The organism is Paludibacterium yongneupense DSM 18731 (assembly GCF_000422925.1).
GTDB classification, from domain to species: domain Bacteria; phylum Pseudomonadota; class Gammaproteobacteria; order Burkholderiales; family Chromobacteriaceae; genus Paludibacterium; species Paludibacterium yongneupense.
Map to the genome: position 1 here is coordinate 1 of NZ_AUGZ01000013.1, position 57,671 is coordinate 57,671.

The following is a 57,671-nucleotide window of genomic DNA, read 5'->3' on the forward strand; positions in this document are numbered from 1 at the left end:
TGTTCGGCAGCCGCGGTCGCGGCGGTGCGGCCTTTATCGCGTCTAGCCTGACGCAGGCCGGGGTGATCGGCACGGCCGGGGCCAGCATGTTCCCCTTCCTCATGCCATCCAGTCTGAACCCCAATGCCAGCCTGACGGCCTGGGATGCCACCTCCAGCCCGCTGACGCTGACCATCATGTTCTGGGTCGCCATCGTGTTCACGCCACTGATACTGCTGTATACCACCTGGTGCTATCGCGTGATGCGCGGCCCGGTTACCGAAGAACAGATCCGCGCCAATTCCAAGAGCGCCTACTGAGGAGAATGATCGATGTGGTATTTTGCCTGGATTCTCGGTTTGCCCCTGGCGGTTTCGCTCGCGGTGATCAATGTCGTGATCGAAGAAAACCTGCACCATGACGACTAGCATGAAGTGATTCGTCAGCAATAATGCACAACGCCGGCCCTTGGGTCGGCGTTGTGCATTATTAGCCGGACCTAGAGGCTGGAAAACAGGCTGGAAAGGCGCGACCTGGCCTCGGCCAGCGCCTGAGCGGCGTCGAAGCGGAACCTGTCGACTTTAAGCCGATAGGCCTCAAGCGTCATTGGCGGCGAGGCGATCATGGCCGCCAGGCTGGCATCGATCTGGGCAATATCCTCCGGCAAGCGCTCGACCAGATCGAGCAGGCTGAGCTGGAAACCGTTGAGCGGCGCCCGGCGCGAGAGAATCGCATCCGAAGGCACATACGGATTTGCCTCGACATGCTCCGGCCCCTGATTGTCAGGGCCGTCCAGCGTCAACACGCATTCGAGGTCGGGGGCGACCGCATCCCGCCGGCTCAAGGGTTGCCCCAGGCCGAAGCGTTTACGCAAGGTGGCCAGAATGGAGGTGTGATCGAACGGGACATCGCCGGGCGGGCGCAGGATGGTGCCCGGCGCGATGCGCGGCGACACGAGTACCGCCGGCACCCGTACGCCGTAGCGATCGAAATTGAATGGCGACGTCGGAGCCCCTGGCGGTGTCGCCTGCGGCGGCGGCACATGGTCGTAACAACCGCCATGCTCGTCGTAACAGATGACTAGCAGCGTATCATCCCAGCCGGGGCCGCTGCGCAGCGTGTTGTAGACATCCGCGATCAGCTGTTCGCCCAAGGTGACGGCGTGCGGCGGATGCTGGTCGTTGGGCAGGTCGGCATCCTGGAAATAGCGGGGTTCGATAAAGCTGTACGCCGGCAATGTTCCGTTGGCAACATCGTCGCCGAACGTCGCATAGGGCCGGAAACGATCCACGTGGGGCAACAGCCGCGCGAGCGTCAACGCTTGCGGCAGATCGTGAAAGTAGATCTTCCAGCCGTTATCGACTTCCAGGTCCTCGAAGCGATCGAAGATCGTCGGCATCAGATAGGGAAAATGCGGCGGGCCGTTGTTCTCGTAGCCGTTGGCGGTCCCGGTATGGACAAAAAACCGGTTGGGCCAGGTCTGGCACGGCGCCGAGGCGAACCAGCGGTCGCAGACGGCGAATTGCTTTGCCAGCCGACTCATGACCGGCACCTGTTGCTCGCTATACGCATGCATGACCCCGCGTGCGACGTCAGTTGCGAGCGCCGGCGCGGCCTGCTCCTGGTAATTGCGGACAAAGCCGTTCATGGCCGGTTTTTCGCCGGCGGCCGGCGCCTCGGCATGACCGTAGAGCTGGGTATTGATATCGGTCCACAGTTCGCCGGGATCGGGTGCGGGGAACCTCACCGCAGCCTCGTCAATGCCATCGCCCGACCATATCTGGACCGGAGTGCCGGCAAGGTCGGGATTGCTCTCCGCTCCGCTCAGCCCATCGAACGCGGGCGAAGCCGGGTACAGCCGGCCAAGCATGCTGTCGAAAGAACGGTTTTCCAGCATAAGCACTACGATGTGCTGAATCGAGTCCAGTTTGCCCATGTGTATCCCTCCCATTCTCGGCTCACTCGGCACTGTTCGTGCCTTTGGCATAGAATACGATTAATAACATGACATTACTGCTATTGAAAGCGCTTCAGCATGAAGCTGGCCGAACGCCGAACGTGCTCTGCATTTCAGCATGGTTGTAACGGGCGAAGGCTGCGCATCATCACCCCCGACGCCCTCGTACAAGGAGCCATGGCATGGGCTTAGACCGAGGCCGCATCAGCTCGGCGATGCAGTCGCGACGTTTGATTGGACGGCGACCGCTGGCGAAGCGCCTTGTCGCCTCGCCCGGCACGCGCAATTTCTGCTCCGCTTCGGCGCCATGCGGCGAGCCCGGCGACACGAGCCGGCTTCGAGGGCATCCTTGCGTTGCGGATGATGCACAGTGAATCCGGGTAACGTCTTTGCGCAGAAAACGGTAGCAAATATGACAGTAAACGACCCACCAGCGGTTGTTCTTGCTATAGTCAGTCAATAAGGATAGTCACTGCACGGCAACCGATAACTGCGGACAGCTCATGAGCATGGATTTTTCAACGCTTCGCATACTGATCGTTGATGACCAATTGTTGGTCAGAACTCTATTGGGGCAGGTTTTGCGAAACATCGGGTTCAAACCGGATTCGATACATCAGGGCACGGACGGCAATAATGCCCTGCGCATCCTCGCCTTGCGGCCGGTCGATATTATTCTGTGCGATGTGCAGATGGAACCGATCAATGGGGTCGATCTGCTGAAAGAGGTCCGCTGCGGGCGCACGAGCACGCCGTCCAATGTGCCTTTCGTCTTTCTATCCGGCCATCCCGAACGCGCGACCATCCTGCAGGCGACCAAGTTTCATGCTGACGGGTTTATCATAAAACCCCCCAAGCCCAGCGATATCGAAAAAAACATCGAGACGGCGCTCAAGCGCACGCGCCCGGATATCGACCCCTTCTCCTATTTCGACATTCCCACCGGCAGCGATTACGATCTGCGCAATTTTACCCGCCTGCCGACGCCGCCACAAAACCACGACCTCGACGTCTTGCTCGGACGCTTCGAAGCGGCGCTGCCGCTGTCCGATGTGCCGGTCGGCGCCATCCTGGCGCGCGATGTCTGTGCAAGCGACGGCCATACGCTGCTGGTGCGCGGCATCAAGCTATCGGCGCTGGAATTGAAGACCCTGCACAATTTTGCATCGGTTTACGGCATTGACACTGTATATGTCGCCCACCTACCCCAGGATCAGCTAATCGCCTATCACGAGGAATACGGGCTGTAAGCGCCAGCCAGCGGCAGACCTCTGCCGTGCGAACCGTCCAGGTGGCATCCCAGCATCCATATTCCGCCCATGCTCAGGCCTGGGCCTGGGCCAGCAAGCGGCCCAGGGTGCGCGCCGTGTGCAGCGACGACTCTATACTGATGTGCGGCCTACCCCCTTCGAGGATGGCCGCCGAGAAATCTTCGATTTCGGCCCGGTAGCAATCCGATGCCGCAACGTCGACCCGCTCCCGCCCGGAGCGGGTATGCAGGACCAGTTCCCCGGCTGTGTCGAGATAGGTATCCACCACTTCCAGCCGCCCCTCCATTCCGATAATGTCGGCCTGCATATGGGGAAAGGCATCGAAACCGCAATGCAAGGACGCGATCAAGCCCCCTTCATAGCGCAATAGCGCCGACAAATTGACGTCTACGCTATTGCGGACCACGCTCTCGACCGCGCAGGAGAGGGGTTCGCTTCCGGTCAACAAGCCGATGAGATCCAGCGGATAGCAGCCGATATCGTAAAGTGCGCCGCCCCCCAGTTCTGCCTGCTCCTTGATGCTGCCCTTGCGGTCAAGCAGAAAGCGATAGGTGGCATTGATACTGCGCAGCTCGCCGAGGACACCGCTATCGATGATGCGAAACAGCTGCCGCATACGGTCGGAATAGCGGTACATGAGACCTTCCATCAATAGCCTATCATTCGCGGCGGCGGCCGCCGCCATCTGCCTGGCCTGCTCGCTGTTCAAGGCCAGCGGTTTCTCGCACAGCACATGCTTGCCCGCATCCAGCGCGCGCACCACCCATTCGCAGTGCAGGGCATTGGGCAACGGAATATAGACGGCATCGACATTGGGGTCCTCGAGCAAGGCGGCGTAGCTGGCGTGAGCACGGAAACGGCCGAACAGGCCGCCGAATGCATCGAGTCGGCTCGCGTCGCGCGAGGCGACCGCGACCAGGGTCGCGTTGGACGCGCGCAGGATGGCAGGGGCAAGCTGCAGGCGGGCAATACGGGCGCAGCCCAGCACGCCCCAGCGGATCAATGGATTCATACGTTGCGGTCACCGAAAAGGGAACTCAATCCTGCCATTAGGCCTGATGGCCTGACCAAAAACAATACCTCCCCGCGACTTCAAAGTGACGCTGGCCTGGCCTCGGCGGGCTCTCCCCAGCCCAGCACCTGATTGAAAAATGCGACCGCATCGGCATCGATACGGACATGCCATGCAACGCGGTCGACCCCGGGAGGGTCGGTGCAGATTTCGCGGGCAGTCGCGAGCAAGGCTGGCGAACAGGGCGCCATGAACAAGTAGTGATCCGCACGCGGGATCGTCTTGAGTGCGACCAGATGGCTCAAATAGGGACGGATATGAAACCCATTCTCGGAAGGGAACAGGATGTGGTCCGACGATGCCAGATAGATCAAGACAGGCAGCGTGACCGGCGCCAAACCGTGCGCGTCAAATATCATCGATAACGGCGCCATGATGAAGATCGCCTTGACTCGCGCGTCGGCGGTCGCGCCCCAGCGGTCGAGCGAAGAAATCATCGGTGCCGCATGGTGACAGAACATCGCGTCCGAGGGGTGGCGGTGGCAGTAAGACGCAAGCAGCGCGAAATTCGGACGCCCGCCCGCGAGCAGCAGCGCGCTATACCCGCCTGCCGAAAAGCCGGCGACGCCAATCTTGCGCGGGTCGATCAAAGCCGACCATTGCCTGTCCCGCAGCAGAGCGTCAATCAACGCCGACAGCTGCGGGGCCCGGCCGAGCAAGACACGGTCGGTACCGACGCCGCTCTGGTCGTGGTAGTTGTCTCCAGGATGCTCGATGGCCGCCACGATATAACCGTTGCGCGCGAGTTGTTCGGCCAGGTCGTGATGCCCCCAGCGGTTGCCGCCGCTGCCATGCGATATCAGGACCAGCGGGTGTCTTCCGGGCATGGGCACGGCGCCGGCCCCGGCATCGATCTCGAAGGGGCCGATCGGGGTGGGACTGGTCGTCGCCTGCACGGAGGGATAAAACACGACAGCGTCCATCGCCCCCTTGCTGACCGGATCGACCAGGGTGATGACACGAAAGCCGACACCGGGTGCCTGCTGCGCCATCGCCTCGCCCAGCGGCAGATACAGAAGCAAAAGCAGAACGCATGAGCGAAGGACGTTCATACCGGTTCCCGTCATGACGGATGAGATGGAAAATCATAGCGCCGCCGCCGGGTTTACGCCATATCCACCCTGCGCATCATCCAGCGCGGTGGTAGATCCTCTCGGGTCGGCCTACCCGCCCTTGCACGCACTCCATACGCAAAAACCGCAACTCGACGCAATGTTCAAGATAGCGGCGTGCCGTCGTCTTGCAGATGCCTATCGTCCGGGCCACGCTCTCGGTCGTCTGCTCGCCGGACGCGGAGAGAAATACATCCTTGACCCTCTGCAAGGTCATATCGGAGAAACCGCGGACGGACTCGCCGCTTTGGAAGTCCTTGGCCTGAAAACGGTACAGCGCATCGATATGAGATTGCGTCGCCAGCGACCGCGCACCCAGCGCATCATGAAACCGGACGAAACGCTCGAGGGTCAGGGCCAGGCGGTCGATGGCCGCCGGCTTGATGATGTAGTCGAAGACGCCGCAAGCGAGAGCCTTGGAGCAAAGCTGCATATCGCTGGAAGACGTCAGGACGATCACGCTGGTGGGGGCTCCACTGGAGACGACGGAGGCTAGCAGCTCGAGGCCATCCACGGCCGGACGGCTGACATCGACCAGCAGCAGCGACGGCCGTATCTCGGGGATCAGGGCATGCACTTCGGCCGGGTCGGAGGCGACATCGATCAGCCGCAGCCGGCTGTTCGCGCGCACGCTTTCCACATAGGACTCGCAGCCCCCGCTTTCTTTCACAATCATCACATCGACATCGCGCATCAATCAACAGCCTTAATTCGTTACCATCCGACCGGGCGGCTCGCCGCCATGCCCGGTCCCTGCCTGTCACGACATGCCAATTGGGTTGGCTATAATTTAAAACGCTGGACGGCGCCATGCAACTCGGCCGCCGTACTGTCGATCCCGCGCGCGATTTCTTCAGCCATCACGACCGAATGCTGCGTCTCTTCGACCACATTGGCGACATGTTCCACACTCTTGGCAATAATCAACCCGGCCTGACTCTGTTCTTCCATGGTGTGGGCGACTTCGACGCTGCGTTCCATATTGCCGCGGATGGTCGCGTTGATCGCACCCAGCACCGTGGCCGCCTGCCGCGCCTGATTCACCCCGATTTCGACGCTGGGCGCGATGGCCTCCATCTTGCCGGAAGTGTTTTCCGTTTCCGTCACCACCGCCGAGATAATGGCGGTGATCTCTCCCGTCGCGCTGGCCGTGCGTTCGGCAAGTTTGCGCACTTCATCCGCCACGACGGCAAATCCCCGCCCCATCTCCCCTGCGCGGGCGGCCTCGATCGCTGCATTGAGCGCAAGCAGATTGGTCTGGTCCGCGATATCGCGAATGGTGCCGGCGATGCCGCTGATATTGCGCGTGCTTTCGGCCAGCGACTCGACCAGGGCACTCGCCTCGCGCACCTGCCCCGAAATGGACTGAATGCCTTGTGCCGCCATCGAGGCATCCTTCTCGCCCGATTCCGCCTCCTGCGCCATGGCGCTGGAGGATTGTTCGTTCTGTTTCGCGGTATCGCGCACCTGATCGATGCTGACCGACAATTCTTCGATGGAGGCGGCGGCGGCGGCCGTCGACTCGCTGGCGCTGGACGAGACCTGGCCTAGTTGCTCCATCTGGTGCGCGAGCGTCTGGGCCGATTGCTTGAGGCCCGTCGATGACTGATTGATCTTGTCTATCAAGCCGCGCAAACCCTGTTGCATATGGCTCATCGCACCCAACAGGCTCCTGTCGGAACCCGATACCTCGATGCGTAGCGACAGATCGCCGCTCGCGATTTTTTCCATCATCGAGGCCGCATAACCGGGCTCGCCGCCGAGCGCGGCGATGATCTGCCGCCCCATGACGCCGGACAGGATAAATACCGTGCACAGCACGATCAGGCCGATAGCGAGCAACAGAGCAGCGTCTTGCCAGAACGTCGTGGAGATGTCGTCGACATAGACACCGGTCCCCACCACCCAGCCCCAGGGCTGAAAGCGGTAAACGCCATTGAGCTTGGGATACTTGCCCTCGCTGCCGGCCCGTGCCGTCATCGCATCGGCAAACGCATAATGGTGAGTCTGCAAGGCATTGTCGTAGGCCTGTACCACCGTGGTGCGGCCGTCGGGCGACATGCCGCCATCGTCCATCTTGCCCAGGCGCTTGCTATCGCGATGCACGAGAAAAACATGGTTGGCATCGCGCACGAAATAATAGACGTCCCCATGCGTCAATCGCGTCAGGGAACGGATCGCCTGTTGCTGGGCATCGGCCCGCGACAGGGTGCCGGCTTGCTCCTGCTTGTGGAAAGAATCGAGCAGGGACTCCGACTGTGCGAGCATATCGACGATCTGTTTGTTCTTTTCCTGATGCAAGGCGGAGTTCAGGGAGTACAGCGCGACCGCGGCGAGCAATGCCGCACCGAGAAAGCTGACGAGAGTAATAATGAGCAACCGGGTTTTGACGCGCATATATTTCGCCTATGTCTTAGCAACTAACACGCATTATGAAATAGTACGACCCCTTTCACAACACTGCTGCCACATTCGAAAACCGGCCGGGAATCGCGTGCATCCGCACGCGAAAAAATAGACACGAATGCCGGATATAAACCTTTTAAATCAACAAGAAGCACCTTTGCCCCGACTGCAATGCCCGCCGTTTCAGCCTTGTCCATCACACTAAAACATACGGTGGTATCGATAATAAAAATCATATACCCATGCAATTCGACGACAAATCCGGACAAGCGACACTCATTGCGCCGTCCATACGAAAAACCGACAGCGCCCAGCCGTTCATACACTTTTTTTTTATCAATTTAATTACAGCGATCAAACTATAGAATAGCAAAAAAGAGACAAACAAAAAGAAGAGGGATGCAGCAGAAAGGAGGCATTGCAATGGGCTCGCACAAGGCGAGCCCACATAGACGACCGGGGCTCAGGCTGCCCGGCGCAGAATCTCCAGGTAGGAACGGATGGTCTGGGCAAAACCCGATTCCAGAGCCTCCACCGTCAGCGCATGACCGATGGAGACTTCGAGGATGCCGGGAATGGACAGAAAACCGGCCAGATTGTTCAGGTTCAGGTCGTGGCCCGCGTTCAGCTCAAGCCCCAGCCCGGAAGCGACCCGGGCGGCTTCGCGATAGACCGCGAGCGCTTCGGGGGAAGGGTCGGCCGCGTAGGCCTCGGTATACAGCTCGATACGATCGACACCGATGGGCGGAACGGCTTCGATTTGCGAAGGATCGGGGTCCATGAACAGGCTGACACGGATGCCGGCATCGCGCAGGCGCGCGCAGACCTCGCGCAGAAAACCGGCATGCCTGCGTGCATCCCAGCCGTGGTCGGATGTCAGCTGACCGGGCTCGTCCGGAACGAGCGTGCACTGCGCTGGCCGCGCGGCGATGACGGCCGCGATAAACTCCGGAGTCGGATAGCCTTCTATATTGAGTTCGCTGCCGGGAAACTCGGCAACGACGGCGGACAGCGGGGCGATATCGTCAAACCGCGCATGACGCTGATCCGGCCGCGGATGAATCGTCACCCCATGAGCGCCGCTGGCGAGAGCCAGCCGCGCAAAAGCCGTGACAGAAGGATAGTCGTGGCCGCGCGCATTGCGTATCAGGGCGATTTTATTGAGATTGACGCTTAATTGGGTTGGCATGATGGTTTCCGTATGATGGCACCGCGCGTCTAGTCGGCTGAGGTGCGTTGCGTTGACCCGCCGTCCGTGCGCGGCAACGGGTGCTGCATGATGCGCCACGGGCGCTCGCTCCAGCCGTTATGCTGCCAGAAGGCCTGTCCGGCGACATTGTCGGCAAGAATGAAAATATTGCAGCGCATGACCCCGTTCCCGGCCAGGCGCTCGAGACTGAATTCGATGAGTGAGCGCGCGACGCCTTCCCCGCGCAGGGCGGGGGTCACCGCAAGATGATGAAGATAGCCGCTGCGCCCGTCGAAAGTGCATAGCACGCTGCCCAGCACTTCCCCGCCCGCGCCGACCGCGACCGCGCTGAGACCGTCATTGCGCTCCAGACAACGCACGAACGGTTCCTCCTCGTCCGATTCGTTGAGATGCATCCCTTCGGTGGCCAACCACAATCGCAGCAAAGCCGGATAATCGTCGGGATGCATTGTCCTCACTGTGATCTGCTGCATGGTCGTTCCGTATCGTGGTTATCGGACATCAATCGCCGGTGTCGTCGGCCGACCCGGCCTCGCCCAGCAGGTGGCCGGGCAGGCGCTTGGCCGATTTGATTCCGAGCAGCCGCAGTTTTTCGGCGCTGGACGCGAGATTGCCGCGGCCGCTGGACAATCGCCGCATGTTTTCCTGCCACGCGTCGCGTGCGAGTTCGAGCTGCTTGCCCAGCTTCTCCATGCCTTCGACGAAGCCGACGAATTTATCGTACATCGCCCCGCTCTGCCGGGCGATTTCCTGCGCGTTCGCGTTCTGATACTCGTAGCGCCAGATGCTGGCAACGGTGCGCAGAGTCGCCAGCAGGGTGCCGGGGCCGACCACCATGATACGCCGTGAAAACGCCTCCTCAAACAAGGTCGCGTCATACTGTACCGCCAGCAGATAGGCCGGTTCGACCGGAACGAACATGAATACGAAATCGAGGGTGTTGAGCTTGTACAAGTCCTGATAGCGCTTCTCGGACAAGGACCGGATATGCGTCCGGATCGCCAGTACGTGCTGTTTGAGCGCCTCGTCGCGCTGAACCGGATCGGTCGCCGCGGTGTAACGCACATAGGCATTCAGCGACACTTTCGAGTCGATGACCAATTGCTTGTTCTCGGGCAGGTCGACCACAACATCGGGCTGATAGCGGTGTGTGACATCGCCGTCGTCGACTCTGTCCGACACTTGTATCCGATATTCGCGGTCACGCTGCAAGCCCGACGTTTCCAGCACTTTTTCCAGCACCATTTCGCCCCAGGTGCCCTGCGCCTTATTGCTGGCCCCCGTCAGGGCATTGGTCAAGGCGACCGCATCCTGATTGAGCCGGCTATTGAGGTCCTGCAGCCGTCGCAGTTCCTGCTCCAGAGTCAGTCTTTCCTTGGAGTCCTTGTCGTAGGTGTCCTGCACCAGCTTGCCGAAGCCGACGATGCGTTCGGACAGGGGCTTGAGCAAGGCGTCGAGATTGGTCTGGTTCTGCTCGGTAAACCGGCGCGATTTTTCTTCCAGGATATCGCCGGCCAATGCTTTGAACTGATTGCCCAGCGTCTCGCGCGCCTCGTTGAGCAAGGCCAGCTTTTCAACATGCTGCTGCCTCTCCTGGGCGAGCAGGGTCGACAACTCCTGCTCGCGGACCTGCTGCCGGGTCAAGGCCTGGTTGAGCTGTCCCAGCTCCTGTTGCAAGGCACGATGTTCGTCGCGCAGCGACGCCATCTGGCGTGCCTGCTCGTCCCGCGCAGCGAGTTGTGCCCCCAGGGTGCGCAACTCGCGCGCGCAGGCGGCAAGGCGGGTGTCGGCCTCGTCCAGCCGCGAGCCGAGAGCCCGCTCGTTCTGTCGGGCGGCATCCAGGCTCGCGCCCAGCGCCGCGCGCTCGCTATCGGCTTCGCCCCGACCGCGCTGGTAGGCCGTGGCCGCGCGCTCGCGCATGATCAGCCCAAGGGCGGTGGCGCCGGTGGCCAGGCCGGCCAGCAAACCGAAGAGAAGATCCATGCTTACGCCGGCTCCCGCGCCTCGGCCGATTGCCAGTGTTCGATATAAAGCTGCATTTCCTTCCGCCCCTGCCATTCATTGGCAATGACCTGGTACACGGCGACGATGCGCTCGGGCAGCCAGTCGACATGATTGAACAACATCGCATCCAGCTCGTGGCCATCGCGTGCGAGCCGCAGCTTGAGATGCTTGTCGCCGACGATGCGTTGCGACAGCACGGCGAACGGATCGTTGAACGTCGGTACCGGGAAACCCTGCCCCCACACCTGCGAGGCCAGCGTCTCCGCAAACTCGAGTTGCAGCGCCGCCGCCGGCAGCGCGCCGTCGGTTTCTATGGTCCGCGTCAACTGCGACTTGCTCAGCAGAGTGTGCGCAACCTCCTCGAATACCGACTGGAAGGCATCCAGCCCGCCCGCACGCAAGGTCAGGCCCGCCGCCATCGCATGCCCGCCAAACTTGAGCACCAGCCCCGGTTCGCGCTTGCTGACCAGATCAAGAGCATCGCGCAGATGGAAGCCGGGAATCGAACGCCCCGACCCCTTGATCTCGCCATTGTCGCCAGGGGCAAACACAATGGCTGGGCGATGGTAGCGGTCCTTCAGACGGGAGGCGACAATGCCGACGACCCCCTGGTGCCAGTCCGCGCGAAACAGACTCAAGGTATAACGTTCGGCCGGGTCGACCGCGGACAGCGCCGACAAGGCCTCTTCCTGCATCCCTGACTCGATGCTGCGCCGCTCGCGATTAAGCTGATCGAGCTCCTGGGCGAGCCGCAAGGCGCCGTCCATCGTGGGTGCCAGCAGACACGCGATGCCGAGGCTCATGTCATCCAACCGTCCGGCGGCATTCAGACGCGGCCCGAGGGTGAAGCCCAGGTCGAAGGTGTTCGCTTTGCGTGCCATCCGGCCGGCGACTTGAAACAGGGCGGCGACGCCCGGGGACATGCGTCCGGCACGCATGCGGCGCAAGCCGTTCTCGACCAGAATGCGGTTATTCTGGTCGAGACGAACCACGTCGGCGACCGTCCCCAGTGCGACATAATCGAGCAGTTCGCCGAGATTGGGTTCTGTCGCGTGCGCGAATGCGCCGCGCCGGCGCATCTCCGCGCGCAGGGCGAGCAGGACGTAGAACATGACGCCGACGCCGGCCAGGTTCTTGGAAGGAAACTCGCATCCGTCCTGATTGGGGTTCACGATCAAGGCGGCGGGCAATTGATCGCCGGGCAGGTGGTGATCCGTGATCAGGACTTCGATATCCAGTGCGCGTGCCGCTTCTACGCCGGCAACGCTCGCGATGCCGTTGTCCACCGTCAGAAGGATGTCGGGGCGACGCGCGGCCGCCATCGCGACGATCTCGGGCGTCAGGCCGTAACCGTATTCGAAACGGTTGGGCACGATGAATTCGACGCGGGCTCCGAGCGCCCCCAGGCCGCGCACTGCGGTGGCACAGGCGGTGGCGCCATCGGCGTCGTAATCGGCCACGACCAGGATTTTGCTCCTGGCAGCGATGGCATCGGCCAGGCGCCGCGCCATCGCATCGATGTTCTTCATCCTGTCGAACGGCAACAGGGCCGCGAGCCCGTAATCGAGCTCGGCGGACTCCCGTATGCCGCGCGCGGCATACAGTTTCGCCAGCAAGGGATTGAGTCCTTGAGCGGTCAATTGGTCGAGGCAGTCGGCAGGAACCGGTCGGGCAATGATTTTAGGCATGGCTATATAAAGCAGGCAGCGCCAATGGGCGTCGCCAGAATTTCCATAAATCGCGCCGTGTCACACGGGCGTCGAAACCCGCGCGGCCATAGCTGCACAGATCCAGTTGTTCTATCCGTCCACTCGATATCGCATCCAGCAAGGGACGGAACCAGTCCTCCTCGAGCGCCTGCAAGGCTTCGCGCCACCCCCAGGCATCCCGGTAGTGCGCGGCCGCCCGCAGGCGATCGAGTTCGACCCAGAGCGAGTCCGGGCCGGCAGGCAAGCCTTGCAGGGTATACGGTACCGTATCGGTCTGGCAACCTCCGCGCCGCGCCAGATCGAGCGTCGAGGCTTGATCGCTGAGTACGCGCGCGGCGGGCGCGCGCGGTGTCGGCGCGGCCTGATCGCCCCACAGCCACAGACTGTTGACCGGCAACTGGCCGCGGGCCTCGCGTGCATCGTTGATAGGGTGCGTATATAACAGCATCTGGATCTCGTTGAGCACGGCACTCCACTGCAGCGCGCCGCCCCCGCGCGGCAGATGCTCCTGCATCGAGTCGCCGACCGTATCCATCAGCGGACTGAAAGTCGCATCCGGCGGCGCATCCAGCGCCAGCAGCCAACGGCCGGGCTGTGGCACGAAGAAGCGCAAGCCGTCAGCCGCGAAGTGCCGGTCGAGCGCTTCGGCCAGGCCGCGCGCATCGTCGAGATCCAGCGCCATCACGCCGACATCGGCCAACAGGGCACGATCGCGTTCGATGCGGACATGAACCGGGTCGGCGAACAGCCAGGCGGCCGCGGCAGGCAAGGCCGCCTGCGCCGCCGCTTCGCCGGCACAGGCGAGCGAGTCGGTCGCAAACTGGCGGGCCAGTGCACGCGAAGGCCATTCCGGAGCCGCATCGCGCCGGGCGGCGCCGAGAAGGCGGGACAAGGCAGGCAGGGCCAGGCCCTGGCATACCTCGGCGCCGTCGTACTCGTCGAGCCAGGCCAGGCCGGGAACATATAAGGTCAGCTTCATGAAAAATCCGCAGCAAAGGATGGACGCCCGGCCGGGCAGGCGCCCGGGCTTTCTGGTAACATCATCGGTTGATTCTTATGGACAACATTCGGGCAGGCCCGGCATGGCGCCATTTTCGCCATCAGCGACCGTTTTCTTTGCCCTTCCCGACAATGAATTATCGCAAACTGCTGAAAATACCGCAAAACCTGATCCGGCGCCTGTCCAGCCGCACCCTGAACTGGCTTGCGCTGGGTGCCGCCCTGCCCTGCATGGGCATGGTCGCCGCCTTCGCTCTGGTGCCCGGAACCGGCGAGCAGCAAGCCGAACCGCGCATTGAAGTCGTGACGCGCAGCCTCGCGCTGCCCGAGTTGCACCTCGATGACGATAGTACGCGTTATTGGCGCAACGAAGAGGTTCGCAACGGCGAGACCGTGTCGCGACTCCTCAACCGGCTGGGCGTGCGCGACAGTGAAACCCGGGCGCTGATCCACGACAGGACACTGGCGCATCCGCTGCTGCGACTGAAGCCCGGCGCCACCCTGTCGGTACAAACGAACGACAACGGCGATTTGTACGGCCTGCGCTTCCTGGACGATGAAGACACCGGAGAAAAGACGCTGATCATGCTCAACCGTCAGCACGACGGCCGCTGGCAGGTCAGTGCCGACCCGGCGCAGGCACAGACCGTCGAGACCTTGCGTACCATCGCGATCGGCGCCGATCCGGCGCATGCCCTGTCCCGTGCGCGGATTCCGGCCGAGATCGGCACGCAGTTGTCGGACATGTTCAGCGACGCCGCCGGCTTGTCGCGCTTGCGTCCCGGCGATCGCGTCGAACTCATCTACCGCAGCGAGCTGTACCAGGGCAGTCCGATCGCGACCGGCCCCCTTCTCGCTGCGCGCGTGACGCGCAAGGGCAAGACCTGGCAAGGGTATTATTTCGCTCACGACAGCGAGTCGGGCGCCTTCTACGATGCAGCCGGGCATGCATTGAAACAGGGGTTCAGCCATGCTCCGGTCACAGGGGCGCGCATCAGTTCCGGCTTCGGCCTGCGCGTCCACCCGTTGCTGCACAGCCTGCGCATGCATGAGGGCGTCGATTATGCCGCGCCGACCGGCACCCCGGTGGTCGCACCGGCCGATGGCGTCGTCGCTCAGGCCGGTGAAGAAAACGGTTATGGCAACAGACTGCTCATCCGCCATTCAGCCAGACTGACGACCCTGTACGGCCATCTGAACGACTTCGCCCCCGGCATCCGTCCCGGCGTCGCGGTTCGCGCGGGCCAGCTGATCGGCCATGTCGGCGCCAGCGGGCGCGTTACCGGCGCACACCTGCACTTCGAGGTCAGCCTGAACGGCGAACGCGTCGACCCAACGACAGGCGGACTGCAGGCGCCGCGACTGGATGCCGCGCAGCGCGTCGCCTTTGCCCGCGACAGCGCCCGGCTTGGCCGGCAACTTGCGCTGTTGAACAACATTCCGGGCCATATCGCCCAGGTGGATTGATGACTGACTTTTATATCGGCCTCATGTCCGGCACCAGCCTCGACGGTGTCGACGCTGTCATGCTGTCCTTCGACGACAGCGGACTCATGACTATCGTCGCGGATTACAGCGTTCCCTACCCCGACGATATCCGGCATCGCATTCTCGCACTGCAGCCTCAGGGACAGGACGAACTGGCGCGCGCCGCGCGCCTCGCCAACCGCCTTGCCGCCCTCTACGCCGAGGCGGTCGGCGGCGTCGTCCATGCGGCCGGCATCAGTGCGGCGCACGTCAGCGCGATCGGCTGCCATGGCCAGACCATACGCCACGCGCCGCAGCTCGGTTACACCCTGCAGATAGGCAACCTCGCGCTGCTGGCCGAACTGACGGATATCGACGTCGTCGGAGACTTCCGCAACCGCGACGTCGCCGCCGGCGGACAGGGCGCACCGCTGGTTCCGGCCTTCCACCATGCCCTGTTCAGCCACCCCGATCATTGCCGCGTCATCCTCAATGTGGGCGGCATCAGCAATCTGACCATACTCGCCCCCGACGGCGAGGTCCTCGGTTTCGACAGCGGCCCGGGCAACATGCTGATGGATGCCTGGTGCCAGCGCCATCTCGGCGCGCGCTTCGATCGCGATGGCGCCTGGGCGGCCGGAGGCAATATCGTGCGCCCGCTGCTCGACGCGTTGCTGGCAGACCCCTTCTTCGCTGCCCCGCCACCGAAAAGCACCGGCCGCGACCTGTTCGACCTGGACTGGCTGGACCGCAAGCTGGCGGCGCAACCTTCGGCCACCAGCGCCGATGTGCAGGCCACCCTGCTCGCGCTGAGCGTCCAGAGTGTGGCCGCTGCCGTCAACGCTCACGCGCCCGACTGCCGCGAGGTCTTCGTCTGCGGCGGCGGCGCGCGCAACGGCCGCTTCATGCGTGAACTCGCGGTGGCGCTGCCCGAACAGCGCATAGCGACCACGGATGCGCTGGGTCTGCCGCCGCAGCAGGTCGAGGCCGCCGCCTTCGGCTGGCTCGCGCGCCGTTTGCTGCGCCGCGAAGCGGGCAACCTGCCGTCGGCCACCGGTGCTCGCGGTTTGCGCATTCTGGGCGCACTCTATCCCCGGTAACACCGCAAGCAGCCAGGTTCACGCTATAATCCTCCGCTGTCATAGGTCACTTAGTAATATATGCGACTGTTCAAACGCAAGGCGGTGGTACGCAATCATCAGACGACCCTGCCGCCAAGGCTGGCCGGACTGCTGCGCGAGGCGTGGTGGTTGCTGATGGCGGTTGTGGCTGTCTATCTGGTGCTGATTCTGGCCAGCTATTCCACACAGGACCCATCCTGGTCGCACAGCTCGCCCGATCCGACGATACGCAACTATGGCGGCGCGTTCGGCGCCTGGCTGTCCGATCTTCTGCTTTATGCCTTCGGCCTGTCCGCGTGGTGGTTGGTCGTGTTCTGCCTGGTCGCCATCGTATGGGGCTATCGCCGGCTCGAGACACAGGGCTTCCGCTTCAATCCGATGACGGTCGCCGCATTGTGGGGCTTCATACTGCTCCTGTTCGCCAGCACCGCCCTGGAGGACATCTATCTCGGCGCCCGGCTCTCTAATTTGCCGCTGTCGGGCGGTGGCATGCTCGGCCATTTTCTCGGCGCCTCGGCGGCTCGCGTACTGGGTCTGGGCGGCGCCACCATGCTGCTCGTGGTGCTGGCCGCCATCGGGTTTTCGCTGTTCAGCGGGCTATCATGGCTGGACATCATGGAATGGATAGGCCGCATGCTGGAGGAAGGCGCCCTCGCCTGCTGGCGCGGTGTCCAGGCGCGCCGCGACCGCGAGATCGGACGCGAACATGCGCAGCGGCGCGAGGAAAAAGTCAGCACGGAGAAGAAAAAGAGCGAGGAAAAACCGCCGGTCCGCATCGAAGCCCAATCGATGGACGTCCCGGTCGCGCCCAAATTGCAAAAACCGGTGCAGCAATCGTTGTTTGCCGATCCGGCCGATGCCTCCCTGCCCGGACTGGCGCTGCTCGAGCCCGCGCGCGAGCAGCAGGAGCCGGTATCGGCCGAGACGGTGGAGTACACTTCGCGCCTGATCGAGCGCAAGCTGGCCGATTTCGGCGTCGAGGTCAAAGTCATTGCCGCCTACCCTGGGCCCGTCATCACCCGCTACGAAATCGAACCGGCGGTGGGGGTCAAAGGATCGCAAGTCGTCAATTTGATGAAAGATCTGGCGCGGGCGCTGTCCCTGGTCTCGATCCGGGTGGTGGAGACCATTCCCGGCAAAACCTATATGGGCCTGGAGCTGCCCAATCCCAAGCGCCAGATTGTCCGCTTGTCCGAGATCATCGGTTCGGAAGGGTATCAGAACATGACGTCGCGGCTGGCCGTGGCGCTGGGCAAGGATATCGCGGGCCAGCCCGTATCGGCCGACCTCGCGCGCATGCCGCATCTGCTGGTGGCGGGGACGACCGGGTCCGGCAAATCCGTCGCGATCAATGCGATGATTCTGTCATTGCTGTACAAGGGCAGCCCGCATGAGGTGCGCCTGATCATGGTCGACCCCAAGATGCTCGAATTGTCGATCTACGAAGGCATTCCCCATTTGCTGGCGCCGGTGGTGACCGACATGAAGCACGCGGCCAATGCCTTGAACTGGTGCGTGGGAGAAATGGATCGCCGCTACCGGCTGATGTCCAATCTCGGCGTGCGCAATCTGGCCGGTTTCAACCAGAAGGTGCGCGACGCGGCCAAAGCCGGCAGCAAGTTGCCCAACCCCTTCTCCCTGACCCCGGAAACCCCGGAGCCGCTCGACACCTTGCCCATGATCGTGGTGGTCATCGACGAGCTGGCCGACTTGATGATGGTGGCCGGCAAGAAGATCGAAGAATTGATCGCCCGCCTCGCGCAGAAGGCGCGCGCCGCCGGCATACACTTGATCCTGGCCACCCAGCGGCCGTCGGTCGATGTGATCACCGGCCTGATCAAGGCCAATATTCCTACCCGGATTTCGTTCCAGGTCTCGAGCAAGATCGACTCGCGTACCATTCTCGACCAGATGGGCGCGGAAACGCTGCTCGGCCAGGGCGACATGCTCTACCTGCCTCCCGGGACCGGCTACCCGCAACGGGTGCATGGGGCGTTTGTGGCCGACGAAGAGGTCCATCAGGTCGTCGAGTACCTGAAAACCACCGGTGCGCCCGATTATGTGGAAGGAATCCTCGATGGCGGCCCCGACAACGGCAGCGATACAGAGGCTGCGGGACTGGCCGAGGGCGAGGATGCCGACCCCCTCTACGACGAGGCAGTGGCTGTCGTCCTCAAATCGCGCAAGGCATCCATTTCATCGGTGCAGCGTCAGCTGCGCATCGGTTACAACCGCGCCGCGCGCCTGATCGAGCAGATGGAGGCGGCCGGCCTCGTCTCCCCGATGGAAACCAACGGCAACCGCACCGTACTTGCGCCCTCGCGCGAAGAATGACCCCTCCATCACGAAAGGACGGCCCATGTCGCGCTACCTCACCGAGCCTGCGTTCCGCCACGATGCACAGAGCAAGACCGGCGTCCTGCTGATAAATCTGGGGACCCCCGAGGCGCCAACGGCGCGCGCGGTGCGCCCCTATCTGCGCCAGTTCCTGTCCGATCCGCGCGTCATCGAGATTCCGCGCCTGCTGTGGTGGCCTCTGCTCAACGGCGTCATCCTGCCGCTGCGGCCGCGACGCTCGGCGGCCAAATACGCCTCCATCTGGCAGGCGGAAGGCTCGCCCCTGCTGACCCACACCGCCGGCATGACCCGGCAGTTGGCCGAACGCCTGACGCGCGATGACGACACGCTGCTCATCGATTTCGGCATGCGCTACGGCAAGCCCTCGGTCGAAGCGGCCATGGCGCGCATGAAGGCGGCCGGCGTCGAACGGCTGCTTGTCGTCCCTCTCTACCCACAATACGCGGCCTCATCGACCGCATCGGCCCTCGACGCGGTGTTTCGTACGCTGGTGCGCACGCGCGCCTTGCCCGATTTGCGTGTCGTACGACACTTTCACGACGATCCCGGCTATATCGCCGCGCTGGCAGCGAATGTCCGTGCATTCTGGCAAGCCAACGGCCGCGGCGACGTGCTGCTGCTGAGCTTTCATGGCGTCCCCCGCGCCACACTGGATCGCGGCGACCCCTACCACTGCGAATGCCTGAAGACGGCGCGGCTGCTGGCAGACGAGCTCGAGTTGACGCCCGATGCCTGGCGCATCGCGTTTCAAAGCCGCTTCGGACGCGCAAAATGGCTTCAGCCCTATACCAGCGCGACCCTGGCCGAACTCGGGCGCGCCCGCACGTCACGGGTCGATGTTTTCTGCCCGGGATTCGTCGCGGACTGTCTGGAAACACTGGAAGAAATCGCAATGGAAGGAAAAGAGACATTTTTGACACAGGGCGGGCAGCATTTTTGCCACATACCCTGCCTCAATCAAAACACGCACTGGATTGACGCAATCGAGCGCATTGTCAGTGCGCAGCTGGCCGGATGGCACCCTGCAAAGCCCCAAGACGGGGCACCGAGATTGGCTCGGGCCCTTGCGCACGGAGCCGTGCGCTAAACGGTTGATCTCGAAAGCGTTCCCCGGCTCTCTATCCGCGTTGACACCTTTCACGTGTGCTTAGCATAATCAAAACGGCTCGCACTTATTCCATAAGAATGATTTGTGAGCCACATAGAGATCGCCAAGCCAGCTTTGGATAAAAACAGGGGAACAGTATGAACAAGTATGCTCGTCTCAGCTTGATTGCAGCGGCGGCCATCACCATGGTCGCATGTGGAAAGAAGGATGACGCTCAACCCGCCGCCGCAGACGCTTCCGCCGCTGGCGCTCAAGCCGCCTCCGACGTCACGGTTGTGAAAATCGGTCAGGTCTCGCCGATGACAGGCCCGATCTCGCATCTGGGCAAGGACAACGAATTCGGCGCCAAACTCGCCATTGCCGACCTGAACAGCGAAGGCGTGGAAATCGGCGGCAAGAAAGTCAAATTCGAACTGGTTTCCGAAGATGACCAGGGCGACCCGAAAATCGGCACCCAGGTCGCGCAACGCCTGGTCGATGCCGGTGTTGCCGGCGTCGTGGGCCACCTGAACTCCGGGACCACCATCCCGGCGTCCAAGATCTACTCCGATGCAGGTCTGCCGCAGATTTCCCCGTCGGCAACCAACCCCGACTACACCAAGCAGGGCTTCAAGACCACCTTCCGCGTCATCGCCAACGATGTGCAGCAGGGTACCGCGCTCGGCGACTTTGCCGTCGATGTGATCAAGGCCAAGAAGATCGCGATCATCGACGACCGTACCGCCTATGGCCAGGGTCTGGCCGACGAGTTCGAAAAAGCGGTCAAGGCCAAGGGTGGCACCGTGGTCAAGCGTGAGTTCACCACGAACACCGCGACCGATTTCAATGCCATTCTGACCTCGATCAAGTCGGCCAGGCCCGACGCGGTATTCTACGGCGGCATGGACGCACAAGCCGGCCCGCTGACCAAGCAGATGGATCGTCTTGGCATCAAGGCCAAGCTGATCAGCGGCGACGGTGCGCAAACGCCTGAGTTCATCAAGCTCGCCGGCGATGCCGCCGAAGGCCAGTACGCTTCGACCTGCGGCGTTCCGCGCGACAAGATGCCGGGCTTTGCCGCTTTCGACGCCAAGTTCAAGAAGGCATTCAATACCGAGATCCAGGTTTACGCTCCGTACGAATACGACGCGGTACGCGTGCTGGTCGATGCCATGAAACGCGCCAAGTCGGCCGATCCGAAGGTCTACCTGCCCGAAGTCGGCAAGACCGACTACGATGGCGTGACCGGCAAGATCGCCTTCGACGACAAGGGCGACATCAAGAATGGCGCCGTTACCGTGTATCAGGTCAAGGGCGGCAAGTGGGTGCCGGTCTCGACTGTTGGCGGCCCCAAGTAAGTCGGGTCTGCAGTCCCGTATCGAACGAACCGCCGGTGCGCAGCCGGCGGTTTTTTCTTGGCGCCGCGCCAGAAAATATTGATGTAACTCAACTCCGTGCCCCGCGGACGAATGGCACGCCAATGCACCCGTATGGCGCACGTCAGGCTCCGAAAGAGTGCCGACGCGACAAAAACCGGAGCTCTCCGCCCCAAGCCGGGGCGCAACCCGACAGAATCCTTAAAAGACCGATAAAACAAGGCGCTAGCCAGCGTCCTCCGCACCGCCTCACCCCGTTGACATCACGCCCCCGGTGAAATCATAATCAGCCCGCTGAACCGTTAGCCCATAAGAATATTACGGTACACCGAGATCATTACGACACATTTGGATGGCATATCAATGAACAAATTCACGCGTCTCAGCCTTCTGTCGGCCACGGCCATCGCTCTGGCCGCTTGCGGCAAGCACCAATCCGCCGACGGCAGCACGGCATCAGGCGATGCTACGGTTGTGAAAATAGGCCAGGTTTCGCCCTTGACCGGCCCGATCTCCCATCTTGGTAAAGACAACGAGTATGGCGCCAAGCTCGCCATCGCCGATCTGAACAGCGAAGGCGTAGAAATCGGCGGCAAGAAAATCAAGTTCGAACTGGTGTCGGAAGACGATCAAGGCGACCCGAAAATGGGAACCGAAGTGGCGCAGCGCCTGGTTGATGCCGGTGTTGTCGGCGTCATCGGCCACCTGAACTCGGGCACGTCCATTCCCGCATCCAAGATCTACTCCGACGCCGGCATTCCGCAGATCACGCCGGCGGCGACCAACCCCGCGTTCACCACCCAGGGCTACAAGACCACTTTCCGCGACATCGCCAATGACGTGCAGCAAGGCGCCGCCCTCGGCGACTTCATCGTGCATACCCTCAAGGCCAAGACCGTCGCCATCGTCGACGACCGCACCGCCTACGGACAGGGTCTGGCCGATCAGGTCGAGAAGGCGATCAAGGCCAACGGCGGTCAGGTGGTGAAGCGTGAATTCACGACCAACACCGCTACCGACTTCAGCGCGATCCTGACCTCGATCAAGAGCGTGAAACCCGATGTCGTCTTCTTCGGCGGCGAAGACTCGCAAGGCGGCCCGCTGGCCAAGCAGATGAAGTTGCTGGGCCTGAGTGCCACGTATATCAGCGACGACGGTTCGCAGACCCCGGAGTTCATCAAACTGGCCGGCAGCGCGTCCGAAGGGCAGTTCGCGTCCAGCTGCGGCTTGTCGCATGAAAAGATGCCGGGCTTCGCCGCCTTCAACGACAAATTCAAGAAGGCGTTCAATACCGAGATCCAGACCTATGCGCCCTACGAGTACGATGCGGTCCGCATTCTGGTGGAAGCCATGAAGCGCGCCAAGTCGACCGACCCCAAAGTCTATCTGGCCGAAGTCGGCAAGACCGACTACAAGGGCGTGACCGGCAATATCGCCTTCGATGCCAAGGGCGATATCAAAAATGGCTCGGTCACCATCTATCAGGTCAAGGGCGGCAAGTGGGTGCCGGTCTCGACCGTGGGTGGCGACGGCAAATGATCGCGGCGTGACGGTCGCTGAAAAAACCCGGGCCTGCCCGGGTTTTTTCTTGGATGAGACCGGCGCTTACCGGGCGGCGACGCGCCTGGCATCGACCCGGGCAAGCAACCAGTTTATCCAGCCGGCAATGCCTGCTCCGGTCTTGGCCGATAGTTCGAAGACAGGCAGCCCGCCGCTCACGGTCTCGATTGCGGCGCGGGCGCGTGCAACGTCGAATTCTTCGATATAGGGCAGCAGATCGGTCTTGGTGATGACGACCCGGTCTGCCGCGCGAACCATCACCGGATATTTGGCCGGTTTGTCGTCGCCTTCGGTTACCGATAGCAACAGTACATTGCAGTGCTGGCCGATGTCGAAATTGGCGGGACAGACCAGGTTGCCGACGTTCTCGATGAACAGAATGTCGACGCCATCGAGATCGAGAGCGTGCAAGGCGTCGTGCACCATATGAGCGTCAAGATGGCAGGCCATGCCCGTCGTGATTTGCACGGCAGCGACACCATGGCGGCGGATACGCTCGGCATCGTTCTCGGTTTCCAGGTCGCCTTCGATCACGGCGATGCGTATCGACTCGGGCAAAGCCTTGATCGTCGCTTCGAGCAGGCTGGTTTTGCCGCTGCCCGGCGCCGACATCAGATTGATCGCCAGTGTGCCGTGCGAATTGAAATGCGCGCGGTTATGCCCGGCCTGCCTGTCGTTTTCGACCAGCAAATCCTCCAGCACTTCTATCGTCTGACGCTCGTGCGCCGCTATCAGGTACCGGTTGGCGTCCGTGATCGAACAGCCGCAGTTGTCGCACATGATTCATCCCTCGTTGACTTCACGACGGCTTGCGCCGCCTTCATCCACCCATCTGCCACATGCATCGCACGGGGGCGGCAACAGTGGCAGGGGCGACGGAAAAGCGATGTTCCTCCGGTTTGGACAGAACCGCCGCCACGATGGCGGCATCGACGGCGGCCTCGCTGCCGTTCTCGCGCAGCAGACGGCGCAAATCGATGCCGTCGCCATGTGCAAGGCAGGGCACCAGCACACCGGAGCAACTCAGTCTGATCCGGTTGCATTCACGGCAGAAACCATGGCTGATCGCCGCGATGAAGCCGAGCCGTCGGCCGGTGGCGGCGACACGGACATACTCGGCCGGTCCGCCGCTGCGCCAGCTCAAGGGTTCCAGCCGCCAGTGCGCTTCGAGCCGACGGCGTACGCGGTCAAGCGGCAGAAACCGCTGCTGGGGGCGAGCGGTGCCGGCACCGATGGGCATCAACTCGATCAGTGCCATATCGCAGTCATGTTCGCCGCACCAGGCTAGCAGGGTGTCGTATTCGTCTTCGTTGATGCCGCCGAGAGCGACCGTATTGACCCGCACGGCGATGCCGCTCGCGCGGGCGGCGTCGATGCCGGCCACGACCCGCTCCAGACCGTCGAAGCCGGTAAGCGCGCGAAACCTATCGCGATCGAGCGTGTCGAGCGAAACATTGATTCGGCGTACGCCCGCCCGGGCGAGGCCGGCGGCGAATTTCGGCAGCAGCAGACCATTGGTGGTCAATGTCAGCTCATCGAAGCCGCCGTCGGCCAGACGCCGCCCGAGTCCTTCAACCAGGTTCATGATCCCCGACCGGGCGAACGGTTCGCCGCCGGTCAGACGCAGCTTGCGCACACCGAGACGGATGAAGGTCTGGCACAGCGCATCCAGTTCTTCCAGGCTCAGCACATCCGCCTTGGGCAAGAAAGTCACATCCCGCCGCATGCAATAGCTGCAGCGCAGATTGCAGCGATCGGTCACAGACAGTCGCAGATAGTCGATGACGCGGCCGAAAGAATCCGTCAGCCGCATGCGTGCAGGCAGGGAGGAAGAAGCCGGGCATTCGCGTTTCATCATCGAGCTCCGCGGGTCGCGGCAAGGAGCATGCGCCCCTGCCTGTTACCGCAGTATTCGCACACGCCATGGGCAGAACAAGGGATAGACAGCGAGATGCGCAGCGCTGTGTCAAATCGTGACAGAGGACATGCCGGGGGATGATCAGTCCGCGGTAGCCGAAGCGGCGGGGTCGTCCTTCGCCGCCTCGAAGCTTTCTATATACAGTTCCCGCCCGCTGAGGACATCGACATCGCCCGAAGCGCACGCAGGGCATGCGAAGCGGAAGCGCTCCACCTCGAACTCGGTTGCGCACACCTTGCAGCGTGCCCGCACGGCAACGGTATCGATACGCAACTCGGCGCCGTCGGCGATCGTGTCCTCCGCGAACATCTCGAAGCAGGCGCGCAACTGCGCGGGTTCGACCGCGGCCAGACGGCCGACCTTGAGCGTAACAGCAACGATGCGGCTGATATCGTGCGCTGCGGCCCTCTGCTCGAGAATGCGCATCAGGCCGGAGACGATGGCTGTTTCATGCATGGTCCCGACACTAGCAGCCCGCGCCGGTTTTCGCAAACCGTCGTTATGACATCGCTGTACCGAATTGACACAAGCCATTTTCAAATCCCGAGTTTGCATGGCGGCAGGACACGCCGACTCCAATACTCCAGTCAAGAAATGCATGGCGGTGCCGGAGCGCTTGCGCGCGGCGCCTTTTCCGATAGCGCAATCCAACACGGAACGACAGGAAGCAAAAACCATGACATCCCTGGTTCTACTGGGTTCGACCCCAATCGCATGGCTGGGCGCGATTCTCCTGCTGGCAGGGGAAGTCTATGCGCTTTTCTCGCTGAACAATCTGACGCGCTTGATCATCGTGTCGACCGTAGCCGAACTGGGCTATGTGATACTGGGCATGGGACTGGGCGGCGCCGCGGCCGAGACCGGCGTCTTCATGCATCTGGGATACCAGGCGGTGATGCGCGGACTCGTGATCGCCAGCGCATACTGGCTGGTCCGGCGCACCGGGTCGACTCAGCTGGAGTCACTGACCGGTAGCGGCAGCCGCATGCCGCTGGTCACGACCCTGTTCGGGTTCGGCATGTTCTCGGTCATGGGACTGTCGCCATTCAAGGGCTCCTACAGCAAGTTCTTACTGCTGTATGCTGCCATCGAGCACGGACAGTGGGCGTTGGCGGCCGTCGGCACCCTGGCCAGTATCGTGGCCGCCTGCTACTACCTCATTGTCATTCAACGCATCTGCCTGGAACCGACCCGCTTCCCCGTCAGACTGCGCACGGCCCCTATGTGGGTCGCCCCGCTGCTCGCCATTCTGACCGCACTGACCATCGCCATCAGCCTCTGGCCACACCCCTTCCTGCACCAGGCTGAAGCGCTGGCCGGCGTCGTCGATGCCGCCCGCGTGCCGGAGTTCGAGTCGCCCTGGGCCTTGCTGGTACTCGTGCCCTATATCGGCGGCTTCGTACTGTATGCCGTCGGGCGCTACTCGCTCCCCGCCCGCGACAATCTGGCCTTGCTGGTGGCAGCGGCGACCGTCGTCATGACCGCCATCGAGCCGGGGCTGGATCCGGCCTCGCGCTTGTTCGCCCTGCTGTTCGCCACCATCGGTTTTCTGGTCGTGCTGTATTCGCGCGGCTATATGAAGCATGCCCACGCCAGTCAGCGCTACACCTTCTTCGTCTTTCTGATGACGGGTTCGATGCTGGGTCTGGCCACCGCCCATGAGTTCGGCAATTTCTACGTTTTCTGGGAGCTGATGACCTGGACCTCCTACTTCCTGGTGCTGCACGAGCAAACCGCGAAGGCGCTCCGTGCCGGCCGCATCTACTTCCTGATGTGTGCCAGCGGCGCCTATATCATGCACTTCGGCATTTTGCTGCTGCATGCACAAACCGGTAGCTTCGAGTTCGCCACGGTGGCCGCGCAGATGAGTCGCATCGACCCGGCAGCCGGTGCGCTGGCTGCTCTCTGTCTGTTCGTCGGCTTCGCGGTCAAGGCAGGGCTGGTTCCCATGCATGCCTGGCTGCCGCTCGCGCACCCGGAAGCGCCGGCCTCGATCTCGGCCCCCCTGTCCGGGATTCTGACCAAGGCCGGCGTGTTCGGCATGGTCAAAGTGCTGTACATCGTCTTCGGCGCGACCGCCCTCGCACGCTTCGCCGGCCGCGGCATCGATCTCGGAACCGTGATCGTCGTCCTCGGCTGTGCGACCCTGATCTATGGCGAGGTGATGGCGCTGTTGCAGAAAGAGATCAAGCGCATGCTGGCGTACTCGACGCTGGCGCAGATAGGCGAGATCGTTGCCGTACTCGGGCTGGGCACCGCCCTGGCGACCAGCGCCGCGCTGCTGCACGCTTCCAACCATGCGGTCATGAAAACCCTGCTCTTCTTCGCCGCAGGCGCCTTCATACTGCAAAGCGGGAAACGCCAGATAACCGATCTGGCCGGCCTTGGCCGGAAGATGCCGTTCAGCGCCGGTTGCTATGCCCTCGCGACCTTCGCCATCATGGGCTTGCCGCCGTTCTCGGGTTTCATCAGCAAGTTCCTGATGATCGCGGCGGCAGTCAGCGCCGGCCATGTGGAAGTCGCCGCCCTGCTGCTGCTGGGCAGCGTGATCGCGGCCTTCTACTACCTGCGTGTGGTGCGTCTGCTGTTTTTTCACCCCTATGCCGGACCCGATGTCCGTGAAGCGCCGCTGTCGATGCTGATCGCCATCGGCACACTGGCAGCGGCCATCCTCGCCGGCGGCATCGTGCCCGGGCCGCAACTCGACATCGTCCGCGCCATCGGCGACCAGATGGCCGCCCGCGGCGGACTGCTGCCGGTCAGCTTGCCGTCGCTGGTGCTGGACTGGCCGGCCTCCGCCAGCATCGCCGCGCTCGGAGCGGTCGCGATCTGGCTGCTGGGCAAACGCTCGGCTGTCGCCGCCGGCAGACTGGCCATCGTTGTCATCGCCGCGAGCTTCCTTGCGGTTATCGCCCAGGCAGGACGCTACGACGGCCTGTCCTTCGCCTTCGCGCTGCTGGTCGCGGGCGTCGGCACGCTCAATATGACCTATGCCACCGGCTATATGGCGCACGGCCATGCCCAAGCGCGCTTCTACGCCGCCTTCGCGCTCATGATGGCGGGCCTGCTCGGCATGGCCGGCAGCCACGATTTCTTCAATTTCTTCGCCTTCTGGGAGTTGATGAGCAGCTGGACGCTCTATGTCGCCCTCGTGCATGAGGAGACCGCCGATGCCCGGCGCGAGGCGTTCAAATACTTCATTTTCAACACCGTCGGCGCCTGTTTCATGTTCCTCGGCATCGGCATGCTCGGCGCGGCGGCCGGCAGCTTCGACTTCGCCAGCGTCGCCCGTGCCGTTGCGCTCATGTCCAAGCTCTGGTTCGGTTGCGCACTCGGGCTGATCCTGCTCGGCATGCTGATGAAAGCCGCCATGCTGCCCTTGCGCATCGACTATCAGATGCACCCTGCCACCGCGCCGACGCCGGTCTCGGGTTACATCTCGGCGGTATTGCTCAAGAGCGGCCCCTACGGGGTGATCAAGCTATTCGCCCTGTTCGGCGGGGCCGCGGCGCTCGCCCGGCTTGGCGCCGTCTCCGGCATGGCGCTGCCGATGTACGCGGTCGCCGTGATCGGCGGCGTCACCCTGCTCTACGCGGGCGCGATGGCGGTGGTACAGACCGGGATCAAGCGCCTGCTGATCTACAGCACCGTCTGCCAACTCGGCTACATCACCCTGGCGCTCGGGCTGGGAACATCGCTCGGCGTCGCCGGCGGACTGATGCACCTTGTCAATCACATGATGCTCAAGGATCTGCTGTTCCTGGCCGCCGGCTGCATCATGCTCGGCAGCCATGCGACCACCCTGGACCAGCTCGGAGGGCTCGGACGCAAGATGCCGATCACCTTCGGAATTTTCCTGTTCGCCGGGCTGTCGCTATCGGGGATTCCGCCCCTGAACGGCTTTGCCTCGAAGTGGCTGATCTATATGGCCGCCTTCCAGTCGGGCCATTACGTGCTTGGCATTTTCGCCATGATTTCAAGCCTGTTTACCCTGGCCGCGATTCTCAAGTTCGCCCATGCCGCCTTCATGGGAACGCCCGGGGCCGCGGCGGAACACGCGGTCGAAGCGCCGGCGATCATGCTGCTGCCCATGGGGGTCTTGACCGCAGGGTGCGTGCTGGTCGGGCTGATGCCGGGGTTGCTGCTGGTTCCGATCGCCGCTCTGGAAACGCAGTTGGGAATCGCTCCGGTCGCCGCGACCTGGTTCGGCCCCCTGCCGGGCACCGACGGCTGGCACCCCGGCCTGCTGTCGGCGCTGTTCCTGCTGCTGGCCCTCCTTGCCGGACGCTACCTGATGCTGGGACGCGCCGGCGCACCGGCCATCCGTTCGCCCATCCACTTGTGCGGCGTGGACGACCTGTCGGCCGCCAGCGCGAATATCGGGGCATCCAATCTGTTCGAAACGCCGGATAACGCCATCCGCGGCCTGCTGAGGGCCGGGCACGACACCGGCTATTCGGACGAAACGTCATCCACGCGCGACGACCGCGCCTCGGACTGAGGGAGACAACGTCATGCTGGCTAATTATTCCGCCCTGTTCGCCGTACTGGCCTTTCCTGGCGGCTTGTTCGCGCTGGCCATCGGCCTCGCCCTCAAGGGCGCCGACCGGCGCCTTGCGGCACGGCTGCAACGCCGGGTCGGGCCGCCGCTGGCCCAACCCTTCTTCGATCTGGTCAAGCTCGCGCGCAAACGCACCATGGTGCCGGACATCGCCGCCAAGCCCGTCTTCCTGGGAGCGCCACTGATCGGAGCCGCCTCCATGCTGCTGGCCGCCGCCCTGGTGCCGATCGCCGGAGTCTATACCCCGGATCCTGCGCTCGGCGACCTGCTGGTTCTGCTCTATTTGCTGACGGTGCCGGCTGTCGTCTTGATGGTGTCCGGCTCGGCCTCCGGCTCGCCTTTCGGAGCGATCGGCTTCTCGCGCGAAATGGCACTGATGCTCGCCTACGAAGGGCCGCTGGTCCTGGTCGTCGCCGCAGTCGCCATGCGAACCGGCGCCGGCATGGGCGCTCGCGTCAGCTTCTCGCTCAGCGAGATCGTCGCCTACCAGCAAGCTCACGGCGCCTTCCTGTTCGACCCCATGTTGTGGCCCGCCCTGCTCGCCTTTCTCGCCTTCTATCCGGCCAATCTCGGCATCGTCCCCTTCGACATTCCCGAGGCGGAAACCGAAGTCCTGGAAGGGCCGCTGCTCGAGTATTCGGGGCCGGCGCTCGGGCTGTTCAAAGTCATGTCGGCCCTGAAAGCCGTCGTGGTGCTCAGCCTCGGCATCGCTCTGTTCTTCCCGATGGCTCCGGCCGGACTGGCTGGACTCGCGGTGCAACTGGCCAAACTGCTGCTGTTGATGCTGCTGGGCGTCACCGTCCTGCGCGTGTCTTGCGGGCGCATGCGCATCGACCAGGCTTTCCGTTTCTTCCTCAAGTGGCCACTGGCACTGTCGCTGCTGAGTCTCGTCATCGTCTCATTCGCCTGAGGATACTGCCATGAAAACCCTGACTGAGACGATGCGCGGCCTGGCGGCGCGCTCGCCGTGGATTTACCGGATCAATGCCGGCTCCTGCAACGGTTGCGATGTCGAATGCGCGACCACCGCCTGCATTCCGCGCTATGACGTCGAGCGGCTCGGCTGCCAGTACTGCGGCAGTCCGCGCCATGCCGACATTGTGCTGATAACCGGGCCGCTCACCGCCCGCATCAAGGACGACGTGCTGCGCGTCTACGCCGAGATTCCCGACCCCAAGGTCACGGTCGCCGTGGGCATCTGCCCGATTTCGGGCGGTGTCTTCCGCGAAAGTTACGCGGTCCATGCGCCGATGGATCAATACATCCCGATCGACGTCAACGTTCCGGGCTGCCCGCCGCGTCCGCAAGCCATCATCGAAGGCGTTGCGCTGGCCATCGATATCTGGCGCGAGCGCCTGTAAAGGATTTGCCATGAAATTCTTTAAAATTTTCGCCCGCAATCTGATCCAGGGGCCATCGACCATCGCCTTTCCCTTCGCCCCCGCCTGGACACCGGAACGCTTGCGCGGCCGCATCGTGTTCGACCTTGCCGGCTGCACCGGCTGCCGTGCCTGCGAGCAAGTCTGCGCGGGGGGCGCGATCCGCTTCGATAAAACGCCGCAGGGGCTGCGCTTCATGATGTGGCACAACACCTGTGTCTTTTGCGGGCTCTGCACGTTTTATTGCCCGACCAAGGCCATCACCCAGAGCGACGACTGGCATATGGCGCACGCCGCCGCGCACAAATTCGAGATGGCGATACGGGAAGTGATTCCCTACACCACTTGCAGCGTGTGCGGCCTCAAGACCCTGGCCAGCGCGCCCAACCCGGTCGGCGTCGTGCCGCCGTTCAGCGCCGAAGAAATCGAACAGCATCGTCAACTCTGCGCGGGGTGTCGCAAAAAGGCGATGGCTGAAAGAGGAGCGACATCATGATCATGCCCGCCAGCCTGGAAATGCGACTCGCCGAAGCCGCCGCATCCGGCATCCGCTACACCAGCGAGACCGATGCCAAAGGCATCGCCTGTGCCTGGTGCACACTGGCCCGAGCAGAAGATCTGCTACCGGCCGCCGCCCTGCTGAAGGCGATGGACGCGCGCCTGTCGACCATCACCGTATTCCAGCCCAAGGCGCCGCCAGCAGCGGCGGTCGCGGAAGGCGAAGAAGCGCCGCCGGCACCGACCTTCCTCGGCGGCGACGTCGCCAACGACGGCAGCAGCTACGAAATCGACTATCACTTCGACCTGGATGGCGACACCGTGACCCTGGTCGCCCACGTCCCCGCAGGCGGCGCGGTCGATTCGCTGACGCCGCTGTTTCGCGGCGCGGACTGGCCGGAACGGGAAATGATGGAAATCTACGCCGTAGGCGTCAAGGACCATCCCGATCCGCGCCGGCTGTTTCTCGACCCCGGGATCGAAGGCGCGGTACTGGAGCGCCTGATTCCCTTGTCGACCTTGATCAATAGCGCCACCACCAAAGGCCTGTGGGAAAAAATCATGGCACAAACCGGGAGCCCGACATGAGCAATTTCACTATTCCGGTCGGTCCGCTGCATGTGGCGCTGGAAGAGCCGATGTATTTCCGCGTCGATGTTCACGGCGAGACGGTCGCCAATGTCGACATCCACGCCGGACACGTTCATCGCGGCATCGAGTATCTGGCCACCAAGCGCAATATTTTCCAGAACGTGGTGCTGACCGAGCGCATCTGCTCGCTGTGTTCGAACAGTCACCCTCAAGCCTACTCGATGGCGATCGAAAAAATCGCCGGCATCGTCGTGCCCGAACGCGCCGAATACCTGCGCGCCATCGCCGATGAAGTCAAACGCGTGGCTTCGCATCTGTTCAATGTCGCGATTCTCGCTCACCTGGTGGGTTTCGAGTCGCTGTTCATGCATGTCATGGAAATCCGCGAGCGGATGCAAGACGTCAAGGAAAGCCTGTTCGGCAACCGCATGGACATCGGCGCCAACACGATCGGCGGCGTGCGCTACGACATCGATGCCGAGCGCATCGGCTATCTCGAACAACAGCTGGCCTGGATCGAAAATGCGCTGATCGAAGTCGTCGCCCTCTACCGCAGCAATGGGTCCATCCTCGGGCGCACCCGCGGCATCGGCGTTCTCAGCCATGCCGACGCACTCGAATGCGGCACGGTGGGACCGGTGGCGCGCGCCTCCGGCATCCGCTACGACGTGCGGGTCAAGGCGCCGTATGCCGCCTATGACCGTCTGGAAGTGCCGGTGCACACCCTGCCTGACGGCGACGTCTGGTCGCGGGCGATGGTGCGTCTGGCCGAAGCGCAGACGGCGATCGACCTTATCCGCCAGTGCGTGCGCGACCTGCCGGACGGGCCGACGACGGCAACGACAGAGCGCCCGTCCATCCCGGCCGGCGAAGCCATTGCCAAATGCGAGGCCCCGCGCGGCGAGCTCATCTACTACGTGCGCGTCGGCGAGTCGCCCAAGCCCGAGCGGGTCAAGTGGCGCGTCCCGAGCTTCATGAATTGGGACGCGCTACGCATCATGCTGCGCCAGGCCAAGATCGCTGACATCGCCATCATTGTGAACAGTATCGACCCGTGCATCTCGTGCACAGAACGTTAGCAGCAACCTTAACCACTTGGAGAACAACATGGCATACAAAATCATCACCGACCTGTGCAACGGCTGTGCAGCCTGCGAATCCGAATGCCCGAACCACGCCATATCACACGCAGGCAAGGTTTACACGATAGATGCGAGCAAGTGCGTCGAATGCGAAGGCAGTTACGACACGCCGATGTGTGCCGACTTGTGCAATACAGACGCTTGCGTGCCGGCCTGAACGGCGGCGACCAGCCGGATTGGGAGAACCCCATGGATATCTATGAAGAAATCGTCCGCCTGCGGCAGGAAGGCCGCAACGGGGCGCTGGCGACCATCGTCAACACCCAGGGCTCGATTCCGTCTTACACCAGCGCCAAAATGCTGGTGCGCGACGACGGCAGCATCGCCGGCACCGTCGGCGGCGGCGGAGCCGAACTCGAGGCGATCCGGGTCGCCGCCGAGGTCATCGAGCAGGAAAAACCCCGTACGATCAGCTTCGACCTCAACAAACAGCCGGGGCTGGATGCCGGCATGGTCTGCGGCGGCAGCCTGGAAATTTACATCGAACCGCTGGTCGCTGCGCCCAAGCTCTACATTTTCGGCGCGGGCCATACCGGCCTGGCCACCTACCGCGTGGCACAGCCGCTCGGTTTCGATGTGGTCGTGATCGACGAGCGCGTCGCGTTTGCCAATCGCGAACGTTTCCCGGATGCGGTCGGGATCGTGACCGATGAACTCGATGCGGCCATGGCGCACCTCACAATCAAGGCGAATTCCTACATCTTCATCGTCACGACCGGCCATCAGATCGACATGCGCATCCTGCGCTGGGCGACGGGCACGCAGGCGCGCTACATCGGCATGATCGGTTCCAGGCGCAAGGTCACGGGCATCTTCCACGAATTGCAGAAGGAAGGCATCCCGGCCGAGCGCTTCCACAACGTCCATGCCCCGGTCGGACTCGATATCGGCGCGCAGACACCTGAAGAAATCGCGATTTCCGTCATGGCGGAAATGATCGCCTGCCGCCGTGGCAGCGAGGCGTCCCTCCCCCATCTGGGGCTGGCCGCCACACCGGCGCGGGAAACCCTACTCGAGGCGGCGGGGTAAATCATGCAGTCCCGATTTGCCCTCCCCCTCATTGCATCAGACCACCCTGGAGACAGTCATGAAACGCATCATGCTTAATGTCAACGGAGTCGATCGACCGCTCATCGTCGAACCCGACAAGAAACTCTCCGATGTCCTGCGCGAGCAATTGCTGCTCACCGGTTGCAAAGTCTGCTGCGACACCGGACAGTGCGGCACCTGTACCGTATTGATCGATAACAAGCCGATCAAGGCCTGCATGGTTCCGGTCGGCAAATACGAGCATGGCGAAAAAATCGTCACCATCGAAGGCATAGGCAGCAGCGACAATCTGCACCCGCTGCAAGTGGCATGGATCGCCCATGGCAGCGCGCAGTGCGGTGTCTGCACCCCGGGCTTCATCATGTCCGCCAAGGCCTTGCTGGACAAGAATCCGAATCCGAGCCGAGAAGACGTGCGCACCTGGTTCAACCGCAACCGTAACGCCTGTCGCTGCACCGGCTACAAGCCGCTGGTCGATTCGGTCATGGATGCGGCGGCGGTACTGCGCGGAGAAAAGAAAAAAGAAGATCTGATGCCGAAGATTCCGGAAAACGGCAGCATTCTGGGCTCGCGCTACCATCGTCCGTCTGGCGTTGCCAAGGTCACCGGCACCTGGGACTTCGGTGCCGACGTGACCATGCATATGCCCCCCGACACCCTGCATCTGGCGCTGGTTCAGGCCAAGGTGTCGCATGCAAACATTCTCGGCATCGACAGCAGCGAAGCGGAGACCATGCCCGGCGTCGTCAAGGTCGTGACCTGGCACGACATCAAGGGCAAGAACGCCATCACCGGACTGATCACCTTCCCGAACAACAAGGGCGATGGTTGGGACCGCCCGATTCTGTGCCGCGACAAAGTGTTCCAGTTCGGCGATGCGATCGCCATCGTTTGCGCCGATACCGTCGCGCATGCGCGCGCCGCCGCCGACAAGGTCAAGGTCGATCTCGAGGTATTGCCCGCCTACATGGACGGCTGGTCCGCCCAGGCGCCCGATGCGCTGGAAATTCACCCGGGCGTCCCCAATGTCTACTTCGAACAGGGCATCGCCAAAGGCGAGGACACCGCTGCGCTGATGGAGCAGGCCGCCTGCGTGGTCGAAGCCGAAACCTATTGCAGCCGCCAGCCCCACCTTCACCTGGAACCCGACTGCGGCAATGCCTATCTTGACGACGAAGGCGTGCTGACCATCCAGTCCAAGAGTATCGGTCTGCACCTGCACCACGCGATGATCGCGCCGGGGCTCGGTGTCGAGCCCGACAAGCTGCGGCTGATTCAGAACGCCACCGGCGGCACTTTCGGCTACAAGTTCAGCCCGACCATGGAGGCCCTGCTCGGCGTCGCCTGTCTGGCCACACAGCGACCGGTGTCGCTGGTCTATACCCAGTTCCAGAACATCACCTACACCGGCAAGCGCTCGCCGGCCAACGTCAAGTGCAAACTCGGCGCCGACAGCGACGGCAAGCTGCTGGCGATGGACGTCAACTGGTGGCTGGACCACGGGCCATACTCGGAATTCGGCGATCTGGTGACGACACGGCAAGGGCAGTTCACCGGCGCCGGCTACGACATCAAGAATATCCGCGGCCACGGCAAGACGGTCTGCACCAACCACGCCTGGGGTTCCGCCTTCCGCGCCTTCGGTTCGCCGCAAGCTTTCCTGGCATCCGAAACCGCGATGGACATGCTGGCCGAAAAACTGGACATCGACCCGCTCGAATTGCGCTATCGCAATATCTACCGCGAGGGCGCGACCACGCCGACCGGACAGGTACCCGATGTCCTGTGCCTGGAACAGCTGCTGGACATGATCCGGCCGAAATGGGAAGAAGCGAAGCAACGACGTGCAGCGTGGTCCACTCCGGGCAAGAAATACGGCATCGGTCTGTCCATCGGCATCTACGGTTGCGGACTGGACGGCCCGGACAGCGCCGAATCGGCGGTCGAACTGACGCCGACCGGGGTCACGGTATTGAACTCGTGGCAGGATCACGGTCAAGGTTCGGATCTGGCCTCGCAGACGTTCGCGCATGAAACGCTGCGTCCGCTAGGACTCGTCCCGGAACAGATCAAGCTGATCATGAACGACACCCGCTTGCCCAATAGCGGTCCTTCCGGCGGCAGCCGCTCGAACGTGTTCGTCGGCCAGGCGATCAAGGCTTCGTGCGAGATGCTGCTGCACGCGATGCGCAAGCCTGACGGCAGCTACCGGACCTATGCCGAAATGGTCGCCGAGAAAATCCCCTTGCGCTACGACGGCAAGTGGGTGGCCCAGGACTGCACCGGCATCGATCCGTTGACCGGCCAGGGCGATCCCTTCCCGGTTTATATGTACGAGGTCTTCCTGCCCGAAGTCGTGGTCGACCTGGAAACCGGCAAGACCACCGTGGTCAGGTTCACCACCTCGGTCGACGTCGGCACCATCATCAACAAGACGACGGTGGATGGACAGATCTACGGTGGTCTGGCCCAGGGCATCGGTCTGGCGCTGAGTGAAGATTTCGACGATCTGGACAAACATACCAACCTGCTCGACTGCGGTCTGCCGTATCCGCGCGACGTGCCGGACACTATGGAAATCCTCTACCTCGAAACCCCGCGTTCCTACGGGCCGTTCGGCGCGGCAGGGGTCGGCGAGGCGCCGCTCACCGCGCCGCACCCGGCCATTCTCAACGCCATTTACAACGCCTGCGGCGTCCGTGTGATGAAAGTGCCCGCACTGCCGGAAATCATCAAGGCGGCGCTGGACGCGAAGGCGGCCGGCCAATCGGGAGTCGTCCCCGCGCATGACTGAAATCGAATAACACGACGCGACTTTTCCGGGAAGTCCGGGCGCCGATCGCGCCCGGATCTTCCGGTTTTTGAACGACAGGACTCGCCCGACGGGAGAGACAGCATGGACGGCGACAAGGTTCGCGACTGGGAAACCCGATGCATAGAAGAGCAGCCTCCGGCCTGCAGCGCCGCCTGCCCGGTACACGTCGACGCACGCGCCATGATCGCCGCGCTGGGTAGCGGCGACTTCGCGAAGGCGTTCGACACCTTTGCCAGCCGTATCCCCTTCCCCAACATCATCAGCCGGATTTGCGGCCACCCCTGCGAATCCGTCTGCCGCCGCGCCGAAGCCGGCGCGGCCATACGCATCGGCGCGCTGGAACGTGCGGCCGTCGAGTACGGCGGCACGCCGCGGACCTTGCGCGTACAGCGTGCGCAGGCAAAGCGCCGCATCGCCATCGTCGGCGCCGGCCTGTCAGGGCTGACCGCCGCGCTGGAGCTGCACTGCAAGGGCCACGCCGTCACTGTCTACGATGCAGCCGCCCGACCGCTCGAGCGGCTGCGGCACTATCCTCCGGCCGTGCTGGATGCGGCGGACATCGCGGCCGATCTGGAGCGGCTGCTTGCTTCGGCGATAGAGTGGAAGCTTGAGACGCGGGTCACGCCAGACGACGGCCCGAACGGTCTGCTGCGCCTCGCGCAGGATTTCGACGCCGTCTATTTCGGCCCCGGGCCGGATGCGCAAAGCGCCTTCGCCCCGCTGCTGCAGTTGACCGCCGCGGCGCGCATCGACATCGACGCACTGACATTCGCCACCAGTCACCCAAAAATCTTTGCCGGCGGTGCGCAACGCCAGGACGGCGGCTATTCGCCGATACTCTCGCTGCACGACGGACACTACGCCGCCCTGTCGATAGAACGCCTGCTGCAGGGAGCCTCACTCAGCGCCAAGCGCGAACGGCAAGGCCCTTTTGTCAGCCCCCTGTACGTCGATACCTCGCGTTTCGCCGCCCTGCCTGCCATCGTCCCCGCCGCCGACGGCTACGGCAAGGATGCCGCGATGGCCGAGGCCGCGCGCTGCCTGCCCTGCCACTGCCTGGAGTGCGTGCGCGTCTGTCCCTACCTCGAGCACTACGGCGCCTACCCGAAACGCTATGTCCGTGAAATCTACAACAACGACTCCATTGTCATGGGGCAGCACAAGTCGAACCGCATGCTGGATTCGTGCCTGTTGTGCGGTCTGTGCGCGGAGGTCTGTCCGAACGATGTGTCGATGGCGGACATCTGCCTGGATGCGCGGCGCAGTTTGACGGCCAAGGGCAAGATGCCGCCCTCGCACCACGAGTTCGCATTGCGCGACATGGCCTTCAGCCAGAGCGATGCGTTCGCCCTCGCTCGCCACCAGCCCGGACACGCGCACAGCAGCGCGGTGTTCTTCCCCGGCTGTCAACTCGCCGCATCCAGTCCCGACCAGGTGGAACACGTCTATTCGCATCTGTGCGGCGCAGTGGATGGCGGCGTGGGACTCATGCTCGGTTGCTGCGGTGCGCCGGCCGACTGGGCCGGACGGCGCGATCTGTTCGATGCCAATCTGCAGCAGCTCCTCGCGCACTGGGACGAACTCGGGCAGCCGCTCATCATCGCCGCCTGCTCCACCTGCCTGCGCACCCTGCGCGATGCGCGCCCTGACATTCCCTCCGAATCGCTGTGGACGACGCTCGAGCGGATAGGGATACCGACGAGCACCAGGCCGGCATTGCCGCCGCGGACCCTGGCGATCCACGACCCCTGCACCACCCGCCACGATGAGGCGGTCCGCGCCAGCGTGCGCCGCATCGCAGAGACGATAGGCATACGGATAGAGGAATTGAACGCGCCCGGCCTGGGCAGTTGCTGCGGCTTCGGCGGCCTTGCCTCCTTCGTCAACCCGGACATCACCGATGCGGTCATAGACCGTCGCACCGGACAGAGTCCGGCCGACTATCTGACCTATTGTGCGATGTGCCGCGACAATTTCGCGCGCCGCGGCAAGCGCAGCCTGCACCTGCTCGACCTGCTATTCGTTTCGCAGCCCGACGCCGCTGCGCGTGCCGACCCCGGATTTTCACGGCGTCAGGAAAACAGGGCGCAGCTCAAGACGCGTCTGATGCGCACGCTATGGGGAGACAGCGTGAACGACGCCGGCTCCTGCCCTGAACTCGAACTGTCCGAAGCGGTCCGGGCCGAGCTGGAACGCAAACAAATTCTGGAGGACGACATCCGTCAGGTGCTGCTCCATGTCGCCGCCGGCGGCGGCCGCCTGCTCGACCCGGGCAGCGGGCATTTCATCGCCAGTCACCGGCCGGCGGCGATCACCTACTGGGTCGAGTATGCCGAGCATGACGGGCGCTTCGTGGTGTACAGGGCCTATAGCCACAGAATGCAACTGGGGTGAGTGATGCAAATTGCCAACGATGAAGGTCTTGTCTGCGCGACTTGTCATTTGGCGCTGACGCCAACCCAGGTCTCGGTCAGCTATATGGGCAGCGCATTTCCGGTCGAGTTGCCATGCTGTCCGGGCTGCGGCTTGATCTATGTCCCCGAGTCACTGGCCAGCGGCAAGATGCTGCAGGTCGAACAGGCGCTGGAGGATAAATGATGAACGGCTCGACGACCCGCCCCTACGCCAGCGGCCGCCTCGGCGGCCGAAATGCCGAACCCTTGCGGCCGGGCGGGCTCGACCTCAGCCGCCACGCCATCGCGTGCGCAGGGTTCGAGCCCGGGCAGCGTGTGATCGATCTCGGCTGCGGAAGCGGCGCCAGTACGGCGTTGCTGCACGAGCGCGGGTGCCGCGCGATCGGCGTCGACCCGGCGCGCGCAACGCTGGAGGCCGCGCGACGCGCCCACCCGCAACTGTGCTGGGTGGGCGCGGCCGGACAGCACCTTCCCTTCGCCGATGCGAGCGTGGACGGCGTACTGGCCGAGTGCAGCATCTCGATCATGGACACGCGCAGGCACGTATTGCGCGAGTGTCGACGCATACTGGCCCCGGACGGCATGCTGGCGCTGACCGACGTCTACGCCCGCGCCCCGGAGACGGAGGTCTGGGCCACGGGCGGGATCCCGGCATGTCTGAGTCGCATGCCGGGCCGCGACACCTTGCTTGACGACATCCAGGAGGCCGGTTTCGGCCTCGAATTATGGGAAGACCATTCAAGCGTGCTCAAGTCTTTCCTGGCCCGCCTGATTTTCGAAAAAGGCTCGCTCGACGCGCTCTGGTCGCCGCACGGCACAGGGGGCTCTCCCGCCGCGCTGTCCCGTGCCCTGCTGAGCAAGCGGCCCGGCTACTGCCTGGTGCTTGCGCGGGCGGAAACCGCTGCGCGCCATGATTAAGAGAGGCGACATCATGCAAGACCATGCATTTCGGGTAGCCGAACTTTCCCTGCAGGGCTTCACCTGCAGCCATATCCTGCTGCAGCTGGGGCTGGATGCCCTGGGCCGCGAGAATCCCGACCTGATGCGCGCCATGTCCGGCCTCGCACTGGGCATGGGCAACGGCCTCGACTGCGGCGTCCTGACCGTAGGCTGTTGCCTTCTCGGTCTGTACGCAGGAAAAAGCGGACGCGACGACGATGCCGACGCCCGCCTCCCCCTGTTGCTGGAAGAGTTCACCGAATGGTTCCGCGACGAAGCCGGCGCCCGCTTCGGCGGCATCCGCTGCGCCGATATCATGGGCAACGATCCGCAGCGGAAAGTCGAGCGCTGCCCGGCCCTGACCCTGGCGGCAGCGGGCAAGGTCTTTGAAATTCTGGAAGCCAACGGCTTCGGGAGCGAAGGAGACGGCGATGCGAGCCGCTACTGAGCACTCCGCCCTGCGCACGGCCGCCATCGTCCTGGCGGCCGGCTACTCTAGCCGCATGGGCTGTTTCAAGCCTTTGCTGCCACTGGGAGACCGCAGCGTCATCGCCGGCGTGATCGACACCCTGCACCAGGCAGGCATCCGCGACGTTATCGTCGTGACCGGTCATCGCGGCGAGTGCATGGTGCCCGAACTCGCCGGCCTGGGCGTGCGCCGCGTGCACAACCGCGACTACGCGAACGGCATGTATTCGAGTGTCGCGGCCGGATTCGCTGCCCTGCCCGATACCGTCGATGCCTGCCTCGTGCACCCGGTCGATATTCCCCAGGTACGCGCCGCCAGCATACGGCGCCTGCTCCGGCACGCCGGGCAGACGGACAGCCTGATCGTATACCCGTGCTTTCACGGAGAACGCGGCCACCCGCCGCTGATTCGCCGCGCACTATTCGCCGATATCATTGCGGGCAAAGGAGACGGCGGCCTCAAACACCTGTTGGAAAGCTTTGAGCCGAAGGCGGAGAACGTCGACGTCTTCGATGCCGGCATCCTGCGCGACATGGACACCCCAGCCGACTACATCCGCCTGCTCGCATTCGCATCAGCGCGTGGATTGCCCTCGCAGGAGGAATGCGAAGCCATTCTGGCCGCCTATCGCGTGGACGAGCGTGTCTGCCGCCACTCGCGCAAGGTGGCCGATGTCGCGGTTGCCCTCGCGCAGGCATTGATAGACAACGGCGTAGAAATCGATCTCGCCCGGGTCAAGGCTGGCGCCCTGCTGCACGATATCGCACGGGCGCAGCCCGATCACGCGATGGCCGGCGCCGCCATGATGCCGGAACTCGGCTTCCCCTCGCTCGCTCCCGTGGTCGCCAGCCATATGGACCTCGATTTCGCCGGCGGCGAGCCCGATGCCGGCGACATCGTCTTCCTCGCCGACAAACTGGTGCGCGAAGACCGGCTGGTGACGCTACCCGAACGATTCCGTCCTGCCTTCGAGCGCTTTCATGGCCACGAAGACGCCCTGCGCGGCGTCAGGCGTCGTTACGCCGCCGCCCGTGCCATCGCCGGCGCAGTCGAACGCGCAAGCCGGACCGGCCTCGACACCCTGCTCGCCGGGCCAGGAACGGAGTCCACGCAGCCCCCCCGTCTTTTTTCGGAAACGGACAGCGTCTGCCCGGTTTGCCTCGAGCGCCTGCCTGCGCAGCGGGTCGGGCGCGGCGATAGCGTCTATCTCGAAAAAACCTGTCCGCAACACGGCAGCTTCTCGACCGTCATCTGGCGCGGCCTGCCGTCCTATCCCGCCTGGGGGGCGGTCCCGCACCCGGCGGCACCGCCGCACAAGCCGCAGGCCGCGAACACGCGCGGCTGCCCCTACGACTGCGGCCTGTGCCCCGAGCACGCGCAACACACGTGCTGCGTCCTGCTCGAGGTCACCCGGCGCTGCAATCTGCGCTGTCCGGTCTGCTTTGCCGCAGCAGACACGCGCGGCGACGACCCTTCGCTCGACGAGATCGAGAGACGACTGCGCGAACTGCGCGCGGCTGCCGGGCAAGTCAATCTGCAACTGTCCGGCGGCGAACCCACCCTCCGCGACGACCTGCCGGAGATCGTGGCCGTGGCCCGCGAATCGGGCTTCGACTTTGTTCAACTCAACAGCAACGGCATCCGTCTGGCCCGGGACGACACCTACGTTCATCGCCTCGCCCGCGCGGGCCTCGATTGTGTTTTTCTGCAATTCGACGGACTGGACGACGCGATCTACCGCCGCCTGCGCGGCGCCGATCTGTTCGCCCTCAAGCAAGCGGCGATCGAGAACTGCGCCAGGCATGGCATCGGGGTGGTTCTGGTTCCGACGCTGGTGCCGGGCGTCAATGTCGCCGCCATCGGTTCAATCATCGATTTCGCCGCGCGCCTGACCCCCGCGGTCCGGGCCGTCCATTTTCAACCCGTCAGCTACTTTGGCCGCTACCCGACCGCGCCGCTGGATGCCGACCGGCTGACCCTGCCCGAGCTCATGCGCGAAATCGAGCTGCAAAGCGGCGGACGCATCGCCGTCGCCGACTTTCACCCCGGTTCGGCCGAAAACGCCTATTGCTCGTTCAGCGGCAATTTCACCGTCGATGCCGACTATCGTTTACAAGCCCTGCCGCCAACACAGGATGATGGCTGCGGCTGCGGCAGCACCTCCGACCGGGCCCAGCGCGCGCGACGCGCCGTCGCCGCGCAATGGGCGGCCCCGCCTGCATTGGCCCCCGACGGCTGTTGCGGCGGCGGCATAAGCACGGTCAGCTTCGATGCCTTCCTCGCCCGGCGCCGCCGCCGGCTCAGCATCTCCGCGATGGCATTCCAGGACGCCTGGACGCTGGACCTGGAGCGCCTGCGCGACTGCTACATCCATGTCGCCACCGAAGACACGCGCATCGTGCCGTTCTGCGCCTACAATCTGACCGCGCAATCGGGTCATGGTCTTTACCGTCGGCGGGCGCTGGCGGAGCACGGAGAGCAAGGAATCGCGCAATGAACACCGCCAATCCGCTGCAGCACTGGCTGAGCGCGAAGCTGGGCGCGGCAGGGGAGCGCGAGCTTGCGCGCTACCAGTTGCAGCGCCTTCGCGAAACCGTGATCTGGGCGCGCGGGCACAGTCCGTTCTACCGTCGCCATCTGACCGGCTTCGACGCCGCGCGGCTGGACACGATGAACGCCGTCGGCGAGCTGCCCTTTACCTGCGCCGCTGACCTGCGCCGCAACGACCCTCCGCTGCTGTGTCTGTCGCAAAGCGAGATCTGTCGCGTCGTGACGCTGGAAACATCGGGCACCAGCGGACCTCCCAAGAGGCTGTATTTCACCCGCGACGATCAGGAATCCACCATCGACTTTTTTCATCATGGCATGGCTGTCCTGGCCCATCCCGGCGACACGGTACTGATCCTGTTTCCGTGCCGGCGCCCGGGGGGAATAGGCGACTTGCTGGCAAGCGCACTGCGACGGCTGGGCGCCAGGCCGATAGCCGCCGGCCCGGTCGCCGATGCGGCGCAGACACTGGCACTGATCGCCCGCGAACAGGTCGACGTGATCGCAGGGATTCCGCGGCAATTGCGCGCCCTCGCCCGCCACGGCGCCGTGCATGGCACGTCGCCGGTCGGCGTGCGCGCGGTTCTGCTCAGCGCGGACCAGGCCGCCCCCGCCCTCGTCGAGGATCTGCGCCACACATGGCGCTGCGAAGTGTTCGAGCACTACGGGATGACCGAGATGGGTCTGGGCGGCGGTGTCGACTGCCGCGCACACGCCGGCTACCATCTGCGCGAGGCGGACCTGCTGTTCGAAGTCGTCGATCCGGACACCGGACAGCGGCTTGCGGACGGACAGTATGGCGAAGTGGTGTTCAGCACGCTGAATCGGCGCGGCATGCCACTGATACGCTATCGCAGCGGCGATATATCCCGCTTCATCCCCGGCCCGTGCGAGTGCGGCAGCGCATTGCGCCGCCTCGAACGCGTACGGGACAGGCTGGGCGCCAGCCCGCGGCTGTCGCTGTCCGTGCTTGACGATGCGCTGTTTGCCCTGGACGAAGTCGTCGACTTTGACGCCACCCTGCACGACGGCAGCCCCCCGCGGCTGGAGCTGGCCGTGCAGCTCAGCGACGCCGCGGCCGGTCTCGACCGCGTGCGCGCGGCATTGATCGCGATTCCGGCTTTCGACGATGCCCGCGGCAATGGCGGCTTTTGCCTCGAACTCACGGCCACCGCCGTCGCTACCGCCCCCACCCCGGCCAAGCGCCGCATGCGGATCGCATGAGTCATGACGGCTCTCGTCTATCTGCTGCGGCATGGGGATATCGGCCCGACCGCCGCCCGCCGTTACATCGGCCAGACCGACCTGCCGCTGTCGATCGCCGGCCGGCAGCAGGCGCAGGCACTGGCGTCCAGCCTGGCCGGCTGCCGCCTCGATGCGATCTACGCTAGCGATCTGTGCCGCGCGCAGCTGACCGCACGCATCGTCGCCGCGCCGCACGGTCTGGCGGTCGAAACCCGGCGCGACTTGCGCGAAATCGCTCTCGGCGATTGGGAAGGGCTCGCCCGCCACGATGTGGCGGCGCGCTTCCCCGAGGCCTACGCCGCACGGGGAAGCGATATCGTCAATTTTCGCCCTGCCGGCGGCGAAAGTTTCGCCGATGTCCGGCTGCGGGCGCTGAGGGTATGGCGGGAGATCCTCGCCAGCGGAAACGAGAGAGTGGCGGTGGTTGCCCACGCCGGAATCAATCGCGTCGTGCTCTGCCACGCGCTCGGCCTGCCGCTGTCGGGCCTGCTGTCCATTGCGCAACGCTACGCGTGCATCAATGTCTTGCGCTTCGAACAGGATCGCTGCACGGTCGAGGCCATCGACTGCCTGACCCTGGACTGCTGTCACGAAATGACACAGCAGCCTCCATGTCGCCCTGTTCCCGTTGCCGGCGAAGGCCCGGATTCCGATACTGTAGACATGCCAGACAAACCGGCGACGACATGATCGCCATCGCTTGCCGTCGCGCTGTCCCGTGAACCTCAGCAGGAGAACATCATGGCTTACACTATTGTCCCCGAACTCTGTAACGGCTGCGGTGCGTGCGAATCCGAATGCCCGAACCACGCCATCTCGCACATCCTGAAACGCTACGTCATCGATGCAGACAAGTGCAAGGAATGCGAGGGCGACTTCGACAGCCCGATGTGTGCCGATTTGTGCAATACCGACGCCTGTGTGCCGGCCTGAGAGGCCGCCCCGGCAGGGCCCGGCCTCGGAGAAAGAGCAGCATGGATAGAATCGTCCGCATCGACATGGCCGAGTTGTCCGCCCGCATCGAGCCCATCCCCGAAGCCTGGCATCTGCTGGGTGGTCACACCCTGACGTCGAGCATCGTGGCGGCGGAAGTCCCGCCGGCCAGCCACGCGTTCGACGCGAGCAACAGGCTTGTTTTTGCTCCCGGCATGCTCACCGGCACCGCCGCAGCCAAGGTCGGGCGTCTTTCGGTCGGCGCCAAGAGCCCGGTGAGCGGCGGCATAGAAGAAAGCAATACCGGCACCGCCGCCGCACGCATGCTGGCCCGGCTCGGGGTCAAGGCGCTGATCATAGAAGGTGCGCCGCGCCACGACCGCTGGTACCACATCCATATAACCAAAGACGCCATCGTCATCGAAGAAGAAGACGAGCTGGTAGGCAAAGGCAATTGTTGCCTGGTCAACCGGGTTCAGGCCCGTCTCGGGAAACCGGCCGGCATCATTTCCATCGGTCCGGTCGGCGAGATGAAAATGCTGTCGGCCACGCTGGCGGTCCACGGCGCGGAAAACGGGCTGCATGCCCTGGGCCGTGGCGGCCTGGGGGCGGTCATGGGGGCCAAACGCCTCAAATACATTGCCCTGGACGATAGCGACACGCCGCCGCTGATGCCCAGGGACGCCGCCAGTTTCATGCTGTCGGCCCGTCATTTCGCGCTCGCCCTGCTCGATCATCCGGACAGCGGGCGCATCCTGCCCGATTCCGCCGCTCGGATTCTGGTCGAACTGCTCGACGAGACAGGAGGACGTTTCCACCCCGCCCTTGCCGCCAGCGCCCGTTTCAAGGAGGCTAGCCGCACCGTCCCCGGTCGCAGGCACCCGTTGCCGCCCTATGGGTGCCGTCCCGACTGTCGGCTTGCATGCACACCGGTCTATGACACCACCCATCGACGCCACATCGCCCCGGGATTCGAATACGAAGCCCTGTGGCGCATGCAGGAGGGCGATGCGCAGGAAACCGCCGACCACATCGCCACCGCCGACCACATCATGGACGACATCGGCTGCGATGCCCTCAGCGTGGCGCTGGCCATCGCTGCCGCCATGGAGAGGGGCGCCCTGCCTGCGGGGGATGGCGGGGCCGTGATCCAGACACTGAGACAGGAGGTCGCGCGGGGCACCGGACTGGGCCGCCGTCTCGGCGCGGGTGTCGTCTATACCGCCAAGCCGGCGGGGGAGCACGAAGGGCATGCACGGCGCTTGCGTATCGCTACCGCCGCCGTCGATTCCACCGGCATCTGTCTCTTTATTGGCTTGCCCGCAGTCAATATTCCAACCGGACTGGCCGCCTTGACTGGCATGATCAACGCACGCTTCAATCTCGAACTCGGTCGCGGCGATGTCGCACTTCATGCACAGACGGTACTGGCCAAGGAACGACGGTTCAACTTGGCGGCCTCTCGTCCCCCCGCGCAAGATGACCGCCCCGAACGCTATGAATGGAATGCGCCCCCGCCTCCGGCCGCAGTGTGGGACGCCAGCTCGGGATGGGCCGAATCGTTCTGGACATTCTGACGGCTCCCTCCCGCGGGCGGTACGGCATCGTTGCCTGCTTCGCGCGGGGCACACGGGGTTTGGCCGGTTTCATCCCCGCTGAATCGAAGCGCATTCGGCATAATTATTCAAATTTGATATGCGTAACATGTTCGACGAACGGCACCATTGCCTGCGACTTCACCGGAGATACGCGCCGCTATTTACCTGCGTGTATACTTGATCAGTGACGAAAGCGACACAGCCGACACGCTTGTTCGACACCGCACCGGATGAAACGAGATGACAGGAAACAGCCTTACCGGACGAGCCATACTGCGCCGGGCACGCGAGCTGCTACTGGAAGGCAGCGAATTACCGCTGGGTTATATGGTCAACACCTTGCTGGCCAGCTCCTGGCGACGCAGCGCCGAAGCCGGCCTGACACCGGAAGGAAGGCTGCCCGATTGCGCGCGGCTCGACGCCAGGCAGTTGGCACGCGCCTCGGAAAGAACCGAAAAATTCATCTGCCAGGCACGCCCGGTCATGGAATACCTGCAGGCACAGATCCGCGGTTCGGGCAGCATGGTAGTTCTTGCCGATGATTGCGGCGTCATCCTGCAGACCTATGGCGATGCCGAATTTCTGACTCGCGCCGACCGGGTGGCCCTGGTACCCGGCGTATCGTGGAACGAGCGCCATCGCGGCACCAACGGCATCGGCACGTCGCTGGCCGAAGGGCGGCCCTTACTGGTACACGGCGGCGAACATTTTCTCGAACGCAACGGCTTCCTGAGCTGTGCCGCCGCGCCGGTCATGGCACCGGACGGCAAGCGGCTGGGCGTGATCAATATCTCCGGCGACGAGCGCCGCCACCATTCGCACACGCTCGGGCTGGTCCGTACCGCCGCCCAGACGCTGGAAAACCGTCTGTTCGACGCCTGCTACGGCCACACCTTGCACATCCGGTTTCACCAGCTGGCAGAAGGCATAGGCACGTTCGCCGAGGGCTGCGCCGCCCTGTCGGAGGACGGCTGGATCATCGGAGCCAACCAGCCGGGCTTCGCCCTGCTCGGCATCAGCGCGGCCGATCTCGGCGTCACGCCCTTGTCGCGGTTGTTGCGCGTCAATATCGACGACCTGATCGACTGGGGATATCGCCAGCCCGGCGTGCCCATGCTGCTCAGCCGCAGCGATGGCAGCCGGCTGTTCGTGCTGCTTGAACTCGGGCGCGCGCGCGCGTTGTCCTGTCCGGTGCCGGACACGAGCCCACGCCAGCGCGACCCGCTGGCCGCCATCGATTGCGGCGACGACAAGCTGGCCGCCGTGGTCGACAAGGCCCGCAAGCTGATAGGAAAACCGATCGCTATTCTGCTGCAAGGTGAATCGGGCGTCGGCAAGGAGTTTTTTGCGCGGGCGCTGCATGCGAGCGGCCCGCGCCACGCGGCCCCCTTCGTCGCCGTCAACTGTGCGGCCATACCCGAGAACCTGCTCGAAGCCGAGTTGTTCGGCCATGTCCCGACCTTGTGCCGGGACGAATGGCAGGGGCGGCTGCGCGAAGCCAACGGCGGCACGCTCTATATCGAGGAAATCGGCGACCTGCCGCTCCCGCTGCAAGCCCGGCTGCTCGATGTTCTGCGCAAGAAGCACCTGATCCCTCTCGGCGGCGACGCCATCGCCATCGATATTGTCCTGATCTGCGCCACGCAACGCGACCTGAAAGCCGAGGTCGGTGCCGGCCGTTTCAATGCCGACCTTTACTATCATATCAACGGCATGACCTTGCGCTGCCCGCCCTTGCGCGAGCGGTCCGATTTCGCTCCGCTGCTCGCGCATCTGCTTGAAGAACTGGCTCCTGGCCGCATGATCTCGCTCGAGCCCGCATTGACCTCCGCTTTTGCGACCTACTCCTGGCCCGGCAACCTCAACCAGCTGACCAATGCCCTGCGTGCGGCCTGTACCCTGCTCGAACCCGGCGAAACGCGTATCGGCTGGCAGCACCTGCCCGACGATCTGGCGGAAGAGCTGCGCTGGCAGTCGTCGGCGCCGTCCGACACCACCGATGCCCCGGAAAACCTGCGCGAGCTGTCGGCCACGACCATGGCGCGCGCGATCGCCCAAAGTCATGGCAATATGTCGGAAGCGGCCCGTCGGCTCGGCATCAGCCGCAACACTCTATACCGTCACATGCGTGCGGCATCCTCCGGCACCTGAGCGGCGCCTGATAGCGCGCACTAAAATACTTACTTTTTTAACTATTTAGAGTAGAATGACTTATTCGTACCGGCACGCCGGTACGGGTGGCAGGCATGCGCGCCCTTTCCCATCGCCATGCAGGTCAGGTTCTTTGTTTGCGCCGGGCGCAAGCGCCCAGGCAGAAAGGCCCTATCATGAATCCGGTGTTACGCATTGTCGTATGCGCCATCCTGCTCGGCACGGCCGGCACCGTCGTGGCGCAAGGCGCGTCCTATCTGCAGGTCATCGAGCCGGCAAGCGGGGCGACCGTAGTCCAGTTTTCGCTACTGACAGAGAACGGCTGCCAGCGCGTGCGCGAGCAGATGAGCCCGCAGCAGCAGCAACTGGCGCGGTGCAGCGACCAGTCGCAGGAAGACAGTCTGCCGTGGAAATCGACGCTGAAGAACGAGCAGCTCGGTATTGCGGTGCAGGTATCGACCAAAACCCGCGAAATCTGCGACCTGCTGGTCGCGCAGACCCGCGCCAAGAATGGCGCCCATCCCGAAATCATCTCCGACTGCGCACAGTAAGCAACTTGACCCCAGGCGGCCAGGCGCCGATACTCGGCGCGGGCGCCCGCCTGGGCGCGTGATCCGTCACCCGATCCGACAAGGCGTTTTTTTCATGAACCTCGACCGCTTTTACCCTGTTTTCGATGACATCGGCTGGCTCGAGCGTTTGTTGCCGCTGGGCTTGCGGCTGGTCCAGCTGCGGATGAAGGACCGCGACGAGAGTACCCTCAGGCGCCAGATCCGCCAGGCGCGCACGCTGTGCCAGAGTCACGGCTGCCAGCTGGTGGTCAATGATTACTGGCGTCTGGCGATAGACGAAGGGTGCGACTGCATCCATCTCGGACAGGAGGATCTGGACGACGCCGACATCGACGCGCTGCGCGAGGCCGGCGTGAAACTCGGCATCAGCACCCACGACCGCTCCGAGCTCGAGCGCGCGCTCGCACTCTCTCCCGCCTATATTGCCTTGGGGCCGATTTATCCGACCCGCCTCAAACAGATGAAGTGGCATGCCCAGGGGCTGGAGCGCCTCGGGGCATGGAAGCGCCGCATCGGCGACATTCCGCTGGTTGCCATCGGCGGCATGTCGGTAGACCGCGCGGCCGGCGCTTTCGCCGCCGGCGCCGACAGCGTCGCCGCCGTGACCGATATCACTTTGCACCCCGATCCCGCCGCCCGCATCGCCCAGTGGCTGAGCGCAACCCGCCCTGCGGCCTGAGCCCTCCCCTCCCTTGTCGTCTCCCGTCCTCCCTGCGGCAGAATTCCCGGCTTAAATCGCGCACTCTTGATTAACCTCAAGCAGTGCAGGCGACGGTAAAGAGCAAGCTACCGGCAACAGGGTTTTGTGCACTTCATTCTCGGGAAATCCGCCCGTTTCGACCGTGATCAACATTGAGAGCGATGAGGGTTAGATATGACTTATCCGGCATTTGGTGTCTGGGAAGGAAAGGTTTACGACTACCGCAAACATGCGCCGGCCGAAGCGCTGCCCGTTCTGTCCGGCCTCGACGATTTCGAGCCCGGCAACACGACCCGGGCCTTCATCGCGGATCGCGGTTTTCTGGTATTCGACCCGGAAGCCAGTCTGATCGAAGCGTTCAGTCAGTATATGAACCAGGCGGCGCGCGAGTCCTGTGGCCGGTGCACACCCTGTCGAGTCGGAACCCAGCGCATTCGCGACCTGCTCGACGAGTTCGGACATGGCCGCGGCAAGGGGCGGGAACAGACACTGAAGAACGTAGAGGAAATCGCGCGCCAGGTCACGCTGACCTCCTTGTGCGGCATGGGACAGAGCTGTGCCAAAGCCTTGCTGCAGGCACTGCGCCACTTTCCAGAAGAGTTCAAGCCGCGCCCTCCCGAGCAACGGGCCGATCAGCACAGCTACACCTATACCACGGCGCCCTGTATCGAAGTCTGCCCGTCCAAGGTCGACGTTCCCAAATATATCGATGGCGTCAAGGGCGGCAAGTTCGACCATGCACTCGGCGTGGTGCTGGACAAATACTCGATGGTCGCGACCTGTGGACGGGTCTGTGTCCGCTTCTGCGAAGCGGCCTGCCGCCGCAACGGCGCCGAAGGCTCGGCCGTCGGCATCCGCATGCTCAAGCGCTACGCCGCCGATCAGATCATGACCATGGAAAAGCCGCTCACCTTCGAGCGGGCGGCCGTCAGCCACAGCGAACGCATCGCCATCATCGGCGCCGGGCCGGCCGGCATCACCTGCGCCTATAAACTGCTGCTGGCCGGCTATCAGGTCGACATCTACGAGGCGCAACGCGCGGCGGGTGGCATGGCGTCGATAGGCATCCCCAGCTACCGCCTGCCCAAGGACGTGCTGAAGTTCGAGTCGGAAGACCTCGTCCGCCATCTGGGCGGGCAATTCTTCTACGGCAAGTTGCTCGGCCAGGATTTCTCGGTCGACGATCTGTTTGCCCAGGGCTATGCCTCGGTCTTTCTCGGCTATGGCGCGAGCCAGGGCACCCTGCTCGGCGTCAAGAACGAAGATCCGGGCCTGCAAGGCTATACCTCGGGCGTGGATTTCCTGCTTAAGGTGCACAAGCATGTCGAGTACGGCGAACCGTATGAAATCAAGGGGGATGTCGTCGTCGTCGGCGGCGGCAATGTCGCCATGGACTGCGTGCGCTCTGCCAAACGGATGGGGGCAAAATCGGTCCACCTGATTTATCGCCGCACGCTGGAAGACATGCCGGCCGACCACGAGGAAGTCGTCGCCTCCGAACATGAAGATATCATCTTCCACTGCCTGACCAATCCTTCGGCTCTGCTGGTGAAGGATGGCCTCGTCACCGGCGTCGAACTTGTGCAGATGCGACAGACCGAGCGCGATGCGCGCGGCCGGCGCAGTGTGGAGGCGATCCCGGGCAGCGAATCGGTCATGAACTGCGACCTGATCATCGCCGCCATCGGGCAGCAAGTCGACAAGAGCGTTCTCAAACCGGAAGAAGGCATCGTGCTCGACCGCTGGAACTGCATCACGGTCGATCCCGATACCCTGCAGACCAGCCGTGCCGGCGTATTCGCCGGCGGCGACTGCGTACTCGGCCCCTTGACGCTGGTCAATGCGCTCGACCATGGAGAGCGTGCAGCCGCCAGCATCGTGGAATACCTGCAAAGCGGCACGATCACGGTCAGACCCGCCGCCCGCATGCAGAAGCTGCTCGCCAAGAACAAACTGCTGAGCGATGAGTGTCTTGAGGTCCCGCCGCTGCGGCGCGAGAGAGCCGAGGTGCCCGAACAGGATGCCCGCTTGAGGATATCCAACTTCGAGGAAGTGGAAGGCGGTTTATCGAAAGCCGAGGCCTACGAGGAAGCCCGTCGCTGCCTGCGTTGCTACCGGCTGTACTCGATCGTCACCCGCCAGCCGCTGACCGCTCCGGCCGCAGGGCACAACCTACAACCCATTCTTGCTGAGTGAACGCCATGAAAGCTTACATCAACGGACAGGAAATCGCTTTCGAACCCGAGCAGACCATCCTCGAGGTCGCACGGAAGAACGACATCTATATTCCGACGCTGTGCGAGCTGCACGACATCGACCATGCCCCCGGCACCTGTCGCGTCTGCCTGGTCGAACTTCGGCAGCACAGCGGGGATGACGCGCAGTACGTGACCGCATGCGACACGCCGCTGCGGGAAGGCTGGCAGGTTCTGACCCGCACCGCCGAAGTGCAGGAGATGCGCCGCCTGCAACTGGAAATGACGATGGCCGACCACCATCAGTCCTGTTCCACCTGTTCACGCACCGGCAACTGCGAGCTGCTGGCGGCAGCCAACTCGGTGGGGCTGCAGCATGTCCGTTTTCACTATTCCGAAGGCTGGGAGAACGAAGATCCGATCATCGAAGGCCAGCCCATCGTTTACGACCGCAGCCGCTGCATCCGCTGCCAGCGCTGCGTGGCGGTCTGCCGCAGCGTGCAGAATATCGATGCGCTGGAGCTGAGCGGCTGGGGCAATACCGCGGGCGTGCGGCTGAAAGGCGGCTCGGTCGATGCCTCGCCTTGCGTCAGTTGCGGGCAATGCCTGATGGTGTGCCCGACCGGCGCCCTATCCGAGCATGACCAGACGCAAGAGGTGCTCGATTATCTGGCCGACCCGGAGATCACCACCGTATTCCAGATGGCGCCCGCCATCCGCGTCGGCTTCGGCGAGGAATTCGGCCTGCCGCCGGGATTCAACGTAGAAGGCCAGATCATCGCCGCCCTGCGCAAGATCGGGGCCGACATCATTCTCGACACCAACTTCGCCGCCGACGTCGTGATCATGGAGGAAGGCACCGAACTGCTCGGTCAGTTGAAGCAAGACAAGCGCCCCACCTTCACCTCATGCTGCCCGGGCTGGATTACCTTTGCCGAGAAACATTACCCCGAGATATTGCCCTACCTGTCCTCCACCCGTTCCCCGCAGCAGGTGCTGGGGGTCATCGCGAAAACCTATCTGGCCGAGAAGCGCGGCATCGATCCGGCCAGGATGCGCGTGATCTCCATCATGCCGTGCACCGCGAAGAAAGGTGAGGCCGCACGCAGCGAACTCGGGCGCGATGGCCGGCCCGATGTCGATATCGTACTGACGATTCGCGAATTCGCCCGTCTGCTGCGCCGCGAGGGCATCGATATCAAGACGCTGCAGCCCTCCGCCTTCGATGACCCGTATATGAGCGAATACTCGGGTGCCGGCGCGATCTTCGGAACCACCGGCGGCGTTATGGAAGCGGCCTTGCGCACCATGTATTTCGTGGTCAACGGCAAGGAACTGGAGCACGTCGAAATCACGCAGCTGCGCGGTTTCGAGAACGTCCGCACCGCAACCGTTAATCTCGGCGGCGAATATGGCGAAATCAAGGTCGCCATGTGTCATGGACTCAAAGGCACGCGCGAAATCGTCGAAGGCGTCCTGGCCGGCACATCGGACTTTGATTTCATCGAAGTCATGGCCTGCCCGGGCGGCTGCGTCGACGGCGGCGGCACCTTGCGGTCGAAAAAAGCCTATCTGCCCTTCGCGCTCAAACGGCGCGAAACCCTGTATGGCATCGACCGGGGCACCAAGGCGCGGCAATCGCACAACAACACCCAGGTACAGCGTTTGTATGCCGACTTCCTGGAAGCGCCGCACTCGGAAAAAGCGCACCATCTGTTGCATACGCACTATACCGAGCGCAAATCGACGCTGTGGAGCGGACTCGAATCCGTGCAGGGCAAGGCGGAGAGCACGAAAGACTGAGCCGCCCACGCGCAGACGGCCCGGACAGCGGCCTGTCCGGGCCGTTTTCATTTCAGGCCGGCTCCGGCACCCCACGCGGATAGGCACGACATCCGCCATCGCCGGGCGACCGGCGTTGCCGACGAAAGCCGGCGCCGCGCGCATCCGGCGCGATGTTCAGGCGCGGCGCCCATGCCGGGACGATCCGGCGCCCGGGCCGGCCGAGCGGTCGATCGCACGGTCAGCGCCCATTTCATTTCTCGGCCATCGCCTCAAACGCTGCCGAGTATCGGGCGCCCGAAATGTTTTCGGGCGCGAACGTCGCTTCAAGCCGGGCGCATTCCTCGGCGGACAATTGCAGCGCGGCCGCGGCGACATTCTGCTCCAGGTGCCCGAGGCGTTTGGCACCGGGGATCGGAATGATGTCACCGCCCTGGGCCAGCACCCAGGCCAGGGCGACTTGTGCAGCGCTCATTCCTTTTGCGACCGCGATTTCTTCGATCACCGCCACCAGGCTGCGGTTCGCCTCCACGTGCCCAGGCTGGAAGCGCGGCAGATTGTGGCGGAAATCGCCCGCTTCCAGCATGGCGGCAGCGGGCACCTTGCCGGTCAGGAAGCCGCGGCCGAGAGGGCTGAACGGCACGAAGGAAATGCCCAGCTCGCGGCAGGCGTCAAGAACGCCATTGGTTTCGACATCGCGCGTCCACAGTGAATATTCGCTCTGCAAAGCCGTGATCGGGTGGATGGCATGGGCGCGGCGCAGCGTATCGGCAGAGACTTCGGAAAGACCGATCGCACGGACCTTGCCCTCGGTCACCAGTTCGGCCATTGCGCCGACACTTTCTTCGATGGGTACCGCCGGATCGACACGGTGCAGATAGTAGAGGTCGATGACATCGGTATCGAGCCGCTTCAGCGAGGCTTCCGCGACGGCGCGCGCATTTTCGGGACGTCCATCCGTTCCGGTGATCTCGCCGAAATCGCTACGATCCCGGTTGTAGACGAAACCGAATTTCGTCGCGATGAGCACCCGCTCCCGGTGAGGCTTGAGCGCCTTGCCCAGAAGTATCTCGTTGCGATAGGGGCCATAAACCTCGGCAGTGTCGAAGAAGGTCACGCCAAGTTCGACTGCGCGATGCAGGGTCCGGATCGAGCTGGCTTCATCCTGGACGCCATACGCCTGGCTCAGTCCCATGCAGCCCAGGCCGATGGCCGAGACCTCGGTTTTTCCTAATTTGCGATGTTCCATAACGTGTTCCTCTCTGGAATTGGCTGGAATACGAGCATGGTAATGGCGACGACAGACACTGATAACCCGTGCAAAAAAGAATGGGGCGATCTAAAATATAGAACAATGGATCGAACGCAGCTTTCCCAACTCGTCGTTTTCGTCACCGTCGCCAAGGCCGGGAGTTTTCGTGCGGCGGCCGATCAACTCGGCATCGCGCCTTCCGCCGTCAGCCACGCCGTTTCGACGCTGGAGGACGCCCTGGGGCTGCGACTGCTGGCAAGAACCACGCGTTCGACACGTCCGACCGAGGAGGGGGAACGCCTTCTGGCACGCGTCGCAGCTCCCCTCGCCGAAATCGAAACGGGATTCGCGGATGTCACGGAGGGAGCCGTTGCGCCTTCTGGTCCCTTGCGGATCACGATGCCGCTCCTCGCCGTCCAGGAGATCATCATGCCTCGGCTGCCGGAGTTCGCGGCGCTCTACCCGGCGATTGAACTCGATATTCGCGTTTCGGATGTGTTTGAAAACATCGTCGAGAACGGGTGCGACGCAGGGATCCGGCTCGGGGAGAGCCTGGAGGTCGACATGATCGCGGTACGCGCTGGCGGAGCACGGCGCGGCATGATCGTCGGCTCCCCCGCTTACTTCGCAAAACATCCCAAACCCCTGCACCCCCGCGATCTGGCCGCACACAACTGCATCCGCCGCCGGTTCCAGAGCGGACGCATCTACCGCTGGGAATTGGAACACGACGGGCATGCGATCAGCGTTGGCGTAAAGGGCAATGTGATCCTGCCACAGCAGGAACTGATGAGGCAGGCCGCTCTCGACGGCATTGGCCTGGCTTTTCTGTTCGAGAAAACCGTTTCGGCCGATGTACGGGAAGGCAAACTGATCTCCGTCATGGAAGAATGGTGTCCACCCTTCGATGGCTTTTATATCTACTATCCTTCCCGGCGCCTGATGCGTCCTGCATTGCGGGCCTTTCTCGAATTCTTCCGTTACGGGTAGTCTGCGCAACGCGCAGTTCGAGGCGCGAGTGCGGCGTGGACGGATTGCGACAGGAAGCCGCCGGACGGGCTCCTGTCTTGTCGTCGCGCTTGCCGGCCTCGTGTTTCGACACGCCCAGGCATGCGAGCGCGGCGCCCCGGTATGGCTCCACGCCCACGCAAGCGCCAGTGCTTCAGTGGGCCGACAAACCCCTGACCGGCCGTGCCGTATCGGTTCCTCTAGAGCCTCGCCCTCCCGCGCAAGACGTGACATCGGGCATTTTTTGCCCGCGCGGCACAGCTTTCCCTGCCAGAACGGCATCTATTGAGTAGGATAAAGTAATGACACTACTCATGGCAGGGAGAACGTCATGGCAGGACGGGAAGAAATCGCCGTCGAAGTACTCGGAGAGGACGAGACTTACCGCGCCCTGTTCGACAATATGCTCAACGGACTCGCCTATTGCCGCATGCTGTACGAGGACGACCGTGCGGTCGACTTCGTCTACCTGGCGGTCAACCAGGCCTTCGTCTCCCAGACCGGCCTGAGCGACGTGATCGGTCGCCGCGCCTCCGATGTTCTGCCGGGGCTGCGCGAGACCGACGACGACCTGTTGCAGGCTTATGGCCGCGTTGCCGCAAGCGGAAAGCCCGAGCGCTTCGAACACTATCTGAATGTGCTGCAAATGTGGCGTTCGGTCTCGGTCTACTGCCCCAAACCCGGGCATATCGTCGCCATCTTCGACATCATCACCGAGCGCAAGCAGGCAGAAGCCCGGCTCAACGTGGCGCTGGCCGAAGCCGAACGCTTGCGCCGAGCGCTCGATCACGTCCCCGCCTACATTTATATGAAGGATCTCGAACATCGTTATATCTACGCGAATAAATTGACGATGGAACTGTTCGGCGGCACCGCGCGCGACCTGATCGGCAAAACGGACGAGGATTTTTTCCCGGCTTCGACCGTGGCGAAGTTGCACGAGGTCGACAACCGGGTGTTCGCCGGCGCCTTGACGGGCGAAGAAATCGAGATCCCCGGCGCCGACGGCCATCTGCGCGTGTATTGGGAGGTGAAAGCCCCCATCTTCGAGCAGGCCGGGGCCGACCGGGTCTGGGGTCTGGTCGGCATTTCGACCGACATCACCGAACACAAGGAACTGGAAGCGCGCCTTGAAATCCAGGCGCACACCGACTTCCTGACCGGCTTGCCCAACCGCAGCTACTTCTTCGAGCTGGCTGAAAAAGAACGCGCGCGCGCGGTGCG

49 protein-coding genes (1 of these 49 running past the window's edge) are annotated in these 57,671 nt (G+C 63.4%); 34 read left to right on the forward strand and 15 right to left on the reverse strand.

Features of this window, described 5'->3' with window-relative positions; all coding sequences use genetic code 11:
- Together G520_RS21970 and cydX are read left to right on the forward strand one after the other, a co-directional pair.
- On the forward strand, positions 1-299 hold a 299-nt coding region (locus tag G520_RS21970), incomplete at its 5' end, for a cytochrome d ubiquinol oxidase subunit II (protein WP_036665695.1).
- A gap of 12 nt (positions 300-311) precedes the next feature.
- Complete coding sequence (cydX, locus tag G520_RS24360) at positions 312-407, forward strand: cytochrome bd-I oxidase subunit CydX (protein ID WP_084637521.1); 96 nt, start codon at positions 312-314, stop codon at positions 405-407.
- Between the two features lie 71 nt (positions 408-478).
- On the opposite strand, the gene G520_RS21975 is transcribed toward cydX, so the two are convergent.
- Positions 479-1,915 carry an alkaline phosphatase family protein gene (locus tag G520_RS21975; RefSeq protein ID WP_051229214.1) on the reverse strand — a complete coding sequence of 479 codons (1,437 nt, stop codon included), beginning with the start codon at positions 1,913-1,915 and terminating at the stop codon, positions 479-481.
- 524 nt (positions 1,916-2,439) lie between these two features.
- Between G520_RS21975 and G520_RS21980 the strand changes: the two genes are divergently transcribed.
- Positions 2,440-3,186 carry a response regulator gene (locus G520_RS21980; protein ID WP_084637522.1) on the forward strand — a complete coding sequence of 249 codons (747 nt, stop codon included), beginning with the start codon at positions 2,440-2,442 and terminating at the stop codon, positions 3,184-3,186.
- A gap of 73 nt (positions 3,187-3,259) precedes the next feature.
- Here the strand turns inward: G520_RS21980 and G520_RS0107375 are convergent, their stop codons facing one another.
- The 10 genes from G520_RS0107375 to G520_RS0107415 form a co-directional block, all read right to left on the reverse strand.
- Positions 3,260-4,219, reverse strand: coding sequence for a Gfo/Idh/MocA family protein (locus G520_RS0107375; protein ID WP_028535089.1), 960 nt, complete (start codon positions 4,217-4,219; stop codon positions 3,260-3,262).
- A gap of 80 nt (positions 4,220-4,299) precedes the next feature.
- Positions 4,300-5,331: an alpha/beta hydrolase family protein gene (locus tag G520_RS21985; protein ID WP_036665696.1), complete on the reverse strand. Its 1,032-nt coding sequence runs from the start codon at positions 5,329-5,331 to the stop codon at positions 4,300-4,302.
- A 76-nt stretch (positions 5,332-5,407) separates the two neighbouring features.
- Positions 5,408-6,085 carry a response regulator gene (locus tag G520_RS0107385; protein ID WP_051229217.1) on the reverse strand — a complete coding sequence of 226 codons (678 nt, stop codon included), beginning with the start codon at positions 6,083-6,085 and terminating at the stop codon, positions 5,408-5,410.
- Between the two features lie 89 nt (positions 6,086-6,174).
- Positions 6,175-7,788: a methyl-accepting chemotaxis protein gene (locus tag G520_RS0107390; RefSeq protein ID WP_028535091.1), complete on the reverse strand. Its 1,614-nt coding sequence runs from the start codon at positions 7,786-7,788 to the stop codon at positions 6,175-6,177.
- Positions 7,789-7,811: 23 nt separating this feature from the next.
- The gene (locus G520_RS24880) at positions 7,812-8,066 is read right to left on the reverse strand and encodes a hypothetical protein (RefSeq protein ID WP_156876905.1); all 255 of its coding nucleotides are present in this window, start codon (positions 8,064-8,066) and stop codon (positions 7,812-7,814) included.
- A 194-nt stretch (positions 8,067-8,260) separates the two neighbouring features.
- On the reverse strand, positions 8,261-8,986 hold the full coding sequence (locus tag G520_RS0107395) for a pyridoxine 5'-phosphate synthase (RefSeq protein WP_028535092.1): 726 nt from the start codon (positions 8,984-8,986) through the stop codon (positions 8,261-8,263).
- A 29-nt stretch (positions 8,987-9,015) separates the two neighbouring features.
- Positions 9,016-9,480, reverse strand: a complete 465-nt coding sequence (locus G520_RS21990; RefSeq protein ID WP_084637523.1) for a GNAT family N-acetyltransferase — start codon at positions 9,478-9,480, stop codon at positions 9,016-9,018.
- Between the two features lie 28 nt (positions 9,481-9,508).
- Positions 9,509-10,990 (reverse strand): DNA recombination protein RmuC, encoded by a 1,482-nt coding sequence (locus G520_RS0107405; RefSeq protein ID WP_028535093.1) that lies wholly within the window; start codon positions 10,988-10,990, stop codon positions 9,509-9,511.
- Positions 10,991-10,992: 2 nt separating this feature from the next.
- A complete protein-coding gene (gene recJ / locus G520_RS0107410) occupies positions 10,993-12,699 on the reverse strand; it encodes a single-stranded-DNA-specific exonuclease RecJ (protein WP_028535094.1) in 1,707 nt (568 codons plus the stop codon).
- Positions 12,692-13,699, reverse strand: coding sequence for a hypothetical protein (locus tag G520_RS0107415; RefSeq protein WP_028535095.1), 1,008 nt, complete (start codon positions 13,697-13,699; stop codon positions 12,692-12,694). The genes recJ and G520_RS0107415 overlap by 8 nt, the downstream gene beginning before the upstream one ends.
- Before the next feature lie 152 nt (positions 13,700-13,851).
- Between G520_RS0107415 and G520_RS0107420 the strand changes: the two genes are divergently transcribed.
- From G520_RS0107420 to G520_RS0107445, 6 genes are all read left to right on the forward strand, one after another.
- Positions 13,852-15,186, forward strand: a complete 1,335-nt coding sequence (locus tag G520_RS0107420) for a M23 family metallopeptidase (protein ID WP_028535096.1) — start codon at positions 13,852-13,854, stop codon at positions 15,184-15,186.
- Positions 15,186-16,286, forward strand: a complete 1,101-nt coding sequence (locus tag G520_RS0107425) for an anhydro-N-acetylmuramic acid kinase (protein WP_028535097.1) — start codon at positions 15,186-15,188, stop codon at positions 16,284-16,286. Before G520_RS0107420 ends, G520_RS0107425 begins: the two co-directional genes overlap by 1 nt.
- A gap of 60 nt (positions 16,287-16,346) precedes the next feature.
- The gene (locus G520_RS0107430; protein WP_028535098.1) at positions 16,347-18,641 is read left to right on the forward strand and encodes a DNA translocase FtsK; all 2,295 of its coding nucleotides are present in this window, start codon (positions 16,347-16,349) and stop codon (positions 18,639-18,641) included.
- A 25-nt stretch (positions 18,642-18,666) separates the two neighbouring features.
- Positions 18,667-19,752 carry a ferrochelatase gene (gene hemH / locus G520_RS0107435; protein ID WP_028535099.1) on the forward strand — a complete coding sequence of 362 codons (1,086 nt, stop codon included), beginning with the start codon at positions 18,667-18,669 and terminating at the stop codon, positions 19,750-19,752.
- Positions 19,753-19,910: 158 nt separating this feature from the next.
- Positions 19,911-21,110, forward strand: a complete 1,200-nt coding sequence (locus tag G520_RS0107440) for a branched-chain amino acid ABC transporter substrate-binding protein (protein ID WP_028535100.1) — start codon at positions 19,911-19,913, stop codon at positions 21,108-21,110.
- Between the two features lie 381 nt (positions 21,111-21,491).
- The gene (locus G520_RS0107445) at positions 21,492-22,667 is read left to right on the forward strand and encodes a branched-chain amino acid ABC transporter substrate-binding protein (RefSeq protein ID WP_028535101.1); all 1,176 of its coding nucleotides are present in this window, start codon (positions 21,492-21,494) and stop codon (positions 22,665-22,667) included.
- 66 nt (positions 22,668-22,733) lie between these two features.
- On the opposite strand, the gene hypB is transcribed toward G520_RS0107445, so the two are convergent.
- From hypB to hypA, 3 genes are all read right to left on the reverse strand, one after another.
- Positions 22,734-23,468 carry a hydrogenase nickel incorporation protein HypB gene (gene hypB / locus G520_RS0107450; protein WP_028535102.1) on the reverse strand — a complete coding sequence of 245 codons (735 nt, stop codon included), beginning with the start codon at positions 23,466-23,468 and terminating at the stop codon, positions 22,734-22,736.
- A gap of 40 nt (positions 23,469-23,508) precedes the next feature.
- Positions 23,509-24,546: a GTP 3',8-cyclase MoaA gene (gene moaA, locus G520_RS21995; protein WP_211222784.1), complete on the reverse strand. Its 1,038-nt coding sequence runs from the start codon at positions 24,544-24,546 to the stop codon at positions 23,509-23,511.
- 141 nt (positions 24,547-24,687) lie between these two features.
- Positions 24,688-25,062, reverse strand: a complete 375-nt coding sequence (hypA, locus tag G520_RS0107460) for a hydrogenase maturation nickel metallochaperone HypA (RefSeq protein WP_028535103.1) — start codon at positions 25,060-25,062, stop codon at positions 24,688-24,690.
- Between the two features lie 220 nt (positions 25,063-25,282).
- On the opposite strand from hypA, the gene G520_RS22000 reads away from it, so the two are divergent.
- From G520_RS22000 to G520_RS22040, 23 genes are all read left to right on the forward strand, one after another.
- Positions 25,283-29,107, forward strand: a complete 3,825-nt coding sequence (locus G520_RS22000; RefSeq protein ID WP_051229258.1) for a proton-conducting transporter transmembrane domain-containing protein — start codon at positions 25,283-25,285, stop codon at positions 29,105-29,107.
- Between the two features lie 13 nt (positions 29,108-29,120).
- Positions 29,121-30,077, forward strand: coding sequence for a respiratory chain complex I subunit 1 family protein (locus G520_RS0107470; protein WP_028535104.1), 957 nt, complete (start codon positions 29,121-29,123; stop codon positions 30,075-30,077).
- 10 nt (positions 30,078-30,087) lie between these two features.
- On the forward strand, positions 30,088-30,528 hold the full coding sequence (locus G520_RS0107475) for an NADH-quinone oxidoreductase subunit B family protein (RefSeq protein ID WP_028535105.1): 441 nt from the start codon (positions 30,088-30,090) through the stop codon (positions 30,526-30,528).
- 10 nt (positions 30,529-30,538) lie between these two features.
- A complete protein-coding gene (locus G520_RS22005; RefSeq protein ID WP_036665697.1) occupies positions 30,539-31,042 on the forward strand; it encodes a 4Fe-4S dicluster domain-containing protein in 504 nt (167 codons plus the stop codon).
- A complete protein-coding gene (locus G520_RS22010; RefSeq protein ID WP_051229220.1) occupies positions 31,039-31,632 on the forward strand; it encodes an NADH-quinone oxidoreductase subunit C in 594 nt (197 codons plus the stop codon). Before G520_RS22005 ends, G520_RS22010 begins: the two co-directional genes overlap by 4 nt.
- Entirely contained in the window at positions 31,629-32,714 is a 1,086-nt protein-coding gene (locus G520_RS0107490) for a hydrogenase large subunit (protein ID WP_028535106.1), read from the forward strand. Before G520_RS22010 ends, G520_RS0107490 begins: the two co-directional genes overlap by 4 nt.
- A 28-nt stretch (positions 32,715-32,742) precedes the next feature.
- Positions 32,743-32,934, forward strand: coding sequence for a 4Fe-4S binding protein (locus G520_RS0107495; protein ID WP_028535107.1), 192 nt, complete (start codon positions 32,743-32,745; stop codon positions 32,932-32,934).
- Positions 32,935-32,966: 32 nt separating this feature from the next.
- Positions 32,967-33,806, forward strand: a complete 840-nt coding sequence (locus G520_RS22015; protein ID WP_051229222.1) for an XdhC family protein — start codon at positions 32,967-32,969, stop codon at positions 33,804-33,806.
- Between the two features lie 58 nt (positions 33,807-33,864).
- Positions 33,865-36,621 carry a molybdopterin-dependent aldehyde oxidoreductase gene (locus G520_RS22020; protein ID WP_036665698.1) on the forward strand — a complete coding sequence of 919 codons (2,757 nt, stop codon included), beginning with the start codon at positions 33,865-33,867 and terminating at the stop codon, positions 36,619-36,621.
- A 102-nt stretch (positions 36,622-36,723) separates the two neighbouring features.
- Positions 36,724-39,036, forward strand: a complete 2,313-nt coding sequence (locus tag G520_RS0107510) for a pyridine nucleotide-disulfide oxidoreductase/dicluster-binding protein (RefSeq protein WP_028535108.1) — start codon at positions 36,724-36,726, stop codon at positions 39,034-39,036.
- A gap of 3 nt (positions 39,037-39,039) precedes the next feature.
- A complete protein-coding gene (locus G520_RS0107515) occupies positions 39,040-39,240 on the forward strand; it encodes a DVU_1557 family redox protein (RefSeq protein ID WP_028535109.1) in 201 nt (66 codons plus the stop codon).
- Positions 39,237-39,974 carry a DVU_1556 family methyltransferase gene (gene trsM / locus G520_RS22025; RefSeq protein WP_084637524.1) on the forward strand — a complete coding sequence of 246 codons (738 nt, stop codon included), beginning with the start codon at positions 39,237-39,239 and terminating at the stop codon, positions 39,972-39,974. Before G520_RS0107515 ends, trsM begins: the two co-directional genes overlap by 4 nt.
- Before the next feature lie 13 nt (positions 39,975-39,987).
- Positions 39,988-40,443 (forward strand): DVU_1555 family C-GCAxxG-C-C protein, encoded by a 456-nt coding sequence (locus G520_RS0107525; protein WP_028535110.1) that lies wholly within the window; start codon positions 39,988-39,990, stop codon positions 40,441-40,443.
- Positions 40,427-42,961 (forward strand): radical SAM (seleno)protein TrsS, encoded by a 2,535-nt coding sequence (trsS, locus tag G520_RS24365; protein ID WP_084637525.1) that lies wholly within the window; start codon positions 40,427-40,429, stop codon positions 42,959-42,961. The genes G520_RS0107525 and trsS overlap by 17 nt, the downstream gene beginning before the upstream one ends.
- A complete protein-coding gene (locus G520_RS0107535) occupies positions 42,958-44,235 on the forward strand; it encodes a DVU_1553 family AMP-dependent CoA ligase (RefSeq protein WP_028535111.1) in 1,278 nt (425 codons plus the stop codon). Before trsS ends, G520_RS0107535 begins: the two co-directional genes overlap by 4 nt.
- A 3-nt stretch (positions 44,236-44,238) precedes the next feature.
- Positions 44,239-44,946, forward strand: coding sequence for a histidine phosphatase family protein (locus tag G520_RS22035; RefSeq protein ID WP_051229226.1), 708 nt, complete (start codon positions 44,239-44,241; stop codon positions 44,944-44,946).
- A 51-nt stretch (positions 44,947-44,997) separates the two neighbouring features.
- The gene (locus G520_RS0107545) at positions 44,998-45,189 is read left to right on the forward strand and encodes a DUF362 domain-containing protein (RefSeq protein ID WP_028535112.1); all 192 of its coding nucleotides are present in this window, start codon (positions 44,998-45,000) and stop codon (positions 45,187-45,189) included.
- A 41-nt stretch (positions 45,190-45,230) separates the two neighbouring features.
- Complete coding sequence (locus G520_RS0107550; RefSeq protein ID WP_028535113.1) at positions 45,231-46,766, forward strand: aldehyde ferredoxin oxidoreductase N-terminal domain-containing protein; 1,536 nt, start codon at positions 45,231-45,233, stop codon at positions 46,764-46,766.
- 261 nt (positions 46,767-47,027) lie between these two features.
- Complete coding sequence (locus G520_RS0107555; RefSeq protein ID WP_028535114.1) at positions 47,028-48,938, forward strand: sigma-54-dependent Fis family transcriptional regulator; 1,911 nt, start codon at positions 47,028-47,030, stop codon at positions 48,936-48,938.
- A 176-nt stretch (positions 48,939-49,114) separates the two neighbouring features.
- Positions 49,115-49,489, forward strand: a complete 375-nt coding sequence (locus tag G520_RS0107560) for a hypothetical protein (RefSeq protein WP_028535115.1) — start codon at positions 49,115-49,117, stop codon at positions 49,487-49,489.
- A gap of 94 nt (positions 49,490-49,583) precedes the next feature.
- Positions 49,584-50,189 carry a thiamine phosphate synthase gene (locus tag G520_RS0107565; RefSeq protein WP_028535116.1) on the forward strand — a complete coding sequence of 202 codons (606 nt, stop codon included), beginning with the start codon at positions 49,584-49,586 and terminating at the stop codon, positions 50,187-50,189.
- Positions 50,190-50,384: 195 nt separating this feature from the next.
- Entirely contained in the window at positions 50,385-52,406 is a 2,022-nt protein-coding gene (locus G520_RS0107570) for an FAD-dependent oxidoreductase (protein ID WP_028535117.1), read from the forward strand.
- A gap of 5 nt (positions 52,407-52,411) precedes the next feature.
- The gene (locus G520_RS22040) at positions 52,412-54,208 is read left to right on the forward strand and encodes a 2Fe-2S iron-sulfur cluster binding domain-containing protein (protein ID WP_036665705.1); all 1,797 of its coding nucleotides are present in this window, start codon (positions 52,412-52,414) and stop codon (positions 54,206-54,208) included.
- A 232-nt stretch (positions 54,209-54,440) separates the two neighbouring features.
- Here the strand turns inward: G520_RS22040 and G520_RS0107580 are convergent, their stop codons facing one another.
- On the reverse strand, positions 54,441-55,436 hold the full coding sequence (locus G520_RS0107580; protein WP_028535118.1) for an aldo/keto reductase: 996 nt from the start codon (positions 55,434-55,436) through the stop codon (positions 54,441-54,443).
- Positions 55,437-55,478: 42 nt separating this feature from the next.
- Here G520_RS0107580 and G520_RS0107585 point away from each other — a divergent pair, with 42 nt between their 5' ends.
- Positions 55,479-56,429, forward strand: coding sequence for a LysR family transcriptional regulator (locus tag G520_RS0107585; RefSeq protein WP_211222785.1), 951 nt, complete (start codon positions 55,479-55,481; stop codon positions 56,427-56,429).
- Between the two features lie 349 nt (positions 56,430-56,778).
- On the forward strand, positions 56,779-57,671 hold the 5' portion of the coding sequence (locus G520_RS22045) for a sensor domain-containing diguanylate cyclase (protein WP_051229228.1). The gene runs 421 nt beyond the window's last position; 893 of the gene's 1,314 nt are visible here — the first part of the coding sequence; the start codon lies at positions 56,779-56,781; the stop codon falls past the right edge of the window.

What these genes read in the sequence shown, in the direction of transcription:
- trsS (WP_084637525.1), top strand. Translation starts at nt 40,427, where the DNA reads ATGCGAGCCGCTACTGAGCACTCCGCCCTGCGCACGGCCGCCATCGTC.
- G520_RS0107415 (WP_028535095.1), bottom strand. Translation starts at nt 13,699, where the DNA reads ATGAAGCTGACCTTATATGTTCCCGGCCTGGCCTGGCTCGACGAGTAC.
- G520_RS0107385 (WP_051229217.1), bottom strand. Translation starts at nt 6,085, where the DNA reads ATGCGCGATGTCGATGTGATGATTGTGAAAGAAAGCGGGGGCTGCGAG.
- G520_RS21985 (WP_036665696.1), bottom strand. Translation starts at nt 5,331, where the DNA reads ATGAACGTCCTTCGCTCATGCGTTCTGCTTTTGCTTCTGTATCTGCCG.
- G520_RS0107470 (WP_028535104.1), top strand. Translation starts at nt 29,121, where the DNA reads ATGCTGGCTAATTATTCCGCCCTGTTCGCCGTACTGGCCTTTCCTGGC.
- G520_RS0107490 (WP_028535106.1), top strand. Translation starts at nt 31,629, where the DNA reads ATGAGCAATTTCACTATTCCGGTCGGTCCGCTGCATGTGGCGCTGGAA.
- G520_RS22005 (WP_036665697.1), top strand. Translation starts at nt 30,539, where the DNA reads ATGAAATTCTTTAAAATTTTCGCCCGCAATCTGATCCAGGGGCCATCG.
- G520_RS22020 (WP_036665698.1), top strand. Translation starts at nt 33,865, where the DNA reads ATGAAACGCATCATGCTTAATGTCAACGGAGTCGATCGACCGCTCATC.
- G520_RS0107495 (WP_028535107.1), top strand. Translation starts at nt 32,743, where the DNA reads ATGGCATACAAAATCATCACCGACCTGTGCAACGGCTGTGCAGCCTGC.
- G520_RS0107445 (WP_028535101.1), top strand. Translation starts at nt 21,492, where the DNA reads ATGAACAAATTCACGCGTCTCAGCCTTCTGTCGGCCACGGCCATCGCT.
- hypB (WP_028535102.1), bottom strand. Translation starts at nt 23,468, where the DNA reads ATGTGCGACAACTGCGGCTGTTCGATCACGGACGCCAACCGGTACCTG.
- G520_RS0107510 (WP_028535108.1), top strand. Translation starts at nt 36,724, where the DNA reads ATGGACGGCGACAAGGTTCGCGACTGGGAAACCCGATGCATAGAAGAG.
- G520_RS0107515 (WP_028535109.1), top strand. Translation starts at nt 39,040, where the DNA reads ATGCAAATTGCCAACGATGAAGGTCTTGTCTGCGCGACTTGTCATTTG.
- G520_RS21980 (WP_084637522.1), top strand. Translation starts at nt 2,440, where the DNA reads ATGAGCATGGATTTTTCAACGCTTCGCATACTGATCGTTGATGACCAA.
- G520_RS0107405 (WP_028535093.1), bottom strand. Translation starts at nt 10,990, where the DNA reads ATGGATCTTCTCTTCGGTTTGCTGGCCGGCCTGGCCACCGGCGCCACC.
- G520_RS0107550 (WP_028535113.1), top strand. Translation starts at nt 45,231, where the DNA reads ATGGATAGAATCGTCCGCATCGACATGGCCGAGTTGTCCGCCCGCATC.
- G520_RS21990 (WP_084637523.1), bottom strand. Translation starts at nt 9,480, where the DNA reads ATGCAGCAGATCACAGTGAGGACAATGCATCCCGACGATTATCCGGCT.
- G520_RS0107475 (WP_028535105.1), top strand. Translation starts at nt 30,088, where the DNA reads ATGAAAACCCTGACTGAGACGATGCGCGGCCTGGCGGCGCGCTCGCCG.
- G520_RS0107390 (WP_028535091.1), bottom strand. Translation starts at nt 7,788, where the DNA reads ATGCGCGTCAAAACCCGGTTGCTCATTATTACTCTCGTCAGCTTTCTC.
- G520_RS0107555 (WP_028535114.1), top strand. Translation starts at nt 47,028, where the DNA reads ATGACAGGAAACAGCCTTACCGGACGAGCCATACTGCGCCGGGCACGC.
- G520_RS22010 (WP_051229220.1), top strand. Translation starts at nt 31,039, where the DNA reads ATGATCATGCCCGCCAGCCTGGAAATGCGACTCGCCGAAGCCGCCGCA.
- G520_RS22040 (WP_036665705.1), top strand. Translation starts at nt 52,412, where the DNA reads ATGAAAGCTTACATCAACGGACAGGAAATCGCTTTCGAACCCGAGCAG.
- G520_RS0107440 (WP_028535100.1), top strand. Translation starts at nt 19,911, where the DNA reads ATGAACAAGTATGCTCGTCTCAGCTTGATTGCAGCGGCGGCCATCACC.
- recJ (WP_028535094.1), bottom strand. Translation starts at nt 12,699, where the DNA reads ATGCCTAAAATCATTGCCCGACCGGTTCCTGCCGACTGCCTCGACCAA.
- G520_RS0107560 (WP_028535115.1), top strand. Translation starts at nt 49,115, where the DNA reads ATGAATCCGGTGTTACGCATTGTCGTATGCGCCATCCTGCTCGGCACG.
- G520_RS22000 (WP_051229258.1), top strand. Translation starts at nt 25,283, where the DNA reads ATGACATCCCTGGTTCTACTGGGTTCGACCCCAATCGCATGGCTGGGC.
- G520_RS0107565 (WP_028535116.1), top strand. Translation starts at nt 49,584, where the DNA reads ATGAACCTCGACCGCTTTTACCCTGTTTTCGATGACATCGGCTGGCTC.
- G520_RS0107585 (WP_211222785.1), top strand. Translation starts at nt 55,479, where the DNA reads ATGGCGACGACAGACACTGATAACCCGTGCAAAAAAGAATGGGGCGAT.
- G520_RS0107425 (WP_028535097.1), top strand. Translation starts at nt 15,186, where the DNA reads ATGACTGACTTTTATATCGGCCTCATGTCCGGCACCAGCCTCGACGGT.
- G520_RS22015 (WP_051229222.1), top strand. Translation starts at nt 32,967, where the DNA reads ATGGATATCTATGAAGAAATCGTCCGCCTGCGGCAGGAAGGCCGCAAC.
- G520_RS0107395 (WP_028535092.1), bottom strand. Translation starts at nt 8,986, where the DNA reads ATGCCAACCCAATTAAGCGTCAATCTCAATAAAATCGCCCTGATACGC.
- G520_RS0107570 (WP_028535117.1), top strand. Translation starts at nt 50,385, where the DNA reads ATGACTTATCCGGCATTTGGTGTCTGGGAAGGAAAGGTTTACGACTAC.
- hemH (WP_028535099.1), top strand. Translation starts at nt 18,667, where the DNA reads ATGTCGCGCTACCTCACCGAGCCTGCGTTCCGCCACGATGCACAGAGC.
- cydX (WP_084637521.1), top strand. Translation starts at nt 312, where the DNA reads ATGTGGTATTTTGCCTGGATTCTCGGTTTGCCCCTGGCGGTTTCGCTC.
- G520_RS21975 (WP_051229214.1), bottom strand. Translation starts at nt 1,915, where the DNA reads ATGGGCAAACTGGACTCGATTCAGCACATCGTAGTGCTTATGCTGGAA.
- G520_RS0107545 (WP_028535112.1), top strand. Translation starts at nt 44,998, where the DNA reads ATGGCTTACACTATTGTCCCCGAACTCTGTAACGGCTGCGGTGCGTGC.
- hypA (WP_028535103.1), bottom strand. Translation starts at nt 25,062, where the DNA reads ATGCATGAAACAGCCATCGTCTCCGGCCTGATGCGCATTCTCGAGCAG.
- G520_RS0107580 (WP_028535118.1), bottom strand. Translation starts at nt 55,436, where the DNA reads ATGGAACATCGCAAATTAGGAAAAACCGAGGTCTCGGCCATCGGCCTG.
- G520_RS0107430 (WP_028535098.1), top strand. Translation starts at nt 16,347, where the DNA reads ATGCGACTGTTCAAACGCAAGGCGGTGGTACGCAATCATCAGACGACC.
- trsM (WP_084637524.1), top strand. Translation starts at nt 39,237, where the DNA reads ATGATGAACGGCTCGACGACCCGCCCCTACGCCAGCGGCCGCCTCGGC.
- moaA (WP_211222784.1), bottom strand. Translation starts at nt 24,546, where the DNA reads ATGATGAAACGCGAATGCCCGGCTTCTTCCTCCCTGCCTGCACGCATG.
- G520_RS0107375 (WP_028535089.1), bottom strand. Translation starts at nt 4,219, where the DNA reads ATGAATCCATTGATCCGCTGGGGCGTGCTGGGCTGCGCCCGTATTGCC.
- G520_RS0107525 (WP_028535110.1), top strand. Translation starts at nt 39,988, where the DNA reads ATGCAAGACCATGCATTTCGGGTAGCCGAACTTTCCCTGCAGGGCTTC.
- G520_RS0107420 (WP_028535096.1), top strand. Translation starts at nt 13,852, where the DNA reads ATGAATTATCGCAAACTGCTGAAAATACCGCAAAACCTGATCCGGCGC.
- G520_RS0107535 (WP_028535111.1), top strand. Translation starts at nt 42,958, where the DNA reads ATGAACACCGCCAATCCGCTGCAGCACTGGCTGAGCGCGAAGCTGGGC.
- G520_RS22035 (WP_051229226.1), top strand. Translation starts at nt 44,239, where the DNA reads ATGACGGCTCTCGTCTATCTGCTGCGGCATGGGGATATCGGCCCGACC.